The sequence below is a fragment of the Enterococcus sp. DA9 genome, assembly GCF_008000875.1.
In the GTDB taxonomy this organism is placed as follows: domain Bacteria; phylum Bacillota; class Bacilli; order Lactobacillales; family Enterococcaceae; genus Enterococcus_B; species Enterococcus_B lactis.
In genome coordinates this window covers 1148699-1206369 of record NZ_CP042839.1, presented here as the reverse complement: position 1 = coordinate 1206369, position 57671 = coordinate 1148699, and the positions used below count along the sequence as shown (strand labels likewise).

Annotated in this window: 51 protein-coding genes, 2 pseudogenes and 1 other annotated feature (2 of these 54 running past the window's edge); of the genes and pseudogenes, 17 read left to right on the top strand and 36 right to left on the bottom strand. The window is 39.3% G+C overall.

What is annotated here, in order from left to right:
* The 3 genes in view from FTX43_RS06685 to FTX43_RS06675 are tightly spaced (at most 46 nt apart) and all read left to right on the top strand, a layout consistent with a single transcriptional unit that may run on beyond the window.
* Positions 1–1236, top strand: partial view of a UbiD family decarboxylase gene (locus FTX43_RS06685; protein WP_002329604.1) — the 3' portion only. Its footprint begins 240 nt before the window's first position; 1236 of the gene's 1476 nt are visible here — the last part of the coding sequence; its start codon lies off the left edge, out of view; its stop codon occupies positions 1234–1236.
* A 46-nt stretch (positions 1237–1282) separates the two neighbouring features.
* Positions 1283–1867 carry a UbiX family flavin prenyltransferase gene (locus FTX43_RS06680; RefSeq protein WP_002293209.1) on the top strand — a complete coding sequence of 195 codons (585 nt, stop codon included), beginning with the start codon at positions 1283–1285 and terminating at the stop codon, positions 1865–1867.
* Position 1868: 1 nt separating this feature from the next.
* Positions 1869–2288: a hypothetical protein gene (locus tag FTX43_RS06675; RefSeq protein ID WP_002315934.1), complete on the top strand. Its 420-nt coding sequence runs from the start codon at positions 1869–1871 to the stop codon at positions 2286–2288.
* A 42-nt stretch (positions 2289–2330) separates the two neighbouring features.
* Here the strand turns inward: FTX43_RS06675 and FTX43_RS06670 are convergent, their stop codons facing one another.
* The 3 genes from FTX43_RS06670 to FTX43_RS06660 all read right to left on the bottom strand — a co-directional run bounded on the left by FTX43_RS06670 (position 2331) and on the right by FTX43_RS06660 (position 5146).
* Complete coding sequence (locus tag FTX43_RS06670) at positions 2331–2615, bottom strand: DUF1905 domain-containing protein (RefSeq protein ID WP_002329606.1); 285 nt, start codon at positions 2613–2615, stop codon at positions 2331–2333.
* Between the two features lie 351 nt (positions 2616–2966).
* Positions 2967–3677, bottom strand: a complete 711-nt coding sequence (locus tag FTX43_RS06665) for a DUF4811 domain-containing protein (RefSeq protein WP_002293205.1) — start codon at positions 3675–3677, stop codon at positions 2967–2969.
* Positions 3674–5146 carry an MDR family MFS transporter gene (locus FTX43_RS06660; RefSeq protein WP_002293204.1) on the bottom strand — a complete coding sequence of 491 codons (1473 nt, stop codon included), beginning with the start codon at positions 5144–5146 and terminating at the stop codon, positions 3674–3676. The genes FTX43_RS06665 and FTX43_RS06660 overlap by 4 nt, the downstream gene beginning before the upstream one ends.
* A gap of 137 nt (positions 5147–5283) precedes the next feature.
* Between FTX43_RS06660 and FTX43_RS06655 the strand changes: the two genes are divergently transcribed.
* Positions 5284–5757 carry a MerR family transcriptional regulator gene (locus tag FTX43_RS06655; RefSeq protein WP_002293203.1) on the top strand — a complete coding sequence of 158 codons (474 nt, stop codon included), beginning with the start codon at positions 5284–5286 and terminating at the stop codon, positions 5755–5757.
* Positions 5758–5913: 156 nt separating this feature from the next.
* Here the strand turns inward: FTX43_RS06655 and FTX43_RS06650 are convergent, their stop codons facing one another.
* A complete protein-coding gene (locus FTX43_RS06650; RefSeq protein WP_002293202.1) occupies positions 5914–6468 on the bottom strand; it encodes a PadR family transcriptional regulator in 555 nt (184 codons plus the stop codon).
* A 104-nt stretch (positions 6469–6572) separates the two neighbouring features.
* On the opposite strand from FTX43_RS06650, the gene FTX43_RS06645 reads away from it, so the two are divergent.
* Entirely contained in the window at positions 6573–7103 is a 531-nt protein-coding gene (locus FTX43_RS06645; protein WP_002314051.1) for a phenolic acid decarboxylase, read from the top strand.
* A 470-nt stretch (positions 7104–7573) separates the two neighbouring features.
* Here FTX43_RS06645 and FTX43_RS06640 read toward each other — a convergent pair whose 3' ends face one another.
* A complete protein-coding gene (locus tag FTX43_RS06640; RefSeq protein WP_002315937.1) occupies positions 7574–8017 on the bottom strand; it encodes a GNAT family N-acetyltransferase in 444 nt (147 codons plus the stop codon).
* Positions 8018–8032: 15 nt separating this feature from the next.
* Positions 8033–9157, bottom strand: coding sequence for a class C sortase (locus tag FTX43_RS06635; RefSeq protein WP_261801561.1), 1125 nt, complete (start codon positions 9155–9157; stop codon positions 8033–8035).
* A gap of 495 nt (positions 9158–9652) precedes the next feature.
* Between FTX43_RS06635 and FTX43_RS06625 the strand changes: the two genes are divergently transcribed.
* Positions 9653–11353 carry a hypothetical protein gene (locus FTX43_RS06625; RefSeq protein ID WP_024635428.1) on the top strand — a complete coding sequence of 567 codons (1701 nt, stop codon included), beginning with the start codon at positions 9653–9655 and terminating at the stop codon, positions 11351–11353.
* 101 nt (positions 11354–11454) lie between these two features.
* Here FTX43_RS06625 and FTX43_RS06620 read toward each other — a convergent pair whose 3' ends face one another.
* Positions 11455–12285, bottom strand: a complete 831-nt coding sequence (locus FTX43_RS06620; protein WP_147606911.1) for an endonuclease/exonuclease/phosphatase family protein — start codon at positions 12283–12285, stop codon at positions 11455–11457.
* A 188-nt stretch (positions 12286–12473) separates the two neighbouring features.
* Entirely contained in the window at positions 12474–14639 is a 2166-nt protein-coding gene (locus FTX43_RS06615) for a PTS transporter subunit IIBC (protein WP_002292610.1), read from the bottom strand.
* A 258-nt stretch (positions 14640–14897) separates the two neighbouring features.
* Here FTX43_RS06615 and FTX43_RS06610 point away from each other — a divergent pair.
* The 5 genes and pseudogenes from FTX43_RS06610 (at position 14898) to FTX43_RS06590 (ending at position 22248) form a co-directional block, all read left to right on the top strand.
* A pseudogene (locus tag FTX43_RS06610) lies at positions 14898–17191 on the top strand (glycoside hydrolase family 65 protein).
* Positions 17184–17849, top strand: a complete 666-nt coding sequence (gene pgmB, locus FTX43_RS06605; RefSeq protein WP_147606909.1) for a beta-phosphoglucomutase — start codon at positions 17184–17186, stop codon at positions 17847–17849. The pseudogene FTX43_RS06610 and the gene pgmB overlap by 8 nt, the downstream one beginning before the upstream one ends.
* The gene (locus FTX43_RS06600; protein ID WP_002335179.1) at positions 17842–18849 is read left to right on the top strand and encodes an aldose epimerase family protein; all 1008 of its coding nucleotides are present in this window, start codon (positions 17842–17844) and stop codon (positions 18847–18849) included. The genes pgmB and FTX43_RS06600 overlap by 8 nt, the downstream gene beginning before the upstream one ends.
* 21 nt (positions 18850–18870) lie before the next feature.
* Complete coding sequence (locus FTX43_RS06595) at positions 18871–19896, top strand: LacI family DNA-binding transcriptional regulator (RefSeq protein ID WP_147606907.1); 1026 nt, start codon at positions 18871–18873, stop codon at positions 19894–19896.
* A 315-nt stretch (positions 19897–20211) separates the two neighbouring features.
* The gene (locus tag FTX43_RS06590; RefSeq protein ID WP_065763778.1) at positions 20212–22248 is read left to right on the top strand and encodes an RNase A-like domain-containing protein; all 2037 of its coding nucleotides are present in this window, start codon (positions 20212–20214) and stop codon (positions 22246–22248) included.
* Here FTX43_RS06590 and FTX43_RS06585 read toward each other — a convergent pair.
* From FTX43_RS06585 to tyrS, 6 genes are all read right to left on the bottom strand, one after another.
* The gene (locus tag FTX43_RS06585) at positions 22186–22782 is read right to left on the bottom strand and encodes a hypothetical protein (RefSeq protein WP_147606905.1); all 597 of its coding nucleotides are present in this window, start codon (positions 22780–22782) and stop codon (positions 22186–22188) included. The two genes, FTX43_RS06590 and FTX43_RS06585, sit on opposite strands and share 63 nt — an antisense overlap.
* A 37-nt stretch (positions 22783–22819) precedes the next feature.
* A complete protein-coding gene (locus FTX43_RS06580) occupies positions 22820–23416 on the bottom strand; it encodes a hypothetical protein (RefSeq protein WP_147606903.1) in 597 nt (198 codons plus the stop codon).
* Positions 23417–23658: 242 nt separating this feature from the next.
* Positions 23659–25026 carry a Na+/H+ antiporter NhaC gene (nhaC, locus tag FTX43_RS06575; protein WP_147606901.1) on the bottom strand — a complete coding sequence of 456 codons (1368 nt, stop codon included), beginning with the start codon at positions 25024–25026 and terminating at the stop codon, positions 23659–23661.
* 108 nt (positions 25027–25134) lie between these two features.
* The gene (tyrP, locus tag FTX43_RS06570) at positions 25135–26532 is read right to left on the bottom strand and encodes a tyrosine-tyramine antiporter (protein WP_002316652.1); all 1398 of its coding nucleotides are present in this window, start codon (positions 26530–26532) and stop codon (positions 25135–25137) included.
* Positions 26533–26798: 266 nt separating this feature from the next.
* Positions 26799–28676: a tyrosine decarboxylase gene (gene tdc / locus FTX43_RS06565; RefSeq protein WP_087064078.1), complete on the bottom strand. Its 1878-nt coding sequence runs from the start codon at positions 28674–28676 to the stop codon at positions 26799–26801.
* Positions 28677–28967: 291 nt separating this feature from the next.
* A complete protein-coding gene (gene tyrS / locus FTX43_RS06560) occupies positions 28968–30224 on the bottom strand; it encodes a tyrosine--tRNA ligase (protein ID WP_002310719.1) in 1257 nt (418 codons plus the stop codon).
* 105 nt (positions 30225–30329) lie between these two features.
* Positions 30330–30535 (bottom strand) — a binding site (T-box leader).
* A gap of 261 nt (positions 30536–30796) precedes the next feature.
* On the opposite strand from tyrS, the gene FTX43_RS06555 reads away from it, so the two are divergent.
* A complete protein-coding gene (locus FTX43_RS06555; protein WP_002316650.1) occupies positions 30797–32098 on the top strand; it encodes a polysaccharide deacetylase family protein in 1302 nt (433 codons plus the stop codon).
* Positions 32099–32167: 69 nt separating this feature from the next.
* On the opposite strand, the gene FTX43_RS06550 is transcribed toward FTX43_RS06555, so the two are convergent.
* Positions 32168–32767 carry a TetR/AcrR family transcriptional regulator gene (locus FTX43_RS06550; RefSeq protein WP_002292597.1) on the bottom strand — a complete coding sequence of 200 codons (600 nt, stop codon included), beginning with the start codon at positions 32765–32767 and terminating at the stop codon, positions 32168–32170.
* Positions 32768–33020: 253 nt separating this feature from the next.
* Between FTX43_RS06550 and FTX43_RS06545 the strand changes: the two genes are divergently transcribed.
* A complete protein-coding gene (locus FTX43_RS06545; RefSeq protein ID WP_002314041.1) occupies positions 33021–33902 on the top strand; it encodes an ABC transporter ATP-binding protein in 882 nt (293 codons plus the stop codon).
* Positions 33903–33914: 12 nt separating this feature from the next.
* Positions 33915–35525, top strand: coding sequence for an ABC transporter permease (locus FTX43_RS06540; protein ID WP_002310714.1), 1611 nt, complete (start codon positions 33915–33917; stop codon positions 35523–35525).
* Positions 35526–35604: 79 nt separating this feature from the next.
* Here FTX43_RS06540 and FTX43_RS06535 read toward each other — a convergent pair whose 3' ends face one another.
* From FTX43_RS06535 to dhaM, 10 genes are all read right to left on the bottom strand, one after another.
* The gene (locus FTX43_RS06535) at positions 35605–36264 is read right to left on the bottom strand and encodes a Crp/Fnr family transcriptional regulator (protein WP_002310712.1); all 660 of its coding nucleotides are present in this window, start codon (positions 36262–36264) and stop codon (positions 35605–35607) included.
* A 34-nt stretch (positions 36265–36298) separates the two neighbouring features.
* The gene (locus FTX43_RS15170; protein ID WP_002320700.1) at positions 36299–36421 is read right to left on the bottom strand and encodes a hypothetical protein; all 123 of its coding nucleotides are present in this window, start codon (positions 36419–36421) and stop codon (positions 36299–36301) included.
* A gap of 300 nt (positions 36422–36721) precedes the next feature.
* Positions 36722–36985, bottom strand: coding sequence for a hypothetical protein (locus FTX43_RS06525; RefSeq protein WP_002312757.1), 264 nt, complete (start codon positions 36983–36985; stop codon positions 36722–36724).
* 18 nt (positions 36986–37003) lie between these two features.
* Positions 37004–37315, bottom strand: a complete 312-nt coding sequence (locus FTX43_RS14885; protein ID WP_002310709.1) for a hypothetical protein — start codon at positions 37313–37315, stop codon at positions 37004–37006.
* Positions 37316–37331: 16 nt separating this feature from the next.
* Entirely contained in the window at positions 37332–38693 is a 1362-nt protein-coding gene (locus FTX43_RS06520; RefSeq protein WP_187160010.1) for a DUF2974 domain-containing protein, read from the bottom strand.
* The gene (locus tag FTX43_RS06515; RefSeq protein ID WP_065763774.1) at positions 38693–39214 is read right to left on the bottom strand and encodes a hypothetical protein; all 522 of its coding nucleotides are present in this window, start codon (positions 39212–39214) and stop codon (positions 38693–38695) included. Before FTX43_RS06515 ends, FTX43_RS06520 begins: the two co-directional genes overlap by 1 nt.
* A gap of 378 nt (positions 39215–39592) precedes the next feature.
* The gene (locus tag FTX43_RS06510; RefSeq protein ID WP_087064084.1) at positions 39593–40252 is read right to left on the bottom strand and encodes an HI_0552 family protein; all 660 of its coding nucleotides are present in this window, start codon (positions 40250–40252) and stop codon (positions 39593–39595) included.
* 124 nt (positions 40253–40376) lie between these two features.
* Positions 40377–40982 (bottom strand): dihydroxyacetone kinase subunit DhaL, encoded by a 606-nt coding sequence (gene dhaL / locus FTX43_RS06505; protein ID WP_147606899.1) that lies wholly within the window; start codon positions 40980–40982, stop codon positions 40377–40379.
* A 28-nt stretch (positions 40983–41010) separates the two neighbouring features.
* The gene (gene dhaK / locus FTX43_RS06500) at positions 41011–42021 is read right to left on the bottom strand and encodes a dihydroxyacetone kinase subunit DhaK (protein WP_187160009.1); all 1011 of its coding nucleotides are present in this window, start codon (positions 42019–42021) and stop codon (positions 41011–41013) included.
* Positions 41996–42442 carry a dihydroxyacetone kinase phosphoryl donor subunit DhaM gene (gene dhaM, locus FTX43_RS06495; protein WP_002316646.1) on the bottom strand — a complete coding sequence of 149 codons (447 nt, stop codon included), beginning with the start codon at positions 42440–42442 and terminating at the stop codon, positions 41996–41998. The genes dhaK and dhaM overlap by 26 nt, the downstream gene beginning before the upstream one ends.
* 101 nt (positions 42443–42543) lie before the next feature.
* On the opposite strand from dhaM, the gene FTX43_RS06490 reads away from it, so the two are divergent.
* The gene (locus tag FTX43_RS06490) at positions 42544–42864 is read left to right on the top strand and encodes a putative heavy metal-binding protein (RefSeq protein ID WP_002292575.1); all 321 of its coding nucleotides are present in this window, start codon (positions 42544–42546) and stop codon (positions 42862–42864) included.
* Between the two features lie 110 nt (positions 42865–42974).
* On the opposite strand, the gene FTX43_RS06485 is transcribed toward FTX43_RS06490, so the two are convergent.
* From FTX43_RS06485 to FTX43_RS06460, 6 genes and pseudogenes are all read right to left on the bottom strand, one after another.
* Positions 42975–43832, bottom strand: coding sequence for an LPXTG cell wall anchor domain-containing protein (locus FTX43_RS06485; protein WP_147606897.1), 858 nt, complete (start codon positions 43830–43832; stop codon positions 42975–42977).
* A 106-nt stretch (positions 43833–43938) separates the two neighbouring features.
* Positions 43939–45243, bottom strand: coding sequence for a glycosyltransferase (locus FTX43_RS06480; RefSeq protein WP_147606895.1), 1305 nt, complete (start codon positions 45241–45243; stop codon positions 43939–43941).
* A pseudogene (locus tag FTX43_RS06475) lies at positions 45240–45749 on the bottom strand (hypothetical protein). Before FTX43_RS06475 ends, FTX43_RS06480 begins: the two are co-directional and overlap by 4 nt.
* Before the next feature lie 174 nt (positions 45750–45923).
* A complete protein-coding gene (locus FTX43_RS06470; RefSeq protein WP_147606893.1) occupies positions 45924–48059 on the bottom strand; it encodes a UvrD-helicase domain-containing protein in 2136 nt (711 codons plus the stop codon).
* Positions 48060–48141: 82 nt separating this feature from the next.
* Positions 48142–49797: an FAD-dependent oxidoreductase gene (locus tag FTX43_RS06465; protein ID WP_002348307.1), complete on the bottom strand. Its 1656-nt coding sequence runs from the start codon at positions 49795–49797 to the stop codon at positions 48142–48144.
* A gap of 1 nt (position 49798) precedes the next feature.
* Positions 49799–50113, bottom strand: a complete 315-nt coding sequence (locus FTX43_RS06460) for a rhodanese-like domain-containing protein (RefSeq protein WP_002316644.1) — start codon at positions 50111–50113, stop codon at positions 49799–49801.
* Positions 50114–50280: 167 nt separating this feature from the next.
* Between FTX43_RS06460 and FTX43_RS06455 the strand changes: the two genes are divergently transcribed.
* Positions 50281–50541, top strand: a complete 261-nt coding sequence (locus FTX43_RS06455; protein ID WP_002292566.1) for a metal-sensitive transcriptional regulator — start codon at positions 50281–50283, stop codon at positions 50539–50541.
* A 13-nt stretch (positions 50542–50554) separates the two neighbouring features.
* A complete protein-coding gene (locus FTX43_RS06450; protein WP_002330734.1) occupies positions 50555–50869 on the top strand; it encodes a DsrE family protein in 315 nt (104 codons plus the stop codon).
* Positions 50870–51028: 159 nt separating this feature from the next.
* On the opposite strand, the gene FTX43_RS06445 is transcribed toward FTX43_RS06450, so the two are convergent.
* The 5 genes from FTX43_RS06445 to glpK form a co-directional block, all read right to left on the bottom strand.
* Positions 51029–51583, bottom strand: coding sequence for a CDP-alcohol phosphatidyltransferase family protein (locus FTX43_RS06445; protein ID WP_002310692.1), 555 nt, complete (start codon positions 51581–51583; stop codon positions 51029–51031).
* A gap of 119 nt (positions 51584–51702) precedes the next feature.
* Positions 51703–53631 (bottom strand): endonuclease MutS2, encoded by a 1929-nt coding sequence (locus FTX43_RS06440; RefSeq protein ID WP_087064089.1) that lies wholly within the window; start codon positions 53629–53631, stop codon positions 51703–51705.
* Between the two features lie 305 nt (positions 53632–53936).
* Complete coding sequence (locus tag FTX43_RS06435) at positions 53937–54653, bottom strand: MIP/aquaporin family protein (protein ID WP_002292560.1); 717 nt, start codon at positions 54651–54653, stop codon at positions 53937–53939.
* Positions 54654–56477: a type 1 glycerol-3-phosphate oxidase gene (glpO, locus tag FTX43_RS06430; protein ID WP_002314032.1), complete on the bottom strand. Its 1824-nt coding sequence runs from the start codon at positions 56475–56477 to the stop codon at positions 54654–54656.
* Positions 56478–56490: 13 nt separating this feature from the next.
* Positions 56491–57671: the 3' portion of a glycerol kinase GlpK gene (gene glpK, locus FTX43_RS06425; RefSeq protein ID WP_002314031.1), read on the bottom strand. 316 nt of this gene lie beyond the right edge of the window; the window shows 1181 of its 1497 coding nt (coding positions 317–1497); its start codon lies off the right edge, out of view; the stop codon is at positions 56491–56493.

Below are 57671 nucleotides of genomic sequence, written 5' to 3'. Positions count from 1 at the left end.
CGTGTAGGTGAAATTTTGCACCATGATTATCGAACACTTGGCCGTTTCTTGAAAGACGCTGTAGAAAATCCAATCAAACCTGTGAAAGTAGACAAAGCAGACGCTCCAGCACAAGAAGTCGTTCATCTAGCTACCGATGCAGACTTCGATATTCGCAACATTTTGCCTGCACCTACAAATACTCCTGAAGATGCAGGTCCATACATCACGATGGGTGTAGTCTTAGGATCAGATCCAGAAAAAACAATGAGCGATGTAACGATCCATCGTATGGTCCTAGAAGACAAAGATACGATCGGTATGTACATCATGCCTGGTGGGCGCCACATTGGTCACTTCCAAAAACAATTTGAAGCATTGAATAAACCAATGCCTATCACTATCAATATTGGTTTAGATCCAGCAATTGCCATTGGTACGACTTTCGAACCACCTACCACTCCACTTGGCTACAACGAACTATGGTGTGCAGGAGCTTTGCGTAACGAACCTATTCAAATCGTTGATGGTGTAGCAGTCGATGAAGTGGGTATTGCTCGTGCTGAATTCATCATTGAAGCAGAAATCATGCCAAATGAAACAATGCAAGAAGATATCAACACGAACTCAGGGAAAGCAATGCCAGAATTTCCTGGTTATACTGGGGATGCTAATCCAGCTGTACAAGTAGTAAAAGTCAAAGCAGTTACTCATCGAAAAGACAATCCAATCATGCAAACAACGATTGGTCCAAGTGAAGAACACGTATCTATGGCCGGTATTCCTACAGAAGCAAGTATTCTTGCTTTGGTTGATAAAGCTATTCCAGGAAAAGTAGTAAATGTCTACAATCCTCCTGCAGGTGGCGGTAAATTGATGACCATCATGCAGATTCGTAAAGAAAACGAAGCGGATGAAGGTATTCAACGCCAAGCAGCTATTCTTGCCTTATCAGCCTTCAAAGAATTGAAGACAGTCATTTTAGTCGATGAAGATGTTGATATTTTCGACATGAACGATGTAGTTTGGACTTTCAACACTCGTTTCCAAGGAGATAAAGACATTATTGTGCTCCCAGGAATGAGAAACCATCCATTGGACCCATCAGAATTACCAGAATATAATCCTGGCTCTATTCGTTTCCGTGGGATGAGTGCAAAAACTATCTTTGACGGTACAGTTCCTTTCGATATGAAAGAACATTTTGTACGTGCAAAATTCCAAGAAGTAGAAGATTGGGAAAAATATTTGAAATAATGAATGATCTGCAACTGTTTTGACATCATAAAAAGGAGTGCGGAAAATGGAACAATTGGCACAACGGAAGAAAAAAATCGTGATTGGTGTAAGTGGCGCTTCGGGCACCATTTATGCCATCAACCTAGTGAAGAAACTAAAAGAATATCCGATGGTAGAAACACACGGAATCATCAGTCCATGGGCAAAACAGAACTTAAAGCTGGAATCCGACTTATCCCTAAATGAATTCGAAAGCCTGTTTGATTACCATTATTCAAACAAAGATCTAGGTGCTGCTGTCGCCAGCGGATCATTTTTGACCGATGGAATGATCATCGTACCGGCAAGTATGAAAACAGTCGCAGGTATCTCTGTTGGTTTAGGCGACAACCTGATTGCACGTGCTGCTGATGTAACAATGAAGGAGCAACGAAAGTTAGTCATTGTCCCTCGTGAAACGCCATTAAATGCCATTCACTTGGAAAACTTGACTAAATTAGCACGACTAGGTGTGCAAATCATACCACCGATCCCTGCTTTTTATAATCAGCCTCAAACGATCCAAGATCTTGTTGATCACCATACAATGAAACTTTTGGATCAATTTGGGATTGTAAATGAACATTCAAAACGTTGGCAAGGTGATTAATATGGAAAAAGAAACGATAGTTGAAGTAACAAAACTAGGTTTCACGATCCAAGCCGCTGTTAAAGTAATCGGTAAAGACTTATTGATTACTTTAACAGGCGGAGATACACCACATATCGGAACAGTCACTACATTTTCTCGTGATACAGAGATCCAAACTGTACGTTTCCCTAGCCACGATGGTCGTTTCCACAAAGACGATGTCTTAGCCGAAAAAATAGCTGTGGTCATCAAAAATGCCGTTCCAGGAAGCTGTACGATCACTTCCGGTATCCATGTTGACCATATCTCCAATGCACAAATCAACGCTTCTTTTCCGATGTCAGAAGAGTTAGGTTACAAGATTTTAGATTGGTTGGAAAAAACAGATTTCCATATCAAAGAACCCGTTTATTATAAAGATGGTGAAAAACCATTATGAAAGAAGAGGTTGTGACACATCTTTTGTCATAACCTCTTGTTTTTATTTTTGCTTCACTGTAACTGCTACGATATCACCAATATCTTTTCCGATGTTTTTACGAATATCTTTTCGTAGTCCAAGGATATAGCAGACCGAACCATCTAAATTTTTCACGCCCATATTCACGATACTGCCTTCGTACGGCACATTATCAAAAGTTGCTTGGACTTTCACTCTTCCAGCACCGAATTCTTCTCTTATATCATATGGAAAAACAATATATGCGCCACCCTTGCCGACTTCGGAAGCATAGATTTTTGATTCAAAAGAATAAGTTTTCCTCATTTTATTCCTCCTATTTTTTACATCTAGTATAGCATAGCAAAAAAAGAAGGAACTGTGACAAAAGTCTTGTCGCAGTTCCCTTTTTTTGAATAAACGGTGTTCTCCTGCCAACTCCTCGGCCACAAGTCACAATATTCAACAAACATGAGAAGCTGTGTTTTGAAATTGCTCCTTGTGACTCAGAGTGAAACGGCAGGCTCACAACCTCTTCCTTAAACGGTGTTCAAAAGCTTGCATCTACGGCACTAAGCCCAATCAGATGAAAAATATGGAGTGATATTTTTATCTGATTGTTCTTACTGCTTGATGCAGAGCAGCTTTTTCACAACCTCCTACACGGTGTTCAAAATATTATTCGCCTTTTGCTTCTTTCACTAATTTCGCGAATGCTTGTTGTTGGAATTCAGCAGTTAAGGCTTTCGTACGTTGTTCTTGTTCTGCTTTGCTCATTTGCGGATTTTCAGTCATTGCTTTTACCATACCGTCTTGCACATAAGCTTTTGCTTCACTTTCCATCGTACTTTGCTGTTTCTTCACTAATTCAGCTAACTTGGATGCTTGGTCCGTACTTAATTCTACCCATGTCTCTGGGATTTTGAATGTATTCACTCGGCTGTCATATTCGTGATTGTTATCAGCAATATTGAACCAGAATTTATACATGTCGTTTTTGTATTCCCAATAAGTAGTTTTCGTCACTTTTTCAGCATCGCCGTCTGTCTTTTCTACTTTATTTGTTTCGTTATCCGTACCAGTTGCTTTTGGTTTCTCTTGTTTTTCATTCGTTCGGTAAAGATACACTTTTTCTTTTCCATTCCCTAAAGCTTTATACAAAAGCATATCTGCTCCTTGGGAATCAGCACTGGAAACAATTTTTTCTGTTTTCGTTTCCGTTACTTTTTCCATTCCAAAGTGATTGGACAAATTAGCGACGATCAAACTTAGTGAAGCGACGAAGATTAGTCCGAAAATCAAAGATAAAAAGGTTTGCCATGTTTTTTTAGCGAACACGTTCGTTAAAGCAAAAGCAAGCAAGCTGACAATCAAAACTCCAATAATCATGCATTATCCCCCGCTTTCGTTAGAACAGGTTCTTTTTTCTTCAATAAAAAGGCAATAATAAAGCCAAGGATCCCAAAGATGATCGCTACGATAAACGCGGCATGGTAACCTGACAGTGTGGCATTGATTGCCTGATCTTTATAAGCTAATGGTGTATTGTCCAATACAGATTTGCTTGGGATATTTGCTTTTGTCACATTCGTCAACACACTGATCAAAATAGCTGTACCGATCGAGCTTGCAATTTGACGGAATGTATTATTTACCGCTGTCCCGTGACTGATCAAGTTATTTGGCAATGCATTCATACCAGAAGTCGTTACCGGCATCATGACCATGGAGATCCCAAACATACGGATCGCATAAAGGATCACGATATATAAAACTGGAGTCGTTTTTGTCAAGAAAGCAAATGGTGCAGTTGCGGCTGTCAAAATGAACATCCCTGTAATGGCTAAACGTTTCGCGCCGTATTTATCGAAAATCGCACCTGTAACGGGCATCATAGCCCCCATGATCAAAGCACCTGGCAACAACATCAAGCCAGAATGGAATGCTGATTCTCCGCGAATGTTTTGGATATACAACGGCACGACCATTTCTGCCCCTACCATCGCCATATTCGTTACACCGGCTAAAACAGCTGCAATCGTAAATGTAGATGATTTGAATACGCGAAGTTCCAAGAATGGATGTTCCAAATGTAATTGACGCCATGAGAACAAGGCGATGAAAATCACACCAACGACTAAGAAACCAATTACTTTCAAGCTTCCCCAGCCATCATCACCTACACTAGAAAATCCGTAAAGCAAACTACCGAATCCAATCGTTGACAAAATAGCTGATAAAATATCAATGCTAGGATTTGACAATGGAATAACACTTTTCATTAGGAAGAATGCTAAAACCAAGACAAGAACAACGATTGGCAGTACCATACCAAACAAGTCACGCCAATGGTAGTTATCAATGATGTAACCAGATAATGTAGGGCCTAAAGCAGGAGCAAGCCCAATAACGATTCCTGACATCCCCATTGCTGATCCTCTTTTTTCTGGTGGGAAAATAGACAACATGATATTTTGCAATAATGGCATCGATACTCCCACACCGCAAGCTTGGATCAAGCGACCGATTAGTAATGTACTAAAATTAGGTGCTGTAAAACAAGTAATCGTTCCGATCAAAAAGATCGTCATGGCAGAAAGATATAAATTTCTTGAACTGAATTTATTGATCAGCCATGCTGTTATTGGGATCATGATCCCGTTGACTAGCAAGAAACCAGTCGTTAACCATTGCACATCAGACGCTGAAATATCGAAAGCTTTCATCAATGTAGGAAAAGCTGTCGTCAATAAGGTCTGATTCAAAACGGTACAAAATGTACCAATTAATAAGACAACAACTAAAAGTGTCCGATTATATGGTTTTCCGTAAATATCTACGGGTTGGTTGTTACTCATATTTCTCCTTCTTTCTGAATTTTTTCTGAAACTACTAGAATACTTTAGTCCTAAATCCGCCATTTGTCAACCTACTTGACACATTAGTTAATACAGATATAATTAAGGAAAGTAAGAGGACAAAAGGAGTGACAAAAATGGTTGGGGCTTCCCTTAAACGTTTGTTGGAAAACGATCAATTGGTTGTTGGCATCAGTGAATTAAGTGATATCGTCGGTGTGTCTCCACGTCAATTAAGGTATTGGGAACAAAAGGGATTCATTCGTTCGATCGAAGCTGATGCGAATTGTCCTAGAAAATATCGTTTGCCTACAGTTATAAAAGTAGAACTGATCAAAAAATACTTAGATGACGGATTTACCTTATCTAAAGCTGCAGAAAAGGCAGAAATCCGACAAAAGAAAATGCATCATGTCCGCAAAGTTTTTTCAAAAGCAATCAAAGATATCGAATTGATCGACGAACGCTATACGATTTTACAAATTGGCAACTTCAAAGAAGAGAATGCGAAGATGTACATCATTCATGACAACGAGACAGACGAATTGTCTTACAAACTCCTTCCTGTCGATGAAAAAGCTGACTACGAGCAGCTGTTAAAAGAACTCTAAGCTCCGCTAATCTCCTAAACATCAGACTTTTTAAAAAGTAGATGATACATATAACACTTAGAAAAAGCCTGTTTGAACATAAGAATATCCGAACGGTGATCTGCATTTCTTTCATATAGAAAGGAAGCATCCATCACTGTTCGGATATTTTTTAGTTTATTTTTTTCGGTTGTTTTCTTCTTCCAATACATCTGTCAGCCAACTTGCATATTCTGTTTCCCGATTGATCGCATGCGCTAAAATCAAGTAATGTCCGTAATTTTCATGTTTTTCTTTTTCTGTAGGAAAGATTGTTTTTTTTCGCTCTAATAGATGAAGGCGTTTTTCTTCATGAAGATCACGCTGCTGCTGGATAATTTCTACTAATGCCGGATCATTCACGTCTTTGACGAAATACAATTTTAAAACGAATTCGTCTCGATTAACCGGCAGTTCATTGGTCGGTGTATGAATCCACTCTGCTAATTGTTCCTTCCCTTCTTCTGTTAATTCATAAACTTTTTTTTCCAATTTTTCGCCTGTGATCTCTACTTGATGTTGAATGATTCCTTGCTCTTCCATTTTTGCCAGCTCAGGATAAATCTGACTATGTTTTGCTTGCCAAAATTCTCCTATTTCATTTTTGAATGATTGATTCAATTCATATCCTGTCATCTGCTTCTTACTTAATAACCCTAATAAAATATAGCGAAGTGTATTTTTTCTTGCCATCAGTTTTTCCTCCTTGACAAATCTTTAAATCCATTCTATCATAAACGAGTAATCAAAAACATGTAGTTTATTACATGTTTTAATTTAGAGGGAGATGCTTAATCATGAAAGAATTTAAAGAATTGGAAGATTTTATTGGAACTCACTTTATTTATACGTATGACAACGGTTGGGAATATGAATGGTATGCAAAAAATGACCATACTGTCGATTACCGTATCCACGGCGGAATGGTCAAAGGTCGTTGGGTAAAAGACCAAGAAGCTGATATCGTTAAATTGACAGATGGCGTATTCAAAATTACTTGGACAGAACCAACAGGGACAGACGTTGCATTAGACTTTATGCCAAATGAAAAGAAACTTCACGGAATGATCTTTTTCCCTAAATGGGTTGAAGAACATCCAGAAATCACTGTTACTTTCCAAAATGAACATATCGCAGAAATGGAAGCAGCTCGTGAAAAATATGAAACTTATCCAAAATTACTTGTTCCTGAATTTGCTACCATCACTTATATGGGTGATGCAGGTATAGACAATGAAGATGTCATTAGTGAAGCGCCATATGATGGCATGCCTGATGATATCCGTAGCGGAAAATACTTCGATGAAAATTATAAACGAGTAAAATAAGGTTGTGAAATCAGCGTTACGCTTTGAGTAATAAGAACGCTAGTCAGAAGATAGCTTTTCATATTTTCTAGGCTAGTGGGCTTATTACCGAGAAGTAGCTGATTGAACACCGTTTATCAAGAGGTTGTGAAATCAGCGTTTTGACCTGAGTATTAGAGAAACAAATGGAAAAATAGTTCCTCATATTTTGCCGTTTGTTGAGCTAATACCGAGGGTCAGCTGATTGAACACCGTTTAGTGGAGAGGTTGTGAAAAAGCTGTTCTGCATCAAGTAATAAGAACAGCCAAGTAAAAACAGTTCCTTATGTTTTTAAATTGGTTGGACTTATTACCGCAGATGCAAGCTTTTGAACACCGTTTATCAAAGGTCGTAACAACTGCATCTTCACACAGTTAAATTAGTGACTTCAAAATGAAATAATGCTCCCAGCAAAAATTAGGCTGGGAGCATTATTTCGTTACTCTGTTCATCAAAAATCATTGGTTTGATTCCATTGCATCACAAGCTCCTCCTCATTTACTGCTTCATCTTTTTGCAGTATTTGAATTGCAAAGCCTTGTGAAAGATAGAAATGAATAGCTGATTGATTTTTTTGATAGACTGTCAAAGTCAGTGTTTTATTGGTTTCTTTTATTTTTTTCATTAGTTGCGTACCGATTTTTTGTTGCCGATATTCCCTCTTTACAAAAATCCCTGCGATGAACTGATCAATCACCCCAGCAAAACCGACGATTTCTTGATCTATTTCTGCTAAGTAAATCACTGCCTCTGGCAAAGCTTTCCTAACAGATTCTATTTGACTCTCCCAATAAGTTGGTGAGATGAATCCATGAGAATCCAAATTAGCATGCAGCCAAATCGATAGAACAGTTTCCAGTTCTTCAGCAGACAATTCTGTTGTTGTACGAATCATTTTTTCTCTCCTTACTTAGTCATTGAGTTTAAACCAAAAACCATTTTTTTGAAGCTCTTTCACCAGTTTTCGCCCCTCAAAAAAGTACATCTTTTCTTGTTTTAATTTTCTGATACCAAAAGAAGCAGCGACTTTAGGATCATCAACTGACACGATTCGATAAGTCCCACCAGGCAATTGATCCAGCTTGACTTTCCCATAATGATCGCTTTGCACTGAAAACGGCACACCGTTTCTAGTAAGTGTTTTTTTCTTATGTTTCAAAATAAATGAGCCACCCTTTACTGGATTTCCTGCTGAATCACTTATAATAAATGAAAAATCAAGCACTTTTTTACTTAACCGATACTGATAAATCAGTCGACCAATAAACAGTAACAGTATAACTACAGCTATTATCGTTCCTGCAAGAATAAGCAACTGTCGCAAAGTTCTTTCCTGATTTCCTTTTTCTTCTTCGTTTTTTACCGATTCACTATAAGGAATCCGATGTCCCGTCACTAGCAAACGATGCGTGTTGATCATATACGGTGTACATGTAAGCAAGGTAACTAAGTCTTTTCCTTCTTCAATCGTTAGAACAGACGTGTCATCTGGCAGTACCACTTGTATATTCCCAACTTGATAAGCCAATTTCTCCCCCAAAACAGTCAAAATAAACGTATCTCCGTGTTCTAAACGATCTAACTCGGTAAATAATCGTCGATTGGGTAACCCGCTGTGAGCAGAAATCACTGAATGCGTCGAATTTCCACCAAGTGGGAAAGAAGTTCCTTGTAAGACACCTGCTCCATTCTCAAGAATCATGCCGTTAAGCCGATCATAAAGTGAAATATTTATTTGGATTTTAGGTATATTGATACTTCCGATCAGCCATTCCTCTAATTGGCCGGATGTCGTGCTTTCATTTCTGTTCTGTTCATCGAAAGGATCAGCCCCAGGATTGAATCCTTGGTCAGTTAATCGTTGGTTTTGCTCCTCCATTTTCTTTCGCTGCGCTTCATTTTCGGCTGCGGTTCGTTTTTGTACTTGTTCCATTCGTTTTTGATCCATAAGACTATTTAAAGAATCCACATAAAATGGATACAAAGCGATTAGTAACCCTACGACGATACATATCAATAAAAATAAACGAAACAAAAGCCGACGAGACTGTTTTTGCTTTCTCTGCTACACATGCGTCCTCCCTTGCAAGTTTTTTTGTTCTTTCTTTTATTATATGGGTTCAGGAAAAAAATAGAAAATGAAAGCCGATGAGGTTGTGACAGAAGTGGTTAGGTTCAAGAAATAAGAAGAAATTTCCGAAGAAGCTACTTCTGGAACACCGTGAATCAGAGGTTGTGAAATCAGCGTTATGCTTTGAGTAATAAGAGCGCTAGTCAGAAAATAGCTTTTCATATTTTCTAGGCTAGTGAGCTTATTACCGAGAAGCAGCTGATTGAACACCGTTTATCGAGAGGTCATGAAAAAGCGATTTTGTTTCGAGTATTAAGAAAATTTTGACTCAAAACAAGGAATGCGACATGGCTTTGCCACATCCTCTCTCCTTAGAAATTTCACTTATGTTTTTCTTGTAAAATTCATAAATATTTTCATGAATTTTCTAATTTCTTGCCTCCCTACCGCATAGGATATATGATGAATTTATCTAAAGTTTGCAAAGGAGTTCGACAATTGAAAAAATATGGCCCGTTTTTAGCAATTTTTTTCATTGCTTTGGCATTTCTCATGCCTCATTTATTCACACATAAACTAATTTTGGGTGCTGATGCCCCCTTCCATTACAATCGGTTCTACGATGCTGCGCAACAAATCAAACATGGGGATTTCCACTATTTTCCTTCCCTTTATGGATTCCAGCAAAGCGGTAGGATCGTTAATGCCGTTTACGGCCCATTTTTTGCTTATTTACAAGGATTGATCGTGTTGCTTGCAGGTAGTTGGTTTCACTATCAGATTCTTTCAAATTTTATTCTTTATCTTATTTCAGGATTTTCTATGCTGATCTTACTAAGATATGTCAATGTTCGGAACTGGGTAAGTGTACCAGTAGCCGTTTTATTCATGAGTACGTATTCTATTCAATATTGGTCTATCAATCAAGGATTCACTAGTTGGGGGACTTGTTTCTATCCTTTATGCATGATCCCTATTGTTGATTTCGTCCTTCATAAAAAGTTTCCTGTAATCAAAGTTGCGATCTCAGTTGGACTTATGACGCAGATTCATCTACTGTCTTCGATCATGTTAGCCTTGATGTATATTCCTTTTTATCTTTATTACTTTTTTAACCAGACTGAAAAAGGAAAAGCACTGCTTCAACTGATCAAGTCGGTCTTGCTTTATTTTGTCCTGACAGCAAATATTTGGGCAGGACTGGCTATTGTTTACAGCGGGAATAAGATTCTTCCTCCCTTTGTTAACAGAGAAATGAGTCAAAAGGCGATCGACCTGGATGGCAGTTATTGGCTTCATTATCCTAAAGCCTTTCCGATATTGATATTGTCAGGTTTTTTGCTTTTTATTTTCTTTCAACAAAAGAATACCTTGTTCCAAAAAATCGTGTTGTATACAAGTCTTGTTTTCTTTTTTCTTTCTACTAGCTTGATTCCATGGACGACATTGATCGAAAAAAATGTGCCTTTTATTAGCTTAATTCAGTTTCCATTTCGATTTTTCGTCCCATTTACGCTATTGCTTCTGCTTTACCTTGCCCTATCACTAAATCAATGGTCTGAGCAAAAGTGGTTCCGTCTTTTAGGTATATTGGGTATTCTTATTTTTTCTGCACAGACGATCCAAAACTTATACCAGCATCTAGAAAAGTGGGAGAATGAAACATTTGTCAGTCGACATACTTATCTATTCGATACACCGGAAGAAGCAAGGAAAACATTCTTCAGCAAAGATATGTCTACCAGCTTATTCGTTTTCCAAAAAACCACCCCTGACTATCTGCCAATCTATAAGGAGACAAAAGACAACAAATACGACCGATATAACGAAGAAATATTAGAAAACGAAACAACTTTCATAAAAACACATCCAGGCGGTCTTTTGACAATCAAGTGGAAAAATACTGGGGACAAAACGGTTCATATCCCTGTTATCGTTTATGATCGGACTGTACTACAGCAAAATGGAAAAACATTGACTGATTATGAATTAACGGATATCGGGACCCCAATCGTGAATCAGCAAAAAGGGATCAACGAGCTCACGCTTTATTATCGAACGCCGATCTATTTCTATTTCATTCTTTCTCTTACTTTGATTGGTTGGTTTACCTTGCTGTGCTTATTTATTTATCATAGATACAAGCATCTACATGCTTAGTCAAAACGGATGATACATCCAATCAAAAAAAACTCTCCGAACGGTAAGATCGATCGGAGAGTTTTATTTTGTTTAGTTTTTTGTGTCATATTTTTGTTCGTTCATCGTCCATCTATTTCGATTTCAGCCCCATAGTGATCACTGATGATTGGACTATCGATCCCGTCAAAAATCCGTTGATATTTTTTTACTCGTACTCCTTCAGGGACAAAAATGAAATCTATACGCAATTTTTCTGTGTTTTGTTTCCAACCATCAATCTTCTTTTCTACAGTAGCAGCTTTGCCTTTTTCATTCGCGATAACATACGAATCTTGAAGAAGAAGACCACTTTCCTTTACTATATGATAACCTTCAGAATCTGCCGGATTATTGAAATCACCTAGGAAAAAAAGTGGTGCGCGGGTTTCAAAAAAGTAGTTTTCCAAGTTTTTCCACTCAAAATAAAAGCCGCTTTTTTTATCTGTCCACCAAGAAAAGTGGCAGCTAGAGACAAAAATATCTTGATCATCTATCTTTGTTTTTCCAATCAAGATCTTGCGCGTTCGATAATCTTCTTTCTTTTGAGATTCGGAGACGGTGAGGACCTGACTTTCCAATGGTCTTTTCGCAAGCAGCGCATTTCCTTCTTCATATTTATCATAACCGATGTGGCTCATTTCCCAACTCCAAAAATACTCTTTTCCTTGTTCTTTTAAAAGCTGGACTAAACAGTAGGCAAAATTATCTTTGCGGATAGGAACTTGATTCTCTACTGGACAGAACTTCATTAGTTTTGCAGGGTCTGCTTCTTCAGATTCCAGTAATTGGTTGATTTCTTGTAAAGCGATCACTTCATAATCTTCTAACAGGATCTTATCTGCTAATTCCTGTAATTTTTTATCTGGTTCTGGCTCAAGCCAGCTATGTGTGTTCAATGTCATGAATTTCATGGTTCTTCTCCTTCTCTTCATTTCGAAACAAAAGGGGTTGTGACAAAATTTTGTCACAACCTCCCCAGTAAACAGTGTTCAATCAGCTGACCTTCGGTATTAGCTCAAAAACGGCAAAATATGAGGAGCTATTTTTCCGTTTTGTCTCTCTAATACTCAGGTCAGGACGCTGATTTCACAACCTCCCTTTATATTTTAATGGAGCCGATCACTTTACCAGCTGCCACTGTCCCTAATTGCTTGATCACTACTTCTTCCACTTTATCATTCGTAAATACGATCATGATCGTTGGATCTTTTTCTTCGTTTTGGATCACTTCAAGATTCATTTCAGCTAATTTCGTTCCTGTTCCTACTTCTTGTCCTTCTTTGACAGCAATCTCAAAAGCTGACTGATTCATTTGGACTGTATCAATCCCCATATGGATCAAAACTTCGACGCCCTCTTTCGTTTCTAGCCCAATTGCATGTTTGCTAGGGAAAATACTTGTCACTTTTCCAGCGATCGGCGCAACAACTTCTCTTGACGTTGGAATAACAGCAAAACCATCACCCATCATTTTTTGTGAGAATACTGGATCTTTTACTTCAGCTAAAGGAATCACTTCCCCAGAAGCTGCGGAAACTAGTTCTTGTTCTATGCCTAAGTATTTCTTGCTATCTGCTTGTCCATTTCCTGTAGAAACCATTTGCGGCTCTGGAATCTCTGCTCCTGATTGCAGCAGATCTTCGATATCTGATTTCAAGACATCTGCTTTTGGTCCATAAACTGCTTGGACTCCATTGTCTTTGACGATCAGTCCCATTGCTCCTGCTCGTTTCCAGGCTTCTTCAGTCCCAACTTTTTCCCGATCGTTTACACTTACACGTAAACGAGTCATACAGGCATCGACATCTTTGATATTTTCTTTTCCGCCCAACAAATGGATGATCTGCACCACTTGCTGGTCTGCAGTTCCTGTTCCACTGTTAGATACAGTGGTTTCTTCACTGTCATTGTCATAATTTCCGTTACGCCCCGGTGTAGCAAAGTTGAATTTTTTGATCAAGAAATTTGCTAAGAAATACGTAACAACACCAAAAACGATCACACATAACACGAAGTTGATAAGATCTGCACCTAGACCCGCTTTGATAGCTAATGGTGTCCGCGTCAGCAATTCGATATTTCCAAATGAATGGACCCGCAATGGTAAAATGTCTGCCATCGCAAATGCCGCTCCCTGAATGACTGAATAAATGGCATATAATGGTACAGCCGCAAACATGAACATGAACTCCAATGGTTCTGTTACACCTGTTAGAAAGACAGCTAACGCTGCTGAAAAATACATTGATTTATATCTTGCTTTCTTATCAGGATCGACATTACGGTACATCGCAAATGCCATCCCCATCAAAATACCCGAAGAACCAATCATTTGTCCTACTTTGAAACGAGCAGGTGTCCAGTTATGCAACACAAATTCATATTGCGACATATCCCCTGCACCTCTAAGATTCACTAAATCAGTGGCCCAAGCTAACCATAACGGATCTTGTCCAAAAACTTGTGTTCCTGCCTGTGCGCCTGATAAAATCTCGTACGATCCGCCAAGCTGTGTATAGTTGATAGGAATTGTCAGCATATGATGCAATCCGAACGGTAATAGCAAACGTTCCAATGTACCAAATAAAAACGGTGCTAGAATCGGTGCGCTTTCCTGTGATTCTGCAATCCATAAACCAAAATTATTGATTCCGGCCTGTACGTTTGGCCACACAACAGCAAGAATCAATGCCACAATCGTTGACCATAAGATAACGACAAACGGAACAAAGCGCTTTCCATTGAAGAAAGACAAAGCATCCGGTAATTTTCTATAATTATAGTACTTATTATAAGCCATTGCCCCGACAAAACCAGCGATGATCCCTACAAATACACCCATATTCAAAGCTGGTGCTTCCAACACACTTGTAAAGAACCCTTTAACCATGATCTTCGTACCGAAAAGAGTGTGAGTAAACGCATCTTCATTCGCAAGCATATCGCTTGTGACCCCAAAGATGGCCCCAGTGATCCGATTGATCAAAATAAATGAGATCCCAGCAGCAAATGCCCCACCTGCCCGTTCTTTTGCCCAACTTCCTCCTATTGCTAAAGCAAATAAAATATGAAGATTCCCAATAATTGCCCAACCAATATTTTCTATTACTCCGCCCGTTGTAACAAGCGGCGTCCACTCAGGATTGATCAAAGGAATTGATTTCCCTATACTGATCATCAATCCAGCTGCCGGCATCACTGCCACCACAACCATTAAAGCCTTTCCAAATTTTTGCCAAAACTCAAAACTAAATATCTTTTTCATTCCGTTTATCTCCTTTACGCAATCGGTTTCGTTAAATGTATTATAGCGTACGTTTTCTTTTTTGTAAATGCTTTATTTTTCATTCTTCTGTCTATACCATTCTTCAAAACCTATAGTACATAAGTTTCCTTCTATAAATAGCTCGAAAAAAATTTATTTTTATGCTTTTTTCTTTGAAATATTTCTTATTGTCTATTGACTTGCGCAATCGGTTGCGTTTATTATGAACGTATAAAACAGCTCATTAGGAGGAGAACAATGAAACAGATCAAACGACTATTTGCTATTGATCCATGGAAAATCAGCACGACCCAATTAGATAAAAAAATCTTCGACTGCAAGAATCTCTGACAAGTATTGGAAACGGTTATATGGGGATGCGTGGGAACTTTGAGGAAACTTACTCAGGAGATCACCATCAAGGTACTTATTTGGCAGGTGTCTGGTATCCTGATAAGACACGTGTCGGCTGGTGGAAAAACGGTTATCCAGAGTACTTTGGAAAAGTGATCAATGCCTTGAACTTTATCGCAATAGATATTTCGATCAACGATCAGCTGATCGACTTGGCTTCTTTGGAACCAGAAGATTTTTATTGGGAACTAGATATGAAAAACGGTGTGCTATCTCGTACATTCACAATCACTACTTCTACTAATAAAGTACGTATTTCATTTGAACGTTTTTTGAGCATTATCAAAAAAGAAGCAGCTTACATCCATTTGACTATAGAAATGCTTGAAGGTAACGGAACAGTCGACCTCGTATCGAAATTGGATGGAAATGTCCAAAACGAAGACAGCAACTATGATGAACATTTTTGGAATGAGATCGATCGTGGAACCATAGAAGAAATCGGCTATTTGACAACTAAAACTATTCCAAATAACTTTGGGATCGAACAATTCACTGTTACTGCAGCAATGCGTCATTTCGTTAACGGAAAAGCAGTCGTTCCTGACTATCACGAAGATACTTTAGCCTTACATGGTTGCCTGTCTGCTGAATTATCTCAAGGCGAGACATGGACAGTAGAGAAAGAAATCATCGTTCTTACTAGTCGAGATATCCCAGAAGCGCAGCAAGCAGAAAAAGCCCTCTCAGAATTAGCAAATCAGACAAACAATTATATCCAAGCAAAAGAAGAACAAACAGCGGCTTGGGCAGAACGATGGAAGCTTGCCGATGTGGTCATCGAAGGAGACGAAGAAGCACAGCAAGGTATTCGCTTCAATTTGTTCCAACTATTCTCTACTTACTACGGCGAAGATGAACGATTGAATATTGGACCCAAAGGATTCACAGGAGAAAAATACGGCGGTGCCACTTACTGGGATACAGAAGCGTATGCAGTCCCTCTTTATCTCGCTTTAGCCAAACCCGAAGTAACTAAGAATCTTCTGAAATACCGGCATAACCAGCTGCCGCAAGCGATCCACAACGCTCAGCAGCAAGGATTAAAAGGCGCGCTTTATCCTATGGTCACCTTCACTGGCGTCGAATGTCATAACGAGTGGGAAATCACTTTCGAGGAGATTCATCGAAATGGTGCAATCGCCTATGCAATCTACAATTACACGAATTACACCGGTGATACAGAATATTTGAAAAATGAAGGTCTAGAAGTTTTAGCAGAAATCGCCCGCTTCTGGGCAGACCGTGTCCATTTTTCAAAACGAGCAAATAAATACATGATCCACGGAGTGACTGGACCAAATGAATATGAAAACAACATCAATAACAATTGGTATACAAATACGATCGCAGCTTGGGTCTTGCGTTACACGCGAGAAAATTATTTAACTTATCAAAAAGAAGCTGCTATCACTATCAGCGAAGAAGAACTAGCCAAATGGAAAGATATCGCAGAGAACATGTACTTCCCAGTGGACGAAGAATTGGGGATCTTTGTCCAGCATGACACATTCTTAGATAAAGATCTCATGCCTGTATCCGATATTCCCACAAGCGATCTTCCTCTGAACCAGCATTGGTCTTGGGACAAAATCCTTAGATCTTGCTTCATCAAGCAGGCAGATGTATTACAGGGGATTTATTTCTTCAACGATACTTTTACAAAAGAAGAAAAACAAAAAAACTTTGATTTCTATGAACCAATGACTGTCCATGAGTCTTCCCTTTCCCCAAGTATCCATTCGATTTTAGCAGCAGAATTAGGAATGGAAAACAAAGCTGTAGAAATGTACCAACGAACAGCTCGCTTGGATTTGGATAATTACAATAACGACACAGAAGACGGCTTGCACATCACTTCCATGACTGGCAGCTGGTTGTCGATCGTCCAAGGATTTGCACAAATGAAAACCGCCCATGATCAATTGAAATTCGCACCATTTCTGCCAAAAACCTGGAATGCTTATTCTTTCCATATCAATTATCGCGGACGTTTATTATTCATCTCAGTTACAGATGAACAAGTTACTTTCGAGTTATTAGAAGGTATGCCTCTGGAACTTTTCGTCTATGAACAGTCTTACACTTTAGAGGATCGCCTAGAAATAACGCTAAGAAAGGAGGAAGCAAATGTTTAAAGGGGTATTGTTCGATTTAGACGGCGTCATTACCGATACTGCCGAATTCCATTATCGTGCTTGGCGAAAGCTTGGTCAGGAAATCGGCATTACGATCGACCGTACATTCAACGAACAGCTAAAAGGCGTTAGCCGAGAAGACTCTCTCTCTTTGCTTTTAGCTTATGGCGGAAAAGAACACTCTTTTTCAAAGGAAGAATTTGCAGAATTAGCAAAAAGAAAAAATGATTATTATTTAGAGATGATCCAGACGATCGAACCAAAAGATGTCTTCCCTGGGGTCGTCCCTTTACTAGATTCTTTAAAAGAAGAAAAAATCATGATCGCTCTTGCTTCTGCAAGTAAAAATGGGCCTTTCCTACTTGAAAAAATGGGTCTCACACCTTACTTTGACGCTATTGCCGACCCGGCAGAAGCAGCAAACGGAAAACCTGCGCCAGATATCTTTCTCCTTGCAGCAAAAGCTGTCGGACTAAAAGCAGAAGAATGTATCGGGATCGAAGACGCGCAAGCTGGTATCCAAGCCATCCTCTCAAGTGGTGCCCAACCAATTGGCGTGGGACGTGCTGAAGACCTTGGAGAGGAGATCCCGCTTGTCCCTGATACGACTTTTCTTACGATCGATTACTTGAAAGAAAAGTGGCATGACCATGGATAATCCAGAAATCTCCGTCGTACCAGTTCCAGAGACTGAAATAAAGAAAATCACGTTGAAGAACGACTATTTAGAAGTCGTTCTTCTCAACTATGGTGCCCGCCTGCATCAAATCTTCGCGCCAGACAAAGAAGGAAAATCAGAAAATATTTTATTGTCTTACGATCGTTTCGAAGATGTTCTAACAGATAAAAGCTTTTTTGGCGCAACTGTCGGACCTGTAGCTGGAAGGATCCGAGATGCTTCTTGGGGTGAGCATAGATTGGAAAAAAACTGCGGATCACACCATATCCACGGTGGCACGAAAGGCTGGTCTTTCCAATATTGGGAAGTAGAAGTTTTCAAAACTCCTTCATCAATAGGCGTGGTCTTTTACTTAAAAGATGAATTTTCTACCTATCCAGGACCAATCACTGCTACGATCACTTACCGTTTGACAAAAAACGAGTTAGAGATGACGACCTCTGCCAGTAGCCTAGTCGAAACCATCTGCAATCCGACCAATCATGCCTACTTCAACCTTTCAGGAAATGGAAAAAGAGACATCTATGACCATCAGTTAACGGTCTTCTTAGATGGTATCCTTGAATTAGATCAAGAAAAACTACCTACTGGAAATTGGACGAAAAAAGAAGACCTGCCCATCGACTTTAGAAAATCTCCAACACTGCAAGAAATCCTTGCTTGTTATCCAGCTGGACTAGATGATGTATTTCTTTTGCATCATCCTAGGCTTTCCAGAAATTCCTTACAATTATTCGAGAAGCATTCTGGTCGTCAAATGACTATAGCAACTTCCAATAAAAGTATGGTATTATTTTCTACGACTGGATTTGAAGCTGATTTCTCTGTCAACGGAAAACAGATGCATTCAAACTACGGATTAGCAATCGAACCGCAAGAAATCCCTGATATCGTTCATTTTCCCAACTTTGGATCGATCAACCTCCATCCTGGTCAAGAACGGATCAGTCAGACGATTTATCGGTTCTCTGCACAATAACAAGAGAAAGGTGTTTTTATCATGGCTATTACCGTAAAAGATGTGGCGAAAAAAGCCGGTGTTGCTACCTCGACCGTCTCTCGTGTTATCAATGATCATCCTAGTATTTCCGAAGCAACAAAGAAGAAAGTCCGAAAAATCATGGATGAACTAGGTTATGTTCCTAACATGACTGCCCGCAATCTAGGAAAACGCATTTCCAGTGCCATCGGCGTGATCTTACCCCCTCTTGATTCAAAAGAGCGGATCGGGAATCCCTTTTATCTTGAGATCATGGAAGCAATCAACGAAGAAGCGCGGAATTATGATATGACGACAGCGATTGCTACTGCTAAAAATTTTGATTTACTGTTAGAGAACGTCCAGCGTATGCATCTACAAAAACAAGTAGATGGTTTTATTCTAGTGTATTCAGATAGTCAAGACCCTGTCATTGATTATTTATACCAAAACCATATCCCTTTCACTTTGATCGGACAGCCTTATCATCACGAAAACGAAATCGTTTATGTAGATAATGACAACCAACTTCTAGGCAAACAAGCAACAGAATTTTTGATTCAGAACGGACATAAGAATATCCTATTCGTGACGAATACGACTCATGAGAGTTTGTATTTCGAACGATATTTCGGTTATCAAAAAGCGATGATGATGGCTGATTTTCCTGCGTTTTCCAGTGTAGTACTGGAACATACAGAAGATTATCTGACCTTTGAGAAAACGTTGAAAGAAAACGAAGCCACAGCATTGGTAGTCATTGACGATATCTTCGCCCTTCGCACGATGCAGTTGGCACAAATGCATGGTTATGTCATTCCAGAGACACTTTCCGTCATTAGCTTCAACAACTCGATCTTCTCAACATTGACACATCCTTACCTTACAAGCATCGATATCGATATCTCCGAATTAGGACGTGTCGCTATGCAAAAACTGCGTGAACTGATCCATGAAGAATTAAGTAGCGGCGTACGCTTGGTCATCCCTCATCGCTTGATCAAAAGAGAGACAGTTGTTCCTTTAGAAAGCACGAAACTTAGTTAAATCACTGAATTTGCTGACCATTTATCCTATGGTCAGTTTTTTACATAAAATATGTTATTTCTATAAGTTTGAAAAGAAAACATTAAATAACATTAATATTAAAATAAATAAATCTATCCCTTCTTTTTCTTTATCAGTTATGCGAACGATTATGCATCCAAAACAAACGATTATTTGACATAACTACTATCTTCCATGAGAATACACGAAGGAAACACCAATAATATAAAAAACATTTTTTTAAATTGATTTTTTCTATTACGCCTTGTATTCTTTTGTTTTTTCAAGAATAATTAAATGTGTAAGCGAATACGAATGAACGGAGGTGCAAAAGACCCCCTTGTCGATCAGCCGCACGTGTTCTTGAAAGGAGAAAACATGAAAAAACTCACTCATTTGTTTTTTGTTGTGTTGACACTTCTGCCATTTGCTGCCACGCCTGTCCAAACGCACGCCCAAGAAACGTATACGATTAAAGCAGAACAACATGCGACGACCGAAGTTGTTCCTGAACTCCCGTCTATCTCTCGTATCCCTGTCACTACCCAAGAACCAGATCCGCACAATGCAGCATTGGTTCCTTTAACCGGTGGCGTCAGTTTCTCCTCTTTTCTCTCTCCTTTTTCTGCTGTTGGTGCTACATTAAGTTCTGCATTGGTTTCCCTCCCTGCTTCTGCTGCAGTAGTTTCTGCTATCCTAGGAGCAGGACTTGGTTATAGTTTTTACCAATTAGGTTCCTCCTTAGGCGTCGCCACTGCAGACTTACTCAAAACGAATGCGAGCTTGTATGAATTATCTTCCAATAATCCTGCCCTGCAACAAGAATTGGCCGCTTTTGCCACTTCGGGAATTGATTCTACTACTAGTACCTATAATTTCTCGCAAGGTCTGCAAAAAAGATACGCGCAAGACGTGACCAGTCATGCATTGATGCGGGAATATTTGACAGGAACAACGGATCATGGTGCTTATCGCTTTTCGATCAATGACCATCCGGCTTTTCGTAAACTGATCTCTTATGGTTCTCTTTCTACTGAAACGGCTCGGACTGGCGTGATCGGACGTGATGCCTCGGTAGCTGATCGAATGTTCATCGAAGATCAATTCTTCTTACTGGAAATGGTTCGTGTCATGGAAACTCGAGTCGGCAGTGATACAACATTACTAACGATCTCCGGTCATAATTATGGCCATCGGGGTAGTCACGGTTCCTTTGTCCATGAAGTCGAATTAAGTGTCCCGATGTCTGTCTTGATGAGCCAGATCGCGACTCAAGAAGACTTTCTGGAATACATCCAGCAAAACACCACTTTTGAATTTGGGGTGATCGAAACACCCTCAAGAGAAGTCGCTGTCCAGACGGCTCAGCAAATGGCGCAAGCCTATCATACACGCACTGCCGATATACAAAAGAACTTAGCGGAAGTCTTGGCACCGACTGAAAACGGATTGAGCTTCGATCCTTCTGGTATAATCGCTACCTTATACGGACAAACGGTTGTCCTTGATGCAACAGGAAAGTTCGTGTACGCTGACACTCGCGTAGCCGTTCCAGAATACCAGTGGGGAGCGATCGATTTTGCTTACAGTGAAGCAGCCATCCCAATAGATGATTCGATCACGATCGATGGGCGAAGAGGTGTATTAGATGAAGAAACTGGAGACATCGTAGAAGATGGTACAGGTAAAACATTAGTCGAAGGCGCAATGGGCGCTGCATGGAATGCGTTGAGTCTTGCCCGCGTCCTTGAAGCAATCAAAAACTTCAAAGGGGATGACGATGATGACGATGAATTCGAATGGTATTCCCCTCTTGATTTGTACTATGACGAATGGTATGCAGACGGTGGGAAAGGGCATACGATGGAACGACATGTGGGACAAACTGCGGATGCCCTACAAGCCCGATTGGAGGACATAACCTATTCCGCTGCCTTCCATACTACGGAACAAGCTTTGATATTTATCAACTGCGCGATCTATACTGCCAATAAAAAATACTTAGAGGGTACGATCAAATTACCTTTAGGTGATTGTTCTTTACAAGATGGTAATCGTGTAATCTATCGATCGTATAAATCGATCGCTCTTGGAAAGACATTAGGATGGGGATTTTACAAAACGCCTTATGAGAAATATGTTCAATATGATTCAATCTATTACGCCAAAGTGGTCATCCAAAGAATGCCCAACATCGTATGGAAAAAACGAAAGTATTATATCCTAACTGCTTATCCTGACTTACGAAGAACCGTAAAAGAGGAGCCGCCAAGGGCGGCTCCTCTTTCTTCAATCCAATACCAATATAGCATCAAAAACAGTGAATCGCTTTCTCTTTTCGTCATACACTGACCACACATAAGCACCATCCCAATAACGACCATTATTATAATAATTCGTAAATTCATTATTCCAAAGGTAAATATGCAGATGATCTTTATCTGGGAAAAGACGATCATTCAACTGGTTAAATTCTTCTTCCGTTCCTGCCGCTCCTTGAGGCGCATCAAGAAAAGAAGTCCGATAAATACTATCTTCTGCCCAGAATGATTCAGGTGTGATCCTTTCCGCTTTCATCATTTCTTTATTCACATAAATAGGATACTCTTTCATCTTGTCAAAAAATCGGATATCCGTATAGTTGATTTTTTCTTCTCTGAATTCGTAAAGTTTTTGTGCATATATTTTTTTAGAAACTATAAGCCCTTCTTTGCTCCGCCATAACCTGGCAGTACGCAATCTATTTGAGTAATTGAGAAATTCTAAAACTGCCTCCTGATGACTATTTAGTCCGTCATACTCTTCTTCCTTGAAAAAAGCATACCGTAACACAGTCCAAGCACGCTCCAAATAAAAATCAATACTTTCTTTTTCTAATAGTTCCATCTTTTCTCTCCTTTTCCAGTTCACTATATGGAATAATTCAATCCAATACCAATATAGCATCAAAAACAGTGAATCGCTTTCTCTTTTCGTCACACACTGACCACACATAAGCACCATCCCAATAACGACCTTCATTATAATAATTCGTAAATTCATTGTTCCAAAGGTAAATATGCAGATGATCTTTATCTGGGAAAAGACGATCATTCAACTGGTTAAATTCTTCCTCCGTTCCCTCTGCTCCTTGAGTTGCTTCAAGAAAAGAAGCCCGATAGATACTATCCTCAGCCCAGAATGATCCAGGCGTGATTCTTTTCGCCTTCATCATTTCTTTATTTACATAAATAGGGTACTCTTTCATCTTGTCAAAAAATCGGATATCCGTATAGTTGATTTTTTCTTCTCTGAATTCGTAAAGTTTTTGTGCATATATTTTTTTAGAAACTATAAGCCCTTCTTTGATTCGCCATGACCACCCAGCACACAATCTGCTTGAGTAATTGAGAAATTCTAAAACTGCCTCCTGATGACTATTTAGTCCGTCATACTCTTCTTCCTTGAAAAAAGCATACCGTAACACAGTCCAAGCACGCTCCAAATAAAAATCAATACTTTCTTTTTCTAATAATTCCATCTTTTCTCTCCTTTTGTTCTTCTAACGGTACTCCTGATACACTAACAAATCTACCCCTTTCATCTGCTACGTCAATACATGTTTCTCTCGAATTTTATCTATCCATTTTTATTTTATCGCAACTATCAAAGCTTCTATTCCTATTATTTCTTTTTGAAGAAAAGATAGTTTTCAATCGTATAAATCGCTAGTTTCGCAAAAAAGGCTGTGACAAAAATAGTCACAACCTTTTGATCTTTTCTTCAATTTTTCACATGTCGGCGATTCAATAAAAAACCGCCTATTATTGTAAAGACAGGAGCAAGGATCGAGAAAAAAGCGAATGGCAAGTAATGCAACGCGCTAACTTTCATCGTCCCCATAATGAATGTGCCGCTAACTCCCCACGGTACAAGAGAATTGACGGTTGCTCCTGAATCTGCTAGCGTCCGTGTCAAATAGTTTTTTGATAAGCCAACCTCATCAAAGGAGCGTTTGAATGTTTCTCCTGGAAGAATGATGGACAAGTACTGCTCTCCAACGATCAGATTGACTCCGATACAACTCAAGGCAGTAAACCCGACTAAACGAGAAGGTCGATCCATCTTTTCTTTTAATTCTTGCACGATGGTCTCAACAATCAAATATTTGATCAATAAACCACCTAATGCCAATGCCAGTAAAATCAAACTGGCTGAGCCCAACATACTCATGATACCGCCTCGAGAAAGCAGTTCATCTAGCTTAGGATCAGGTGTATGCGCGACATAACCATTCATCAAGATGTCTGCTGCTTTTCCAATTGTCAAACTTTTCTCATGGATAAAGGAAAGAACGAGGGCGGCTGTCGATCCTGCTAATAATGTAGGGATAGCTGGAATTTTTTTGATTGCCCCGCCAAATAAAATAACTAACGGAATCAATGTCCAAGGAGAGATCCAAAAGCTTGCTTTTATATTTTGGATCATTTCATTGATACTGGCTAGGTCGGCTGAATGACTGTTCTGTCCTAATATCGTATAAAAAAGCAACGAAAGGACGAATGCCGGAAAATCCGTATAACGCATACCAGCGATATGTTCGAATAGATTGACTCCACCGATACCAGCTGCCAAGTTCGTCGTATCCGATAAAGGCGAGCAGTTATTCCCTAAAAATGCACCAGAAACGACCGCACCTGTAGTCATTGCATCGTTGAATCCAAGCAAATGTCCGATTCCCAAAAAAGCAATCCCAATAGTCGAAATCGTTGTAAATGAACTGCCGACTGTCACTCCGACAATTGCACAAACAAGAAATGCTGTCGGCAAAAAGAAACGTACAGAGACAAGTTTGAAACCATAAACCATGATCGTAGGGATGGTTCCAGATAGAATCCAAGAGGCAACCAAGACGCCAATCAAAAGAAAAATCAGGATTGGGATGATCCCCGGAGTGATTCCTTTGACGATCCCGTCATGGATCTCATCCCATGAGAACTTTTTAAATCTGCCATAAAACAACAAGCACATGAAAGCTGCAAGGATCGGGATATGTGGCGAGAGTTGGAATCCGATGATCAGTACTCCTAGGAGTGCCAACAACACGATCAATACAGCGATACTTTCTTTTAAAGAAATATTTTTATTCATCGTCGATCTCCTATTTCAAATGAAAAGGCCCTGCCATGAAAAAACTATTCACTTGGCAGGACCTCCTACTAAATCAGCGACAGATCGTCGGCTGAAAGACTTATTTTTTTATTTTTCTTCTAAACTTTTTTCTACCTCAATCCCCCAAGAATCTTTCTTGAAGTGATTGATGATCAATGGAATAACGAACATGACCACTGTGATAGCTGCTACTAACAATGCATCACTCAATGTCGCTGTACCTAATGTAGCAAATACGACAACGATGATAGAGAAGATCAGCATGCAGCTGACTACCCAAGCTAAGCCGTTTCCGTTTTTACCAATTCGGTAAGGGCGTTCGAATTCTGGATGTTTCTTACGCATTTTAAGCAATGAAACAGCAATCAAAATGTACACGATACAATAAATAACAGTTGTAGCATTTGTAAGTGTCAAGAATACAGCACTTACGTCATCCATTACACCATAAAGCAAAGCAAATAATGAAATAACGATTGATTGTGTTAGAACGACATTTCTAGATACGCCGTATTTGTTTTCTTTATGGAATCCGAATTTTGGTGGAAGGAATCCTTCACGAGCTACTTGGATGATTGTTTTTGATGGTCCAGTAACCCAAGCTGATAATTGTAAAAGCACACCAATAAATACCATGAAGCTGAAGATATTTCCGATCACTTCTGGTAAGCCTAGGATTTGGCAATCAATCAAGATTGGCTGCGTGATATTTGCTAATTCCATTTTTCCATCTGGTACGACATTGGCAACAAGCATCGCATTGATGACATTCAATAAAACTAATCCGATCAAAGCGATAAATACGCCTTTTGTATAATTTTTTGTTGCGTCTTTCAAACGAGGCATGTAAACAGAACTCATTTCGATCCCAACAAAAATAAATGTGATACCAGCTAAGTATTTCAATGAATCAATATGTTCCAAGTCAGGGAAAGCTTTTGACCATGAAAAGTCACCTAGATAGCCGTTTGAGACTAGTCCGACTTTGAAGGCTGCCAAAACACCTAAAACGAACATGATGACTACTGGGATATATACCCCTAGCCATACACCGATGTTCCCGCCGACTTTTGCCATATCGAATTTCAAGTTCAAGATCGTGATGATCCAGTAAATAACTAAAATACAACCTAAAACGAACCAATGATTATTGCCAAGTTCTACATTACCAAATGTGTTTCCTAACAATGGTCCTAAAGTAGAAGCGACCATTACCATACCTGGGAACATTTGCACCCATAATAGCCATGCAACGACAAATCCCCATTTGCTGCCCAGTGCTGTTTTTACCCATAACTGAGGACCGCCTTCTTGAGGAAGCATCGTTGAAAGTTCACCGGAAACCATTGATATCGGACCGGCAAAAAACAAAACTGCAAAAATTGAATAAAAAATCAATGTCCAACCGACTGCGGCTAACGTAGGAATACTCCGAACCGTTGCACACAGTGCCATTGTCAGACCGATAAAGGTCCCAAGACCCATTTTACTTACTTCAGATTTACTCACCGTTGACACTCTCCTTGATTTTTTGGATAAAATAACGGTGTCTTTGAAGTAGTTTCAGCAATAAACGAAACAATTCAGCGAATATTTGAGGGGATTCTTTGAGTCTATTGCTTGAAGGAGTTCTTCAAAGACAACCTCAAAACAAAGGGATCGAAGAGCTTAGGTCACCCCTTGCTCTTCAGATCCAAACATGCGTCAGAAACAGTTAGCATTCAAGCTGTTTTCTAACATGATTACCTTGCTTATTTTGCTTCGCTTGCCAATAATTGGTCTGCGTAGATTTTTTCCAATTTTTCTTGAAGAGCTGCTTTGATTTTTTCAGCATATTCTTCAAAGTGTTCTTCTTTGTTCATGTATGGTGTCATTACGCTGGCACGCAATACAGTTACTTTTCCGGCACGGTTCCATTCTTCATCTGAGAATCCTAGTTGGTTCACGAATTGCAATGGGCTGTTGCCATAGTCTGGGATAGCAAAGTCAGTATGTGAAGTTAAGAATTCATTACCGTAAATGCTTCCTTTCACGTATGAAGAATAATCATATACGTCATGGTTCAATTTATTCATCGCAACTAAATCGTCGTTGCCTTTTTCTTTGAATACGTAGTCTACCATGTTGAAATCTGGATAAGTTAATGGATGAACTTCGATTTCTTTGTCACCTACTTTGAATGACAAGTCATTCAAGAAGTTGTAGAAACGGTGTGCCCCTTCGATTGATGCACCCATCAATTTACCGTATCCTGTGACATTCAAAGGTAAGACATGGTGTGCTGCCCAAACGCTGGCTGCTGTTGCCCCTGCTTTTGAACCTTCCAAGATATACGCTCCAAGTAATGCTGGGATATCTGCACCTTTTTCAAATACATATGTTGCGAAGTAAGAGATAACGTCTCTCATGCGGATATCTTTGATGACGATACCACCGGCAGAATATGGAACATAGCCCATTTTATGTGGGTCGATCGTTACAGATTCTGCTTCTTCGATTGCTTTATATGCACTGTGTACTTCTTCTAAGATATAATCTTTGTTTTCTGTAAAGACGTTGTATTTGTAATGAACATCTTTTAAATCTTCGAATGGAATGAAGTTGTTGTCTTCGTCTAAGAAAATCGCACGACCGTATCCGCCATAAGCAGCATCTACATGCAAGTAGAAGTAAATACCGTCTTTTTCTAATACGCGACGCAATGCAACGATTTTATCGATACCGTCGATTGCTCCTTCTTCTGTTGATCCTACAACACCGACTACACCTAAGATTGGTGTTTTTTCAGCTGCTAGACCACGAACGATTTTTTCAAGTTCGTTGATGTCCATGCGGTAGTTATGGTCAACTGGCACTGGAATTACTTGGTCTAAACCGATACCGATGATGTCGGCAGCTTTTAGCCATGAATAGTGTTTTGTTTGTGGAACCAACCATTTTCCTAATTTGTCTAAATGTTTTCCGCTACGTGCTGAGTGAGCTTTGATTTCGTCGATTTTTTCTGGAACACTGTCTAACAAGTTCATGATTTCTTCTGTTGACAAGTTCATCAATTCCCAATCGCTTTTTCCAGCAACTAGTTCAGGTGTCACTTCTTTCATAGCAAGTGGCAATGATTTGATGTTGCGGGCATACCAAAGTCCTTCTAAGTTTGCTAAAGAACCATCAGCAACGATGTGTCCCCAGCCATCTTTATAGCTCATTAATTTTGCAAATTCCATGCCTACTTCTTCTTCCATTTGGCTTGTTGCAGGAGAAGATTCGTAAGCAACGTTATTACCATTCCATAGCATAGCAAAATTGTACGCTAGTAAAGATGGCATCAATGTTTCAGAGTTCATATGACCCCAGTAGCGTCCGGCATTATGCCAAGGAACGGAATGGGTACGCATCCGCGCTGAAATTTCTGATAGAACATCTTTTGTTTTATTCACAGTGTGTTCAAAACTAGCACTGCTTTTTTCTTCTGGCGTAATGATAGGCATGTCTTGAGGCATGTAGTTTTGACGCCAGCCTAAATGTTCGTCCACCAATTCATTCAACAAAGCTTTATAGATTTGGCCGTTCTCAGCTTTGTCCCCAATGAATAGGGCATTTAGGTTTAGATCTTTCGACAATGATTCACTCATAGTGAAACCCTCCTAAAAAAAATATTTAAATTTTGTCGAGCCCTACATTACACCTGTTCTCCTATTCTGTAAACTAAGCTTTCGACCGTTTTTTAATCGTATTTTGATATGTATCAATTATTCGAATTGTTCGCACTTTTGAAATAATTAAAAAAAACGAGGGAATTTACAAAAGTAAACTCCCTCGCAAAGATTGTATTAACGACAACCAGCGTTCTATTTTAGGATGGGTTTCAAAATTGGAATGTTGTAATAGTATTCCCCTTTTTCAAGGCAAAAACTTACTAAATTCTAATCAATTACTTTGGCCAAAAAGTAATTTTTCTTACCTTTTCGAATAACCACAAACTTACCATCGAATTCATCGGATGGATTTATGACAAAATTTAAATCGGTAACGCGGTCACCGTTAATACTTATAGCTCCGTTTGAAACATCTTCCCGTGCCTGACGTTTAGATGGTTCAATTTTTGTGGAAACAAGTAGCTCCACGATATTTTCAGGTGTGCTTGAAATTTCAACGTTCGGCATTTTACCGAATCCTTGCGCGATTTCTTCCGCATTTAGTTCTTTAATATTTCCAGAGAACAATGCTTGCGTTATTTTTTGCGCTTCTTTCAAGTCTTCTTCACTATGCACAAATCTTGTAACTTCTTCTGCCAAACGGCGTTGTGCTTCACGTTTCTCAGGTTCTGTCTCTACTTTTTTCGCTAATTCTTCAATTTCTTCTTGAGATAAGAACGTAAAGAATTTCAAGTATTTCACTACATCACGATCATCTTGATTCAACCAGAATTGGTAGAATTCAAATGGTGAAGTTTTCTTAGGATCAAGCCAAATGGCACCGCCTGCGGTTTTTCCGAATTTCGTTCCGTCCGCTTTCAACATCAATGGAATCGTTAAACCGAACGCTTCTGCTTCTGGTCCTTCTAATTTTCGGATCAGGTCTAAACCAGCTGTGATATTTCCCCATTGGTCTGCTCCACCGATTTGTAGTTGTACATCGTATGTTTTATGCAGATGTAAAAAGTCGATGGATTGCAGGATTTGGTAAGTGAATTCTGTGAATGAGATCCCTACTTCCAAACGGCTGGCAACGATATCTTTTGCTAACATCGTGTTGATGTTGAAGTTTTTACCGTAGTCTCTCAAAAATTCAAGTAAAGAGATTTTTGATAACCAGTCGTAGTTGTTCACAAATGTGATATTTGCGTCTTTACCAAACAATTTTCTCATTTGATTGGAAAGTGCATCCACGTTATGTTGTACTTGTTCCATCGTTTGCAACACACGTTCTGTTTTACGGCCGCTTGGGTCGCCGATTGTTCCTGTTCCGCCGCCAATCAGAATATATGGATGATGGCCTGCCAATTGGAATCTTTTCATCATCATAAATGGGATCAAATGTCCGATATGCATCGAATCACCAGTTGGATCAACGCCGCAATAAAGTGAAATGCTCTTTTCTTCAACGAGCTCGCGAAGTCTTTCTTCGTTTGTTTGCTGATTAATGGCGTCGCGCCAAGTTAATTCATCAATAATATTCATTTTACTGACCTCCGTGTAGTTTTTTTATGAAAGCAGGAACCTGCTAGCATGCGTCATTGAGTATTTCTTCGGGATGGAAAATAAAAAAAGTCCCTTGGCATATAGCCAAGGGACGAAATCTCGCGGTACCACCCAATTTGTATGTCTAGATATCCAACATACCTCTCGAACATTTAACGCTGTCGCGTGGCAATCACTGCCAGAGACTCCTGAAATGTAATTCGCTTTAAAGCATGTACTGGTTTGCAGCAACCACCAGCTTTCTGAAACATTGGCTTTAACAACTACTTCGTTTCAATCTTCGTCTTGTTATTATTAATATGTGTCTATCATAGAGCGCAACTTTTTCTTTGTCAACAGAAAAAAGATATTTTTTTTAAATTCCTCATTTTTTCTTTTTTGAATCCGCTCTAATCCCGAACATTTTATTTTCAACTATTGTTAAAAGAAACTATTTTTTCTGTATTTTTTCTGCAATTTATCGAGAAGTCACTTTACTTTTCCTCTTATTCTTTCTTCGTTACAATGAACAACGGGACGAGTAAAAAATGAAAAAGTAAGGGACGAGGTATATGGAAAAAAAGCAAAAAATTATTTTAGGAGCCACTTCTGCTTTAACTGTCGTTATTTTAATTTTAAGTCTTTTTTTTGTCATCCGAGCATACACAAAAAAAGAACCGATTATTCATGAAAAAAAAATAACAGAAAAGACAAAAGAGCCAATGGATGATAAGCAACAGCTAGTGACTCAAGCAAAAAATCTGGCACAAAGCTATGATTATGACCAAGCGATTGCTTTATTGGAGAAAAACAGTAAAAACGGATCTGCGGAAACACAGCAGCTTCTTCAAACACTGAAAAAGGAGAAAGAACAACTAATTGACTGGTCTGATCCTACTCAGATCTCTCACGTCTTTTTTCACAGCTTGATCGTGGACCCACAAAAAGCCTTCCACTCTCAACAGGCTCAAGGATATAAAGACTATATGGTAACTGTTGAAGAATTCAACCGTTCAATCGAACAACTCTATCAAAATGATTTTGTTTTAGTCAATTTGAATGATTTGATCCAAAAAGACGAACAAGGGAATCTTTCCTTTAACGGGCTTGCGCTACCTGAAGGAAAAAAACCATTAATTCTTTCACAAGATGATGTCAGCTATTATGAATATATGGATAATTCCGGTTTTCCTAGCCGATTAGTCGTATCAAATAACAATGAAATCAAAAATGTTTATAAAGAGAATGATAAGGAAGAAATTGGGGACTTTGACATGGTTCCTCTGATCGATGCTTTTGTCAAGAAACATCCTGATTTTTCTTATCGAGGCGCAAAAGGCACCTTGGCCCTGACAGGTTACAACGGTGTTTTAGGTTATCGAACATCCAAGTCTCAATACGGAGATAACGAAAAAACAAAAAAAGAGAGCGAAGAAGCTAAAAAAGTGGCTGATCAGTTGAAGAAAGATGGTTGGAGCTTTGCTTCCCATACCTGGGGACACTTGAATATGACTCAAGCTTCATTAGAGGATGTCAAAAAAGACAATGAATTATGGCAGCAAGAAGTTGCACCTATCCTAGGAAAAACAAATATCCTGATTTATCCATTTGGTGCAGATATTAGCGACTGGCAGCCTTATTCAGCAGAAAATCAAAAATTTGCTTACTTGAAGAGTCAAGGTTTCGATATTTTCTGCAATGTAGATGCTTCTACTCCCGCTTGGGGACAATTAGGTACGGATTTCTATCGAAATGCTCGAATCAATATTGATGGCATTCGGTTCCAATCAGATTTAGACGGACAAAACCCTATTCTTGATCCATTCATCAATGTTCATGAGGTCTACGACAAAGAAGCACGCGAATCCGCTTGATTTTACATCATTTATAAACAAAAAAAGCCGAACTGACATTTTATCGTCAGTTTCGGCTTTTTTTATGCTTTATTTCTTCTTCGGCGCGATACCTTTGATCAGGACTTCTGTCCATTCTGCTGTATATGGAAGCAGTTTTGCGTATATCTCCGGCTTAGAAATTCCTTCTACCATTGCTTGAAAATAGAGGATCAAAAACTCATCCGAATATTTCAAATCCACTTTTCCTTCTTTACGTCCTCGGTGGAAAAGATCAAGCATGATACTGAAACTTTCTTGCGTATACGCATCCATCGCGTCAGAAAATTCTTTTTTTTCTTTTTTTGTATAGTATGTCATCAAATCGATATAAAATTGTTTGTTCACTCGATTGAGATAGCGGATTTTATTTTCACTCATAGCAATCAGCGTTTCTTCAAATGGAAGATTTTCCGCAATCAACGCTTTCGCTTCTTGCCCTAAATCATTCATAAATGTGAAAAATACTTCATAAATCAGCCCTTCCTTGCTGCCAAAATATTTAAAAATCGTCGCTTTACTTACCTGAGCGCTCTCAGCAACCTTATCCATCGTCACTCCAGCGGTTCCTATGTCTGTGTTCATCAAGTCAAAAGCTGCTTGTAAAATCTCTTTCTTTTTCTCTTGTGCTCTCTTTTCAAAACCGTTCATTTATAGAGCCTCCCGTAATTTTAAACTTTTATAATATATATAGTTCAAATTTATTCTGAGGTTTATTATAACTATCTATTGAGAAAGTATCAAGCTAGCAATTCCTTGTTTATGAATTCATTGACAGAAATTTATAAAAAGAATATTATGTACTAAAATATAAAAAAAAGTTTTATAAAAAGGTATAAAACCATTTTATTAAACTGATTAATCTTTTTTAGTATATATTTTAAGAAAAAGGAGTGGGGTTTTTATGGCAGAAATCGTCAAAGTCACACATTTGAAAAAGAGCTTTGGTCGTTTCGAAGCTTTAAAAGATGTCTCTTTCACCGTACATTCAGGTGAAGTCGTTGGATTTATCGGACCAAATGGTTCTGGAAAATCCACGACGATTCGGACACTTTTAGGGATTATAAAAAAAGACGGCGGAACGGCAACGATTTTTGGTCAAGATGTATGGGAAGATAGTTTATCTATCCATGAACGTCTTTCTTATGTTCCAGGTGACATCTCTTTATGGGGAAATTTGACTGGAGGAGCGATCATCGATCTCTTCATGAAGCTTCATGGAAAAGGGAACGCTCAAAAAAAGGACGAACTGATTCAACGTTTCTCTCTTGATCCTAAGAAAAAAGCAAAAAACTATTCAAAAGGAAATCGTCAAAAAGTGGGCTTGATTGCTGCTTTAGCTGTTGATTCGGATCTCTATTTATTTGATGAGCCTACTTCTGGTTTAGATCCCTTGATGGAAACCATTTTTCAAGAAGAAGTTGAAAAACTGAAAGAACAGGGCAAATCCATCCTGCTTTCTTCTCATATTCTCAGTGAAGTCGAACGGCTGGCAGATAAAGTCGTGATCATCCGCGAGGGAACAGTCGTAGAAGAAGGAACACTCGATGAATTGCGTCATTTGACCCGCTCGACCATTACTATAGAAACAGAAGCAGATAACAGCCACTTAGCACAATTGAACGGTGTCCATGATTTTGTGCAAAAAGGCCACCTTGCTCAATTTGCTGCTGACAACGAAGCTTTCGATGAGATTTTAGCTGAAACTTCCAAATTAGGTGTGAAAAAATTTGAATCTATTCCACCGACTCTTGAAGATTTATTCATGAGGCACTATGAAGGATGAGGAGGAAACGAAATGACTGATAAATTTTCACGCTGGTCCACCCTTTTTTCTCAAAACCTTAGCCGTGACTGGAAAAAGATCTTGATATGGCTAGTCGGTGTCACTGCTTTTTCTGGTGGTTTTGTCCCTGCGTTTGAAGAATTGACTTCAGGACAAGGGTTAGCTGGATTATACGAAACAATGCAAAACCCGGCAATGATAGCAATGGTCGGACCAACTCCCGCTTCGAATGCTGCTGAGTATACTTTAGGAGCGATGTATGCAAATGAAATGTTGCTTTTTTGCAGTTTGTTTGCTGCTGTGATCTCTGTTTTGCATGTGGTGAGCCAAACGAGAAAAAAAGAGGAGCTTGGTCTGATTGAACTTATTCGTTCCTTTCGAGTCGGACGTCAAGCAAACTCTTTAGCTGTCATCGCTGAAAGTATTCTGATTAATTTGCTTTTAGCAATATCGATCAGCTGTACGATGATTTTTTTTCAAGCAGATTCGATCACTGCAGAAGGTGCTTGGCTTTTTGGGCTATCTGTAGGTAGTACGGGTATTTTGGGGAGTGCCGTTGCACTGTTTGCTTCACAACTGATGCCAAGTGCAGCCAGTTCGAATGGTCTGTCTCTAGCGTTTTTAGGTGGACTTTACCTTCTAAGAGCAATAACAGATGTAGCTGATTCCTCTCTTTCGATGTGGAATCCTTTAGGCTGGTCTTATTTGTCCTATCCATTTACAACTAATAACTGGATTCCTTTGCTTTATTTGTTTTTGTTCAGTCTCATCTTGATAATCAGTTCATTTGTTTTAGAGGAACATCGAGACTTGAACACCGGCTATATCCCCGAACGTGAAGGAAAACCGTATGCTAAACGTTCTCTTCTATCCTTGCGTGGTTTATTATTCTATCTAAATAAAGGAATGACCATCAGTTGGCTTATCACTTTTGGTTTGATGGGGGCGGCATACGGCTCTATCTACGGGAATATGCAACAGTTTTTAGAAAGTAACGACTTAATGAAACAGATGTTTATCCAATCTGGCGTCTCAATTGAAAAAAACTTTACAAGCACGATCATGGTCGTCTTGATTTGTCTAGCTGCTATTTTACCAATTGCTAGCATCAATCGTTTATTTACAGAAGAAACCCACGGACGTATGAATCAGCTGTTCGCAACAAAAATTTCTAGGAACCAACTTTATTGGACAAATCTGTTACTAGCGATCCTGTTTTCTATATTGTCGATTCTGATTAGTTCTGGTGCGCTAGGACTTTCTGCTTTGGCATCGATGAAGGATGCGAAAGATATGGATCTATTGCTGTTTCTTAAAGCCGGATTCAACTTTCTGCCTGCTGTTTTAGTGTTTATCGGAATGAGTGGCTTTCTATTCGGATGGCTTCCTCGAATGGGTAAATTTGCTTATATCTACTTAGCTTACTCCTTTGCGCTCAATTACTTTGGCGGGATTTTGGATTTACCAGAATGGTTCTCCAAAACAGCGGTCCCTAGCTGGGTACCACGGATGCCAAACGATTCTTTCGATCTTTCCGTATTCCTTACGTTATCCTGTATCAGCCTTGCACTGATCGTCCTTGGTGCTATCGGTTATAGGAGAAGAGATTTAGTGGAAGGATAACAAAAAAAGAGCATGTTCAATTTCATGCTAGCCTCCAAATTGGGATCAAAAATCCAACATTTGGAGGTCATTTTTGTATTTACATGTCTTCTAACTGTTCTTTATCAATGATCCAGACTTCCCGATTCTCTCTTTTTACATAACCATTCTCCTCTAATAATTTAAATTTTCTAGATAAAGTTTCGGGGGTCGTACCGATAAATGCAGCAAGTTCTTTCATTTTCATTGGCAGGAAAAAGTGATCCTTCCCTGTCGCTTTAGCTAAGTCAAGCAGATAGACAGCGACTCGTTCTTCTACTTTTTCCATCATCAAAAAAGTTGTCTGCTGCTGTACTTTTGTTAATTTCTCAGCGTTGATTGCTAAAAGTTTCAGACTAAGGGCGGGATAATGCAGTAAAAGTTCCGAGAAATCTTTTTGTCTCAATACGCAAATTTCCGTTTTTTCTAGTGCTTCGCCAAATAAAGATTCATTTGGAACGCCTAACAACTGGCTCTCTCCCTCATATCCGCCCGGCTCTACTACTCGTAAAAGCTGTTCCTTTCCGCTAGCAGATAATTGATACACTTTCATACTACCGGAAGCCACGATTACTAATTGAGACTCTCTATTCGGCGCAAGAAGCTGTTCTCCTTTTTCCACTTTTCTGTGTGTCACTAACGAGTGGATTTTTTGCTGATCTTCTATCTCGAGATGATTGAATAATGGAACGAGTGAAACACACAATCCTTCATGTCTCATAGCAGATTCCTCCTTTGGATTTCTTCCTTGTTTGTTATTCTACTTGTTCGTTTAACTTGGGTAATTGTTGTATCAAGATTTTTCTTTTTGTGCGATAAGTAAGCAGACACATGCCGTTTATGACCACGATCAGAATACTCATTTCATGGAAAAGCATACCGTTTGCCACCTCGGCCACTAGGATCAGACTCTCGGTAATAATGGCGGTGAGTGTTTTATGCCTTAAAATCATTTTTTGATACTATCTATAAGTAAAATTGAAAATTGCCTCTTATGTCAAATAGGAGCTGTGACAAACGCCTTGTCGCAACTCCTATTTTTTGAATAAATGGTGTTCTCCTGCCAACTTCTCGGATACAAGTCACGATATTCATCAAACATGAGAAGCTGTTTTTTAAATTGTTCCTTGTGACTCAGGGTTAAACGGCAAGTTCACAACCTCCGAGATTCACAGTGTTCAAAAACTTACTAACATTCGGCTTTTTTTACTAAATGCCGCTGTTACTTGTTTGCCGAAACGACCCTTTACTGCTTTTTCCAATCCAGTCGTTGCAGAGGATACCGCTTTTTTTGCCGTACTTGCTTCCACCTCTGCGGCTTGTTTCGCCTTTTTGCATTTCGTGACTTTGTCTTGAGTCATCGCAATCCCTAAAGCTCTTGCTGAGATTTTTTGTATCTCTTTCTGGTAATCTTCCCAAATTTTTTCCTCTAGAATGATCACTTATTATCTCCTTTCTTGTTACTTTTTGTTTAATCGTTGCAGATCAGCACGATAACGGCGTTCGACTTCATCTTGCTGATCATAGATTTTTTTTCGTTTCTGCATCAATTCATGAGAGAACCTCTCTTCTAAACGTCTGAGTTCTTTTTGTGCAAAATACAAAGAATCCTTCGGGCATTCAAAGGAACACACCGAAAAACGTATATTGGAATAAGTCGTTTCTGCCAGCTGCTGCATGTTCTTTTGCATCTGTCTGAGCTGATCTTCCTGATTTTCTAGCTGCAGTCGTTCTTTTCGGTATGTTTCATGAATCTGGTTTTCTTTTTCCATCTCACTACTCCTTGTTTTAAAATAATTGTCGTGCCAAGTCTCGATCACGTTGGACCAGCTCATTGATTTTCGCTTCGATCTCTTTTGCCAAGGTAGAGAATTCTGCTGAAAGCTGCTTGATTTTGAAGATTTTTTCCCTGAATTCCTGCGTAGGTTCATCAACGATCGTCTGCTTTGTACAACCGACTTCTCGCAGAGCATCGAGCATTTCGTTCTGAGACAAAAGCGGTGTCTGTCTGCGGACCATCGCAAGACCATCTGCCCACAGCTGTTCCAAATCACGAATTCCACGCTGGTAAATGACTAGCACTTGTTCCATCGCTTGATCGAAGACGGAAGCCGCATGTTTCACGATCATCAGCGCCTGCTGGTCGTCTAAATAGATCTGTTCATTGGTCGACAGACCGCCGCTGCTAGCTGTGAATCTTTTCCGCCAAGTCACTAGCTTGGAGAAAGCACTGATTTGTAGCTGGAGCCACTTGTTTTCTTCTTTCAGTTGACTGATCCGATCTTTCTCCCATTGATTTTTTTCGCCATATGTCTCCATTTGACGGATCATAGCTTTGTTTTTGATGATTTGCTGGGCGAGTAAGGTCTGTTCGAGGGCGACCCCTCCATGTTGGTCGGAATAGATGATGATATCGCCATATTTATCGATGTAATTCCCGTTTTTGTCGAGATTGAACTGATTTAGATCGTGTCCATAGTTTTTCCAGCCGGCGTTGTCGATTCCGAAACTGTGAAATGGCAGTTGGCCTTTCCCGCCAGTCAGCCAGCCACTAGTCACGATGTCTGAAGTGTCATACAGATTGATGATCTGCCCTTCATAATTCATGAGCTGCTTCTCACTCAAGCCTGGGCCTGCCGCTGCATATGTAAATCCGTGATAGCCTTTTAAAACAGCGACATAGATTGCCTGCGCTCCACCTAAGGAATGACCGGTCGTGGAAATGGTGTAGCCGTCTTTGACAGAATAGGTCTTTTCGATTGCATCGGCATACGCTAAAGCCGACTGGAAGGCGCCGTTGTCGTGTTTGTCCTCAAAGCCGACTTCTCGGATGTTCGTTTTCCAGTCCTGCCAGTTTTTAGTGCCCGCGTAGGCGATAGTCAGGTCTTTTTTGATGACGGATTTGGGGTAGCCGGAAATTTGCTGTAATTGATCTTGCTTCTTACTTTTATATTCATCTTTGATTTCAGCCACGACCATGGCCTGCATTCCGTTTTTCTTTGGTGTTTTTTCTTTTCCGATTGTATGTTTGTCGGTGCTTACCATATCAAGAATTAAATATTCGTTTTTCACGCCAAATCTATCCAGCTTTTTTATATTTCCTACTTCTACTTGATAAACTGTTTCTGAAAAAACTCGATTCTGATCCATCAGTCGATCCCCCCATCATAGAATGTGACGATATTCATGGGTATGCTCCTATTGGTCTCTTGGTCTTTTCTACTGAGATAATGATCTTGCCCCGGTTTTTCTATACCACTATCAATCCTATAGATCCACTGACCTGTTTCTGCAGACTTTACTCCTAATGTCGCAGTGTGGGAGAGCAGGTCATTGATTTCGAAGTGGACCTCTAAAGATTTCATAGGGGTTACAGAGAAACCTGTAAATTCTATTTTCTCAATATCAATATACTCAGTTATAGAATCTAATCTTTCAAAAAATTCCTGTTCAGTCATGTCTCCTTTACCTTGATTAAATTCTTTGAAGATTTCCTTTTCTCGCTTTTCATCTACTGTTGAAATCTCATAATGATTATACAAATAATTTGCCAGATCGGTTTGGATGGTACGCAGTTCTTCATTGTCTTTTTCTCTTCTATCCATCAATATTTTCCCTCCTATACTTAGTGCGATGATGACTATGACTCCTCTGAAAATGATTTTTTTCATACTTGCTCTTCTTACTTCTCTTCACAAAGAAAACGCTTTAAATGGATTTTACCATAGGCTTATCAGTGAAAAAAGAAGCCTTGTTCTTACTTTTCCTTGTTTGATAACGAAATGAATATTTTTTCATTTTTTCTGTTATGTAAATCGAAACACATATACAAAAGAATAAACAGGCGCAAGTAATTGTTGTTTTTTAGAGATTGTTAACTGTTATGTTTTTAGATTTGTTTAAATTTTTATTCTGATTTGACTGATGGAAAAACCAAACAGACACCTGCAAAAAAATGATTTTTCGCAGGTGTCTGTTTATGTTGCATCATGAGAGCAGTGGATTCGATGATATGCCATCTATTTAGTACGCAACGCAAATCAGCTTTTTCATAACTTCTTTTTTATCGCGTGATACAATGGCGCTAGTTCTTTGAGTGCCTCAGCAGTTTTCTCTTCGATGTTTGTGTATTCATTTGGAGAAAAAAACAGTTTGCCAAGTTGGAAGGTTCGATCGCCCATTGTTTCTCGCAGCTCTTCTTGCTTGCTCTTATCTGATAAATAAACGGATAAAGGCAAATGATCTTCCAGCTCATTTTCAGGCTGAGGCCAGATATAATAATCTTCAATCGCTACCTGGGTACTCCATTCCTGCAGTAAAGATAGCAATTGATTGTATCCTTCAACGCTTCCTTCTCTCGTGTCACTTTTATAGTGCTGATACATCAAATAGATTTGGTATTGTTTTTGATTCAACAAAACTGCTAGACAGGCATTCTCGTTTTGCCGATCTTCACTTCGATAAGCACTCCAAAAATGACTGCGTAAATTCCAGCCATTCGTCCAGCTTTCGATTTTAGGTTTGCTCATGCCATATGTATCAGGCAAAAGTGCAGCTGTCTGGAGCTGGATCTCTTTCCATTTTTGCCAGTGTGCTTTGTATTCTTGTTTGATTAGTTCGACTTCATCTGGTGTATGTATTTCTTTGAGTTGTTTGAATGCATAATTGTCTCTGTCAAATAACTGATAGTCTTCTTTCATTAAATCCATTTTGTTCCCTCTTTTCTTTTTATTTTAACTATGTTATTTAAAAGAAACAACTGTAAAAAAGCTGAATCGAAAAAGCAACTGATTGCTTTTCGAGTTCAGCCTCTGTTTCCATTTACAGGAATGGTCATGAAGTTTTGATCACATTGAGTAGTGACGTAAATAAAATGGCACTGGAAGCAGCTCCCGGGTCGATATGTCCGATTGCACGCTCTCCTAGATAGGAAGCTCGTCCTTTTTTAGCTACCAAGTCTTTGGTGTGTTCTTTTGCCTGGTCAATAATTTCTTTTGTTAGATTCCCTGCTTTCAACGCCTCTGTAACTGGTAGCCAAACATCTAACATCGTTTTATCGTCAGCTTCTGCCTTTCCTCGGCTTTGAATACCCGCTGTTCCCTGCTCGATCACTTCTCCTAATTTTTCTTGAGAATCAATAGAATCGACCCCTTTTGTCGCTTTCATCATGTTCATGAATGCAGATCCGTATAACGGACCAGAAGCCCCACCGACTTTCGATATCATCGCCATAGAGAATACTTTGAATGTATCACTAATTGTTCCAGGATGATCGGTTTGAAAAGCTTCTTCATAAGCTGAAGCCCCTCTTCCCATATTATTTCCGTGGTCTCCATCGCCAATCGGGGTATCTAGATCACTGAGATATTGTTTGTTCTGATTGATTGCCTCTGCAAATTGTGAGAGCCATTCTTGGATTTCTTGAACGGTTAGTTTCATATTATCACCCTTTTATCTTGAGATTGTCTTACCATGAAATCGTCTGTACATGGCTTTCTAAAGAATCTTTCCATTGTGTCTCCGTCAAGTCGATCAGCGTAAGAGAAAGGCCTTGCATATCTAGTGAGGTCATAAAATTACCGACTTTTCGGAAAACTACATTGACGCCTCTTTCTTCCAGCAGAGCTAAAACATCATTCATGAATACGAACTGTTCCATCAAAGGCGTCCCGCCCATTCCGTTGACGAATACACCTGCTTCTTTTGGCAAATTCGAGTAATCATCTAAAATCTTAGTAACAAGTTCCTTTGCCAGTACTTTAGAAGGCTGCATCTTTTCTCGACGATAGCCTGGCTCACCGTGGATACCAACACCGTACTCGATTTCATCTTCTCCTAGTTCGAATCCTGGTTTCCCTACTTCTGGTACAGTTGCTGCTCGAAGCGCTACACCGATTGTTTTAGTTGCCTGTACGACCTTTTCTCCCAATTCTTTCAACTCTGCTAGGGAAGCACCGTTTCTTGCTGCATCGCCCACGATTTTGTGTACAAGGACAGTACCTGCGACTCCGCGTTTTCCAGCAGTATACGTACTATTTTCAACGGCGATATCATCATCTACGATTACACTTTCTACTTCAATATCGTCCATAGCAGCTAGTTCCTTTGCCATATCGAAGTTCAATGCATCCCCTGTATAATTCTTAACGATTAGTAAAACTCCTTTGCCACTATCCGCTTCCTTGATAGCCGTTTGAATCTGATCTGGAGTTGGAGAAGTAAATACATCACCGAGCACCGCTGCACTTAACATTCCTTCCCCTACAAACCCGGCATGGGATGGTTCATGTCCGCTTCCTCCACCAGAAACCAAACCAACTTGTTCCGATTTCTGATTCTTGGCTACAACACGGGAAGATTCTACACGATGAACAAGTTCTGGATAGCTTTTTACTAATCCTTCCAGCATTTCTTCGACAATATTGCTTGGATCATTCATGATTTTTTTCAATTTATTCCCATCCTTTCTTTCCGGCATTTTGTGCTTCTGTTAAGATTTGCTGAGTATCATCCGTTATACCGGCAGTGATGGCTGCTGCAAAAGCTCCTTCCACTAAAGGCGCATCCACCAGATGATAACGTTGCTGCTGTTCTTCTTCCAACATGTCTTTTGCCAGTTCCGAATTCAATACCGCGCTGCCGATATCCGCAAAAACAAAATAACTAGCTGCATCACTTGATTCATTGACAGCTTCTACGATTTTCATCGGGTCTGATCCGATCTCGCCATTTATTCCGCCGAGAGAAAAGATCTGCACCTCTTGGGATTTTTGCATCTGCTCAATCATTTCTTTAATACCATCTGTTACTTTTTGACTATGAGAAATAAGCAAAATACTCTTTTTCACAAGAATCTTCCTTTCTTTTACATAGTTGCTAACGATTGGTTTCGCTTTCATTAATGAACAATTCAAGTATATAATAAATTCCTAATTTTGGGAAAATATGTGTTGCGCATCTTGAACTTTGTTATACTTTCGTTAAAGAGAGGAGTGATCGAATGATTACAACAACCACGAATAGTGTGGAAGGAAAAACCGTAGTAGCTTATAAAGGAATCGTTTTTGGTGAAGTTATTACTGGGATCAATGTATTGAAAGATTTTGGGGCTGGTTTGCGAAACGTCTTTGGCGGCCGTTCAAAAAGTTATGAAAATGAACTAATGGGCGCAAGAGAAGAAGCACTTGCGGAAATGGCCGAACGTGCAAAAGCATTAGGAGCTGATGCAATCATTGGCGTAAAAATGGACTACGAAGTATTAGGTAGCGACAATGGTATGCTGATGGTCACATGTAGTGGAACAGCTGTCTCCACAAGATAAGTAGGAATAGCTGTCTTAATAAATAAAAAGAGATGGGACATGTAGTGGGACCCAAGAGTTAGATTTTTCAGTCTAACTTCGAGGTTCACTACCTTCCCATTCTCTCTTTTTTATTTCTTTTTGCGAATGATTCCGTAAGCTGCTGCAACTAGCACACCTGTGCCTACGAAGGAGTAATTGACAGAAGCTGTTTTTTCATTTGTTTTTGGTAAAGTCTGACTTGTTGATTCGGATGGCTCTGTCGTTTGATGAACTGTTTCTGTCGTGGTTCCAGAGGCCACTGATTTTTCTCCTGCCGAATGCAAAATATCTTTTATTCGTTGGAAACTAGCTGCTAAGTCTGCTTTTTTTGCTTCAAAATCATTAGCAACTGTTTGTGCTTCGCTGATCTTTCCATGGATCGCTTGACTGGCCGCTGTGATATCCGCTTGAGTTTGACTTAGCTTTCCAGAAGCTGTTTGAGCAACCTGATCTAATTGTTGATTGAATTCTTTTGCTTGTTGGATCTTCCCGTCAAGATCTGTTTGGACAGCTTCCGCTTTTGCTTTCGCTTCAGCAAGCTTTTTCTCAAGTTGTGCACGGTCATTTCCCGCTTTATTTTTAAGATCAGCTAAATCTTGATCGATTGCTGCTTGGTCTTCTTTCAATTTGTTTTTTGCAGCTTCTAATGCTTCTTCGAGTTCTTTTCTTTTATTTTCCAAGTCTTGCAAATGATCGATTTGGTCAGAAGAGGTAGAACTATTCGTTGATGTATCTTCTGAAGACGAAATCGTTTCTCCTGAGTTATCTGTCGGTACATTGGAAGTCATTTCTGTTTCTGAGGTTCCGTTTTCAGCATCAGAAGAGCTTATAGTTGTTGAAGGCTCTGTTTGAGCAGGTTCAGAAGTTTCTGCAAAAGCTGTTTGTCCGAAGAAGAAAATACCGAAAACAGCAATCGGCCAGATCAACGGCTTCATTCTTTTTTTCATCACTTTCCCATCCTTACTACTTTTTAACTAATTTCTTATTATAAGCAAAAATGTCTGGAAGAACCATAAACACAACAGGCTGTTTGTCTAAAAAACGGTGCATCTTTTATTTTTTTGTACGTTCCGGACTTTTCCATGTCCCGCTTCCATAACCTAAAATCGTTTTGACCGCTGGAATGAAAGTCGTCACGATCGTTATCGCGTTCACTATCCAGAACAAAAGCATATATAGGGGTGCGAAAAGAAGGTATTTCAATTTTCTTCGTCGATCATCTACAATCAGCGAAGCTAACAACTGGAAAAATCCTGCGACCATTTCAAAGCAGATGAACACAAAACTGAATGTAAAAGTGACATAGATCTGTTCATAGTTTCCTTGGTACACATAATGCCCAATCAATCCAATAAAAAGAATCACGGAAATACAAAAGAATATTGACCAGACAATACTCAATGTTTGATCAATGAAGATGATCGTTCTTCCGATATGTTCAAAAGGATGGAGCATCACTTTTTTGAAATTCGTCAGCCAGACTTCTGTTCCACCTTTTGCCCAACGTTTTCTTTGTCGATATAGCATCTTCAACGTCACAGGTACTTCCATGAAAAAGATGATCCCAGGAGCAAAAACAGATACCCAATCATTCAACTGATGATCCCAAGCAATACTGATGTCTTCTGTCGCTCGATCTTGTCTGAATCCGCCCACATCGATCAAGGCTTCTTTTCGATACATCGTATTTGCCCCACTGTACGCATAAAGGCCACCGAAAACAGCTGACTGTGTTCGTTTGATAATACCAACGATACTTGAGAATTCAACCGTTTGCGATTTTGCAATCAACTTTGTACGATTTTGGACATCCATATTTGCAGTGACCGCAGCAATATGTCTTGCACCAGGGCGAATAAAATAATTCACATACCTCTTCAGTGCATCTGGCTCCGGTACCGTATCTGCATCATTGCTTAAAATCAATTTCCCTTTTGCAAAGGCAAGTCCGATATTAAACGCATGGGCTTTTCCTTTATTTTTTTCGATCCGAACCACACGAAGATTAGCGTATTTTTTCATCAGTCTGGCTAATATTTCTGGTGTTTGGTCCGTTGAACCATCATATGTCACTAATACTTCATAGTTGTGATAATTCAATTTCGTCATCAAATACTCGATCGTATCTTCGATCACAATCTCTTCATTATGGGCTGGTACCATGATCGTAATGAACGGTTCGACACCTGATGGAACATCTACCCATTCTTTTTGTTTGTGTTTGTATAAAAAAACATAACACCAGACACCAATAAACCATGCAAATCCGCCTAAAATCGGGTAAGAAACGAGAAAAAAATACATGATAGACAAACAAGTATCTAGGAATTGATTACCTGTATGAGTGATTGAGGTCATTTCAGTTCCACCCCATTTTCTTTATACAAATCTGCAATGAGTGTCGTATCTAGATTTTTCTCTTCGGAGACAGAATAAAAACGGACCGTTTCTCTCTCTTACTTTGTTCCAAAACGTTCCGTATACATTTCTTCAAGTAATTCTTGTCTTTTTTTCAATTCTTCATCTTCATATTCAAAAGACTTATTTACTTTTCTATACAAATTTCGATTGTTCCATCTAGTCAACACAAATGAGATAATCAGGAAGCTGAAAAAGATCAATGCAAAAAAGCCGATGAAGAAATACAGCATTTTCTTTTCCAATAAAAAAGCGTACAAGTAAAAATCTTTGGCTCTTTCTGGTCTCGTCAATGGAAAAAACACCTATATAAAAGGAAGAACAACGATCATCCAACCGAAAAGAGCCACTAGCGTTTGCCAAATTTTCAACCAATAATTACCTTTCGAAAAATACTTATCTTTCACCAAAATCGATGCAACTTCTTCTCTTGTTACTTTTTTCATATCCTCACCTCACATTTTTTGTTACGACGTAGGAGTTTACCATACTTTTCATTTCTTTTCACATAAAGTGTTCCTAAATTTTTCCTAAGAAAAAGAACAAAACATTTCTCATCGGCAAATGAAAAATATTTTGTTCTTTTTATCAGTTGTTCTTTTTATTTTTTTATCTCTTAATTATGTTTCTCTTTCCAATACGACAATGCTTTTCATTCCTCTAGATATCGCCGTGTACATTTGTCTGCGTCTTCTTTGCTCATCTCTATTGTTTTCAAATGGATACAAGATTACATGATCAAATTCTAGTCCTTTTGCTAGACTCAAAGGAATGATCTGGCAGTTTTCTAATCCATATGAACTTTTTTTAATCGATTCTTGTAGCGTTTGGGTTTCCTCTTCTGTTTGGGTGATAATTGCCGCTTTTTCTCCATTTAGAAAAGCCAAAATCTCAGCTAGTATTTCCAACAATTCTTCAGAGGATTGAAAAGAGCGGTATTCGGGTTCTTTTCCTTGCGGTCGGATCGATACGATGTCGATCTTCTCTTGATCCACAGCATAGGTTTTGAAAAGCTCTGTGATTGCTCCGCTAGAACGGTAACTATTTCTAAGATCATATCGATGGATCGGCAGATGGTAGTCATCGAAACAACGCATAATATCAGCAAAAGTAGTGGAAGAATTAAAGATTGCTTGATTCTCGTCACCTACTAAAGTAAAGTGAGTTTTTGGAAATAATTCAATCAATAGACCTAATTGTGCCAGGGTATAATCTTGGACTTCATCAATCAATAAATAGCGAAACGCTGGTACATTTACCTTTTCAACAAGCAAATGATGAATAGCTAATAAAATGACTGCTTCATCAACAGTACGTGTGTGTTGCCAAACATAAGCTGAGCCATATCGTTTTTCATAAATTCTTTCAAACAATCGATGCTCATCCACCCACGCCATTTCTTCGATTTGTCTGGTTATTTTTCGATAGTTTTTTTGTAAAAGTTTCCTTGCATAAGTTGCGATACTTTGTTCCGAATCATCAGAAATCAATTCACCGAATAATTTCAACTGCCTATCTTCTGTCAACGAGAGTACCTGATTCTGCACTGCAGGACTTTTTGCTTGTTTCAAAAGATGGTTCTTCCATTCGCTCATCAGTGCCTTTTTCGTTGCTTGAAGCCTATCGATCAATTTAGGATGAGCAGGAACTTTCTCATATATTTTTTCGATCGTTTTTTTAGAAAGAACTGTTTTTCCATTTTTAGTAAGTCCACGGATAAAATCAGGATGATCTAGAAACAAAGGATCTGATCGTTTTAGATCATCGATATACTCTTTACTACGCAAATGTTCTGCTTGCTCTGATACATTTTCTTTCGTGATACGTTTGAAATAAGCTTCTTCACCTTCTATTTCCTCTGCTGAAAGCTGTGAAACCAGCTGCAAGATGGTTAGATTCAGTGGATTTCTTTCGCCTAATGATGGTAGGACATTCGAGATATAGTCGATGAACCGATGATTAGGCGATAGAATCAGCAAGTCATCAGATGTCATCGTATCTCGATATAAATAGAGCAGATACGCAATACGCTGCATGATAGCAGAGGTTTTACCACTTCCTGCTACGCCATTTACCAAGATATTTTGACTTTTCACATCCCGAATGATTGTGTTTTGTTCCGATTGGATCGTAGCAGTGATAGCCTTCATTTCATTGGTTTCATCTTGACCTAACACTTCTAATAACACATCGTCTTGGATAGCTACAGACGTATCAAAAAACTTGACCAAACGATCTCTTTCCAAAATAAATTGTCGTCTTTCTTTGATAACCGTATCGATTTTATTTTGACGAACCGTATAAGAAGACGGACCAATCACGTTATTGTAAAAAAGTTCGGCAATTGGTGAACGCCAATCATAAACAAGATTTTCATCTACATCATCTGTGAAATTTGCTGTACCGATATAAAAGGATTCTTTTGGCTCATTATCCAGAAAGTCTACAATGACTTTTCCAAAATAGGGACTTTTCAATAAACGTTCGATCTTTGCCAGCTGATTTTCTGCGTTTTTCTGTTTGATATTCATCTGATCGATTTCTCTATTTTTCATTTCAATCATCGAAAAAGTATCCAGGTTATCTAAGTAACTGTCAAAATTCAATCGAAGCTCGCCAGCCATTTCTTTCAGCGACTGGTTTCCTTCTATTTTTGCCGTATCCATCGATTCACGCAGTTCGTTTCTTTTATCGATTAGCTTTTGATACACATTCTTCAGATATGCTTCTTCTAACTGCTTTTGTGTGTTGACCATACACATTCTCCTCTTTTTTTAAAGTGGTGGAACCGATTAGTTTACCTCTTTTAAGAGTCGAATGCAAGCTTTTTAACGAGTATCATTTGTTAGGATATATCAGTTCTTCAGGTCGGACAGTTTGATATAAAGAAAATGCTCCATCAAGGTTTTTTACGTGGTAGCCAGACTGCTTCAAGATTCTTTCTGCTAGATAGCTACGTAAGCCGCTATGACAGCTGACGATATATTCTTGTTGACTGTCTAATTCATTTAATCGGTCCCGAAGTTCATTCAAAGGGATATGTTTGGCTTCCTTGAATTTGCCTTTTTCCAATTCTTCTGCTGTTCGCACATCTAATAAAATTTTTCCTTTGGCTAATTCTGTTGGCAATTCATGCCATTGTACGGTTTCACTAAGCCCTTCTGCAATGTTCATTGCTGCATATCCTAGCATGTTTACTGGATCTTTGGCTGAGCCAAATGGCGGTGCATACGTCAATTCTAACTCCGGCAAATCGAAGATCTTCAAATGCCCTTTGATTGCTGTTGCTAAAATATCGATCCGTTTATCCACACCTTTTGCCCCAACACCTTGTGCACCATAAATCTCGCCAGTCTCTGGATGGAAGATCAACTTCAGTAAAATATCTGTTGCTTCTGGATAATAGCTTGCATGATCTTTTCCTGACACATGAACGACTTCAAAAGACAGCTCGTTTTCTTTGGCTGTTCTTTCACTTAATCCGGTGGATGCGGCGGTCATTCCAAATGTTCGTATAATTGCTGTTCCAATACTGCCTTGATTTCTTCGAGAAATTCCGGAAATCGTGTCTGCAACTTGTCTACCTTGACGATTGGCTGGTGAAGCAAGAGAAATAAGTGCATCTTTTCCAGTGATTAGCTGTTTTACAACGATAGCATCCCCCACCGCATAAATATCAGGAATATTCGTTTGATATCGTTCGTCTACTAGGATACCCCCGCGTATACCTAATTCGATTCCAGCGGTCACTGCTAACTGGTTATCAGGACGAACACCAATGGATAAAATAACTAAATCAGCAGGGATGGTACGCCCGTCATCCAGTCGCAATCGTTTCCCGTGGTCTTCAAATCTAGCGACAGCATGAGAAGTAATCACTTCTACTCCTTGATGAGACAATTCTTTTTCTATAAAAGCTGCCATTTCTTCATCCAGTGTCGGAAGAATATGCGGCGCTTGTTCGATCACCATGACTTCTAAACCTCTTTTTTTTAGGTTTTCTGCCATTTCCAATCCGATGAATCCTGCACCAACGATCACGGCACGGTTTGGCTGTTTTTCTAACGCATGCATCACTTTATCGATGTCTGGTACATTTCTAATAGAAAAAACATTGTCGGCTTCTGTTATCCCTGGAATTGACGGAACAACTGGTTTTGCGCCAGGAGATAAAACCAATACATCGTACTGTTCCAGGTGTTTTTGACCTCCATGTACGACTTCTACTGTTTTGTTTTCAGGAAAGATAGCTGTCACTTCATGGTTTGGACGCACATCTAAACAAAAACGAGCAGCTAATGATTCTGGCGTTTGGACCAGAAGATTTTCCCGGTCACTGATTTCACCCGAAAGATAATAAGGCAAGCCGCAATTTGCAAAAGAAACATACGGTCCTTTTTCAAAAACAATGATTTCTGCATCTTCCATTAAACGGCGAAGCCGTGTAGCAGCAGACATCCCACCCGCTACACCTCCGACAATAACGATTTTCATCTTATTTCCCTCCTACTGTTCGATCAAACCATTGATTCATACCGCCACGTACATTCACCACATCATAACCAGATTTCTTTAATTCTTTTGCTGCTTGTTTACTCCTCATCCCTGATTGACAAATCACATAAACGGTCTTTTCTTTGTCTCCATCATATCTGTTTATGCCTTGTAATGGAATATTTTTAGCTCCTTTTATATGCCCACCCCGGTATTCTACAGGTGTTCTAACATCAAGTAATACTGGCTTTTCTAAAAGCTTTTCCTTTAATTCTGGGACTGTTATCGATTTTATGGGTTGAAATAACAAACTCATTTTCTGCACCTCATTTATATTTTATAAATACCTTATGGGGTATATTAAACAAGAGCTTTCTTATTCTGTCAACCAGAATGACTCTTCATTTTTTTACTGCTTTTTATATTTGCATAAAATACCGATTAGGGGTATTATCGAGTTATAAAAATGGAGGAGAATGTGCTATGGAGATTGAGAATAAAAATATCCTGAACCGTTTGAAACGTACAGAGGGACAAATTCGTGGTATCCAAAAAATGATCGAAGATGAAAAAGAATGTATGGATGTCATCACTCAATTAAGCGCTGTTCGTTCTAGCATTGATCGCGTAATGGGAATGATCGTTGCAGATAATCTGAAAAATTGCTTTGAAAATCCTGATAGTAATCCAGAAGAACAAGCAGCTAAATTAGAGCAAGCAATCAAGATGATTATTAAAAAGTAAAGGAATGATTTCAATGAAAGTCGTTTTCCATATTGATGAATTAGAAAAATGGTCAGAAACAGGGAAAAACGTAAAAAACCTGATAAAAGCTTCTCCTGAAACGACGATCGTCGTTTCCGTCAACGGCATCGCGATTACCGGTTATCTAGACTCTGCCAATGCAGAATTCTTAAATTTGAAAGAAGTCGTTTTTCACGCTTGTGCGAATGCTATGCGTGCTAATCATGTTTCAGAAAGTTCTTTACCTGAACAAGTAATCGTTGTACCAGCAGGTGTACTTGATTTAGTTGAACTGCAATCCCAAGGTTATGCTTATATCAAGCCCTAGTCAGTAGAGGTTGTGATCCTACCATTTAACTCCGAGTTACAAGAAATAATATTAAAAACAACTTTTCATGTTTTTGGTTTGGTTGGCTTATTATCGAGAAGTAGCTATTGGAAGTCTATTTATCAAAAAAAGGAGTGCGACATAGGTCACACCCCTTCTTTATTTTCTTTGAAACATCTTTCGGTACTCGACAGCATACAAGATAAAAGATTGTAAAAGACCGTAAGTGATGACGGCAAAAATGACTCTCACCCACAGCGTTGGTAATTCTGGGAAAAGCAACAAAAGGATCATGCCAACATAGATGACAGCAGTCGCTACTTTGCCATACCACTTCGCACCACTTAATTTGATATTTTTAGATAGCCCGATTAATCCAGCTACAAACATAAAGCCTTCTTTTATCAAGAATAGACCAAACAATAGCCAAAGCCACGGTCGATACCATGCCATAGACAAAATCAGGAAAAGTTGTGTCAATTTATCTGCAAACGGATCAAGTACCTTCCCTAAGTCTGTTACCTGATTATATCTCCGAGCAATGACCCCATCTAAATAATCAGACAATCCTGAGACAACAATTATCGTGCCTGCTACATAAAACGACTGTCTCAGCACAAAATAAAGATAAATCGGCAGCAAGAGAATACGGAATATCGATAAAAGATTCGGAATCGTTTGGATTTCTTTACGCCAGTTTGTGCTTATTTTCATTTGACCGACCCACCTCCTCAGCACTCTTTTTTATTTTAGCTTACATAGAGAATAAAACAAATGATTTTACTGCTGTTATTTTTTTGCAATCACTGATCATATGAGTTGGTCTAAAATAATCACTTGCTTTTTTCATCTTTTGCTCTTCTTTCTTCCTGTCGTTTACGCATTTCTTTTACTAACGCTTTATGGGCTTTTTTTGATCCTCGCTCTAGGTCACGCTGCTGTTTCCGTGTTTTAAAATCGATAAACAGACTGTCTAAATCGTAACCTGTCGGGTACAGATTTTCTGCTGAACGCACCAGACGAACGCGCTGACGAGGCACACGGATCATTTCTTTTTCTAAATATACGGCAATCGTATCTTCACCTATATCCTCATAAACTAATGCTTCTTTTTGGTATTCATTCACAAATATTCGATCGCCTTTTGCAAAGAGCTGGCATTCTTTTTTATTGTCCTTCCTAGTTATAACTGCTGTCTTAGGAGGAAATTCTTTTTTCTGTGTCCGATAGGCTTTTTCCTCCAGGTAACGCTCTGCTTGCTGGATCAATTTCATAGACATAGCCATTTTATGTGCAATCCATAAAGCTTGGCTTTCTCCTGTTTCTCCAACACGCAATTGATATTTAGGACGAAGTGCTTCCCGATCGAAAGCCATAGCAGCCGGCACAAAATCTTCATGATCCCTGGCAAATTTCTTAATTTCTCCATAATGGGTCGTGGCAATGATCAATGCCCCCTGCTCATACATAGATTCCATGATTGCAATCGCTAATGCAGCCCCTTCATTTGGCTCTGTTCCACTGCCAATCTCATCCAGAAGTACCAATGTATTCCTTTTTATCTTTTTCAAAATAGCAGCGATGTTTTGCATATGACCAGAAAATGTGCTCAACGCATTTTCTAAATTTTGGTGGTCACCGACATCGACGAAAACCTCATCAAAGACAGCAAGCTCTGTCCCTTCTTTTGCCGGAACTTGCATGCCGAACATCGCCATCAAAGTCAATAAACCGACCGTCTTCAACACGACTGTTTTACCGCCGGCATTTGCTCCAGTGATAATCAAGCCTCGATAGTCTTTACCGATTTCAATATCCAATGGTACCGCATGATCAGGTAAAAATGGATGTCTGCCTTGTTTGATGACGATATGTTCTGATTTATTGATTTTAGGCGTGATCCCATTGATTTCTCGACTGAATTTTGCCCGAGCAAAAATGATATCTAATACCGTCATCGTTTCGATCAATAAATCGATTGCTTCTTCATTTTCTGCAATAGCACCAGTCAATGCAGCCAGAACTTGATATTCTTCACTGATTTCTTCAGCTTTTAACAATTGATAGTGTTCATTCAGTTTAGAAACCACAGTCGGTTCAATAAAAACCGTCGTTCCTTTGTTCGATTCATCGATGATCGTCCCATCTACTTTATTTTTATAGCTGACTTTGATAGGAATCGTATAATATTCACCTTTTTGAACGATCATTGCTTCTTGGATCATTTCTTTGTTTTTCGGATGACGTAAGAATTTCAGCAATTTTGACTGGATTTCTTTTTCGATTATTTGTAATTGTTTGCGTACTTTACGCAGATTACGTGAAGCATCGTCACTGACTTTATTATTTTTTATTTTTTGGTCAATCAACTCTTCTACATTTATCAAATCAGGAAGATGCTTGCTATAAGCAAACAACAAAGGTGCCTGGTATTGATTCTTATCAAAAAACTTTGTAATCATCCGACTGCTTCTTAGAAAATCCGCATATTCGATCAAATCAGCGGGCGACAGAACCAACCCTTTTTTGACTTGTTCTGTCAGTGTATCGATCCTCGGCAATCCCATAAATGGAACATGCTGACTACTTTCTAAGATCAAGCGTGCTTCTCTTGTTTCTTCTTGACGATCTAAGACGGTTTGTAGGTTTGTCGAGGCCGTCATATTGTTGATTCGTTTTTTGCTATAGTTTCCGATTGCTCTTGCTTGGATTTCCTTTTTGATCCGATCAAATTGTAATTGACTAATCATTTCGTTGTTCATACTCTCTCCTTTTCTTGAAGAGATACCTGTCCCAAAATAAATAAGGGCCTAGAGATAAATAAAAGGATAGAACACAGCTTAAAAAAGTCATGTCCTATCCTCATTAGAATACAAAGATATTGTTTTCCTGACAGGTACCGTTTCATAAGCACACCAAATAAACCTTGTTTATTGGCTATTCGACTTACTGATTAGATACCAGCTACACTCACAAAACATTCCCCATTCTTCTAGGTCTTATTTATTTTCCACTTAACTATAGCAAGACGCCTTTTGATTGTCAAACCTTAGTATGTTTTATAGACTTACACCATTAACGAATAGACACCTACCGCGATAATTGCTCCAATCATTGGGCCTGCAATTGGTACCCATGAATATGCCCAATCTGAAGTTCCTTTATTAGCTATTGGCAATACCGCATGTGCTAATCGAGGACCAAAGTCCCGAGCAGGGTTGATTGCGTATCCTGTTGGTCCTCCTAATGAAAGACCGATAGCTAAGATCAATCCACCTACAGCGAATACGTTCGTTCCAGGTGCAAATTCGTTTTGTCCAAAAGCTAGCAACCCAAGAACTAATACAAATGTACCAATTAATTCTGTGATTACATTTGCTGGATAATTCCGTATAGCAGGACCTGTTGCAAACGTACCTAAAATCGCACTCTCATCTTTCGTTGCATTCCAATGTGGCAAATAAGAAAGCCAAACAAGAATGGCCCCTGCAAAAGCTCCTAAAACTTGCGCAATGATGAAAGGAACGACAAGATTCCAACTAATTGCCCCTGTCATCGCCATAGCTAGAGAGACTGCAGGATTCAAATGAGCTGGGCCCATGAATCCAGAAATATAGACAGCCATTGTTACAGCAAGTCCCCAACCAAATGCGATGACAATCCATCCAGAAGCTTGTGCTTTACTTTTGTTTAGATTCACAGCTGCACACACACCATCTCCAAGCAAGACTAGGATCAATGTCCCAATAAACTCCCCCATGATTTGAGTCATATCACTGTTCATTTATTTCTCCCCCTTTAGTTCTCGCAGATCTGATTCTGCGATCAATGCTTCTAAACGTTTAGTCTGTTGCGCTTTCTCTTCTTCTGTCCACCCAAAATACCCAGCAATTGCATCGATCACAGGTTGCTTGATCTCATCCAGCTGATCTCGTTCAAACAACAGATGATTCGTCCGACGAATGAGATAATCACCTGGAGCCAAAACCATTTCTTCTTCTAAGCCATAACGTAACCGAGCTGACTCAGCGAGACTCAAACCAGGATAAGGTGCCATTTCTTTTGCTAATTCAAAGATACGTCGAGCATTAGTCCCGTAAAAATCAGCGATATAAGTAGCATCTTCTTCCTCTAAACCGGCTGCTACTCCTTCTTTTGCTAATTCCTTCACTGTTTCTTCTAATTTCGTTGGATCGAAATTTCCACCTGAAATCTGATATTTTTTAGAGTCGATTTCTTTCGTCTCTATTCCGTATTCTTCTTTTAACAGCTGACGAATCAATCGTAAAGCTCCTTCTGCCATCTTACGGTAATCGGTGATTTTCCCACCTGATAAAGTCAGCAATCCATCTGGTTCTCTTTCTAAAGAACTACCTCTGGAAATCGTAGAAGGTGCTTTTTCATCACGGCTGTTTTCCAAATGGTTTAACACATCTTCTACTTCAGCACGTGAAACTTTATTTTCCTTATATTCACTCACTGTATCAACTACTTTATTGAAGCTCTTATCTGAAATCGATCCATTATCTCCACCATTATAATCAGAACCAGAATTACCAATCAATAGTGGACGAAGTCCTGCCCAGCTTGCTTCGATATCTGCCAATGTGATATTTGCTTCTGGATAGCGATGGTTGATTACATCCAATAGATAATCCACATCTTCTTGTGTGACTTTCGGATCCGTAAAGTCTCCTTGGTAATCCGTATCTGTTGTGCCAAAGTAAGTCTTGTTTTCTCTTGGGATAGCAAAGACCATCCGCCCATCTTGTTTTCCTGTATCGAAGTATGTGGGTTGTGGTACAGGCAGTTTTTTCGCATCTACGACTAAATGGATCCCTTTGGTTGGACGCATTTTAGGAGAGACTGGACGCGTAAAATTCAAGTTCCGTACTTTATCTACCCAAGGACCACTCGTATTGATCACTAATTTTGCTTTGATCTCGATCACTTCATCTGTCAGCAGATCACGAGCTTTGACGCCAACGATTTGATCGCCCTCATATAAGAAGCCAACCGCTTTCATTTTACTTACTAGATAAGCCCCATCTTCTGCAGCTTTTTTGATATTATCGATCACTAAACGGGCATCATTGTTGCGGAAATCAAGGTAAACACCTGCACCTTTTAGTCCTTCTTTTTTCAAAAATGGTTCTCTTTCCAATACTTCTTCTGGTGTCAGGGTATAGTTCTCATATTTAGTTCCTGTCACATTTGCCAGTTTGTCGTAAAGGTCCATTGCTACTTTGACGGAGAACATATTGAAGGTTGTTGCTCCTTCATCTTCATAGATTGGTAAAAGCATTGGATCTGGTTTTGGGATGTGTGGGGCAATACCTTGTACGACTGCACGTTCACCAACTGTGTCAGCTACTACTTCCACATCAAATGTTTTCAGATAACGAATACCGCCATGCACAAGTTTGGTCGAGCGAGAGGACGTCCCTTCTGCAAAATCTTGCATTTCGATCAATCCTGTTTTGATTCCTGATGCTGCTGCTTGGACTGCCACACCGGCACCAGTGATTCCGCCACCGATGATCAACAGATCCAATTCTTCTTGCTTCATTTTTTGAATGCTATCTTGTCTTGTCTTGTTTGAAAACATATGGATTTCCTCCTTATTCAAATGCTTGGGTAGCTTTTACTGCTTTTTTCCAGCCATTGTAAAGTTTTTCTCGGCGCTCTTCCTCCATTTGAACTTCAAATAACTTACCAGCTTCATAAAATTCGCGGATCTCATCTGTATCTTTCCAATAACCGACAGCTAATCCTGCTAAAAATGCTGCCCCTAGTGCTGTTGTTTCCAAATTTTCTGCTCGTTGGATCGGTACATTCAAGATATCTGTTTGGAATTGCATCAGATATTCATTATTTGCTGCACCGCCATCCACTTTCAATACAGGAATATTGATTCCAGTGTCATCTTGCATCGTATCGATGATATCTCTCACTTGATAGGCAATCGACTGCAAAGTAGCTTTAATGATATCTTCTTTTGTCGTTCCACGTGTCAAACCAAACATAGCCCCTCGCGCTGACTGATCCCAATAAGGAGCCCCCAGTCCAACAAATGCAGGAACAACATAGACCTCATCTTCGTTTGTGGAGCGTTTTGCCGCGTCTTCCGAATCACTAGCTTTTTGCAACATTTGAAGTCCATCTCTCAGCCATTGAATCGAAGAACCAGCCACAAAAATACTTCCTTCTAAAGCATAGTAAACCTTTCCATTTATGCCGTAACCAATTGTCGTCAATAAATTATTTTTGGATAATTGCGGTTTTTCACCGGTATTCATGACAATAAATGAACCTGTACCATAAGTATTCTTGACCATCCCTGGTTCGAATGCCATTTGTCCGAATAATGCAGCTTGCTGGTCTCCTGCCATCCCTGAAATTGGTGCTTCGCTTCCATAAAAATGATAACCTTGCGTATAACCATAAACTTCTGAGTTAGAAGTAACTTTTGGTAACATCACTCGAGGAATATTCAATAAATCCAAAATTTCCTGATCCCAATCTAGCTGATGGATATTGAACAACATCGTCCGACTAGCATTCGAGTAATCAGTAACATGTGCTTGTCCATCGGTCAGTTTCCATACTAACCACGAATCAATCGTTCCAAACATTAACTCGCCTTTTTCAGCGCGTTCTTGCGCACCTTCTACATGATCAAGAATCCAGCGTATCTTCGTTGCTGAGAAATAGGCATCGATCACTAACCCTGTTTTTTCGTGGAAAAATTCTTGATAGCCTTCATTTTTTAAGTTATCTGCAATTCCAGCTGATTGTCTGG

Coding starts and splice junctions, on each gene's coding strand:
- FTX43_RS06680 (WP_002293209.1), top strand. CDS start 1,283: ATGGAACAATTGGCACAACGGAAGAAAAAAATCGTGATTGGTGTAAGT.
- FTX43_RS06675 (WP_002315934.1), top strand. CDS start 1,869: ATGGAAAAAGAAACGATAGTTGAAGTAACAAAACTAGGTTTCACGATC.
- FTX43_RS06670 (WP_002329606.1), bottom strand. CDS start 2,615: ATGAGGAAAACTTATTCTTTTGAATCAAAAATCTATGCTTCCGAAGTC.
- FTX43_RS06665 (WP_002293205.1), bottom strand. CDS start 3,677: ATGATTATTGGAGTTTTGATTGTCAGCTTGCTTGCTTTTGCTTTAACG.
- FTX43_RS06660 (WP_002293204.1), bottom strand. CDS start 5,146: ATGAGTAACAACCAACCCGTAGATATTTACGGAAAACCATATAATCGG.
- FTX43_RS06655 (WP_002293203.1), top strand. CDS start 5,284: ATGGTTGGGGCTTCCCTTAAACGTTTGTTGGAAAACGATCAATTGGTT.
- FTX43_RS06650 (WP_002293202.1), bottom strand. CDS start 6,468: ATGGCAAGAAAAAATACACTTCGCTATATTTTATTAGGGTTATTAAGT.
- FTX43_RS06645 (WP_002314051.1), top strand. CDS start 6,573: ATGAAAGAATTTAAAGAATTGGAAGATTTTATTGGAACTCACTTTATT.
- FTX43_RS06640 (WP_002315937.1), bottom strand. CDS start 8,017: ATGATTCGTACAACAACAGAATTGTCTGCTGAAGAACTGGAAACTGTT.
- FTX43_RS06625 (WP_024635428.1), top strand. CDS start 9,653: ATGATGAATTTATCTAAAGTTTGCAAAGGAGTTCGACAATTGAAAAAA.
- FTX43_RS06620 (WP_147606911.1), bottom strand. CDS start 12,285: ATGAAATTCATGACATTGAACACACATAGCTGGCTTGAGCCAGAACCA.
- FTX43_RS06615 (WP_002292610.1), bottom strand. CDS start 14,639: ATGAAAAAGATATTTAGTTTTGAGTTTTGGCAAAAATTTGGAAAGGCT.
- pgmB (WP_147606909.1), top strand. CDS start 17,184: ATGTTTAAAGGGGTATTGTTCGATTTAGACGGCGTCATTACCGATACT.
- FTX43_RS06600 (WP_002335179.1), top strand. CDS start 17,842: ATGGATAATCCAGAAATCTCCGTCGTACCAGTTCCAGAGACTGAAATA.
- FTX43_RS06595 (WP_147606907.1), top strand. CDS start 18,871: ATGGCTATTACCGTAAAAGATGTGGCGAAAAAAGCCGGTGTTGCTACC.
- FTX43_RS06590 (WP_065763778.1), top strand. CDS start 20,212: ATGAACGGAGGTGCAAAAGACCCCCTTGTCGATCAGCCGCACGTGTTC.
- FTX43_RS06585 (WP_147606905.1), bottom strand. CDS start 22,782: ATGGAACTATTAGAAAAAGAAAGTATTGATTTTTATTTGGAGCGTGCT.
- FTX43_RS06580 (WP_147606903.1), bottom strand. CDS start 23,416: ATGGAATTATTAGAAAAAGAAAGTATTGATTTTTATTTGGAGCGTGCT.
- nhaC (WP_147606901.1), bottom strand. CDS start 25,026: ATGAATAAAAATATTTCTTTAAAAGAAAGTATCGCTGTATTGATCGTG.
- tyrP (WP_002316652.1), bottom strand. CDS start 26,532: ATGGGTCTTGGGACCTTTATCGGTCTGACAATGGCACTGTGTGCAACG.
- tdc (WP_087064078.1), bottom strand. CDS start 28,676: ATGAGTGAATCATTGTCGAAAGATCTAAACCTAAATGCCCTATTCATT.
- tyrS (WP_002310719.1), bottom strand. CDS start 30,224: ATGAATATTATTGATGAATTAACTTGGCGCGACGCCATTAATCAGCAA.
- FTX43_RS06555 (WP_002316650.1), top strand. CDS start 30,797: ATGGAAAAAAAGCAAAAAATTATTTTAGGAGCCACTTCTGCTTTAACT.
- FTX43_RS06550 (WP_002292597.1), bottom strand. CDS start 32,767: ATGAACGGTTTTGAAAAGAGAGCACAAGAGAAAAAGAAAGAGATTTTA.
- FTX43_RS06545 (WP_002314041.1), top strand. CDS start 33,021: ATGGCAGAAATCGTCAAAGTCACACATTTGAAAAAGAGCTTTGGTCGT.
- FTX43_RS06540 (WP_002310714.1), top strand. CDS start 33,915: ATGACTGATAAATTTTCACGCTGGTCCACCCTTTTTTCTCAAAACCTT.
- FTX43_RS06535 (WP_002310712.1), bottom strand. CDS start 36,264: ATGAGACATGAAGGATTGTGTGTTTCACTCGTTCCATTATTCAATCAT.
- FTX43_RS15170 (WP_002320700.1), bottom strand. CDS start 36,421: ATGCTTTTCCATGAAATGAGTATTCTGATCGTGGTCATAAACGGCATG.
- FTX43_RS14885 (WP_002310709.1), bottom strand. CDS start 37,315: ATGGAAAAAGAAAACCAGATTCATGAAACATACCGAAAAGAACGACTG.
- FTX43_RS06520 (WP_187160010.1), bottom strand. CDS start 38,693: ATGGATCAGAATCGAGTTTTTTCAGAAACAGTTTATCAAGTAGAAGTA.
- FTX43_RS06515 (WP_065763774.1), bottom strand. CDS start 39,214: ATGAAAAAAATCATTTTCAGAGGAGTCATAGTCATCATCGCACTAAGT.
- FTX43_RS06510 (WP_087064084.1), bottom strand. CDS start 40,252: ATGGATTTAATGAAAGAAGACTATCAGTTATTTGACAGAGACAATTAT.
- dhaL (WP_147606899.1), bottom strand. CDS start 40,982: ATGAAACTAACCGTTCAAGAAATCCAAGAATGGCTCTCACAATTTGCA.
- dhaK (WP_187160009.1), bottom strand. CDS start 42,021: ATGCCGGAAAGAAAGGATGGGAATAAATTGAAAAAAATCATGAATGAT.
- dhaM (WP_002316646.1), bottom strand. CDS start 42,442: ATGAAAGCGAAACCAATCGTTAGCAACTATGTAAAAGAAAGGAAGATT.
- FTX43_RS06490 (WP_002292575.1), top strand. CDS start 42,544: ATGATTACAACAACCACGAATAGTGTGGAAGGAAAAACCGTAGTAGCT.
- FTX43_RS06485 (WP_147606897.1), bottom strand. CDS start 43,832: ATGAAAAAAAGAATGAAGCCGTTGATCTGGCCGATTGCTGTTTTCGGT.
- FTX43_RS06480 (WP_147606895.1), bottom strand. CDS start 45,243: ATGACCTCAATCACTCATACAGGTAATCAATTCCTAGATACTTGTTTG.
- FTX43_RS06470 (WP_147606893.1), bottom strand. CDS start 48,059: ATGGTCAACACACAAAAGCAGTTAGAAGAAGCATATCTGAAGAATGTG.
- FTX43_RS06465 (WP_002348307.1), bottom strand. CDS start 49,797: ATGAAAATCGTTATTGTCGGAGGTGTAGCGGGTGGGATGTCTGCTGCT.
- FTX43_RS06460 (WP_002316644.1), bottom strand. CDS start 50,113: ATGAGTTTGTTATTTCAACCCATAAAATCGATAACAGTCCCAGAATTA.
- FTX43_RS06455 (WP_002292566.1), top strand. CDS start 50,281: ATGGAGATTGAGAATAAAAATATCCTGAACCGTTTGAAACGTACAGAG.
- FTX43_RS06450 (WP_002330734.1), top strand. CDS start 50,555: ATGAAAGTCGTTTTCCATATTGATGAATTAGAAAAATGGTCAGAAACA.
- FTX43_RS06445 (WP_002310692.1), bottom strand. CDS start 51,583: ATGAAAATAAGCACAAACTGGCGTAAAGAAATCCAAACGATTCCGAAT.
- FTX43_RS06440 (WP_087064089.1), bottom strand. CDS start 53,631: ATGAACAACGAAATGATTAGTCAATTACAATTTGATCGGATCAAAAAG.
- FTX43_RS06435 (WP_002292560.1), bottom strand. CDS start 54,653: ATGAACAGTGATATGACTCAAATCATGGGGGAGTTTATTGGGACATTG.
- glpO (WP_002314032.1), bottom strand. CDS start 56,477: ATGTTTTCAAACAAGACAAGACAAGATAGCATTCAAAAAATGAAGCAA.